The sequence below is a fragment of the Roseospira navarrensis genome (genome assembly GCF_009601025.1).
GTDB classification, from domain to species: domain Bacteria; phylum Pseudomonadota; class Alphaproteobacteria; order Rhodospirillales; family Rhodospirillaceae; genus Rhodospira; species Rhodospira navarrensis.
Genome location: NZ_WIVE01000012.1, coordinates 1 through 56,429 on the forward strand (window position 1 = coordinate 1; position 56,429 = coordinate 56,429).

The 56,429-nt window shown below is 68.5% G+C and carries 56 protein-coding genes (1 of these 56 running past the window's edge); 22 read left to right on the forward strand and 34 right to left on the reverse strand.

Going from position 1 to position 56,429, the window contains the following annotated elements; all coding sequences use genetic code 11:
• Positions 1-312: 312 nt before the first annotated feature.
• The 24 genes from GHC57_RS05765 to GHC57_RS05875 form a co-directional block, all read right to left on the reverse strand.
• Positions 313-1,773 (reverse strand): TadE/TadG family type IV pilus assembly protein, encoded by a 1,461-nt coding sequence (locus GHC57_RS05765; protein WP_153342118.1) that lies wholly within the window; start codon positions 1,771-1,773, stop codon positions 313-315.
• Positions 1,770-2,312, reverse strand: a complete 543-nt coding sequence (locus GHC57_RS05770; RefSeq protein ID WP_153342120.1) for a TadE/TadG family type IV pilus assembly protein — start codon at positions 2,310-2,312, stop codon at positions 1,770-1,772. Before GHC57_RS05770 ends, GHC57_RS05765 begins: the two co-directional genes overlap by 4 nt.
• Positions 2,303-2,842: a TadE/TadG family type IV pilus assembly protein gene (locus GHC57_RS05775; protein ID WP_170294707.1), complete on the reverse strand. Its 540-nt coding sequence runs from the start codon at positions 2,840-2,842 to the stop codon at positions 2,303-2,305. Before GHC57_RS05775 ends, GHC57_RS05770 begins: the two co-directional genes overlap by 10 nt.
• A 186-nt stretch (positions 2,843-3,028) precedes the next feature.
• Entirely contained in the window at positions 3,029-3,997 is a 969-nt protein-coding gene (locus GHC57_RS05780) for a type II secretion system F family protein (RefSeq protein WP_153342124.1), read from the reverse strand.
• A gap of 7 nt (positions 3,998-4,004) precedes the next feature.
• Complete coding sequence (locus GHC57_RS20405; RefSeq protein WP_153342126.1) at positions 4,005-5,036, reverse strand: type II secretion system F family protein; 1,032 nt, start codon at positions 5,034-5,036, stop codon at positions 4,005-4,007.
• Positions 5,029-6,339: a TadA family conjugal transfer-associated ATPase gene (locus tag GHC57_RS05790; RefSeq protein ID WP_343031119.1), complete on the reverse strand. Its 1,311-nt coding sequence runs from the start codon at positions 6,337-6,339 to the stop codon at positions 5,029-5,031. The genes GHC57_RS20405 and GHC57_RS05790 overlap by 8 nt, the downstream gene beginning before the upstream one ends.
• A 404-nt stretch (positions 6,340-6,743) precedes the next feature.
• Positions 6,744-7,967, reverse strand: a complete 1,224-nt coding sequence (locus GHC57_RS05795; protein ID WP_153342130.1) for a CpaE/TadZ family protein — start codon at positions 7,965-7,967, stop codon at positions 6,744-6,746.
• Between the two features lie 85 nt (positions 7,968-8,052).
• Positions 8,053-8,736, reverse strand: a complete 684-nt coding sequence (locus GHC57_RS05800; RefSeq protein WP_153342132.1) for a CpaD family pilus assembly protein — start codon at positions 8,734-8,736, stop codon at positions 8,053-8,055.
• A 5-nt stretch (positions 8,737-8,741) separates the two neighbouring features.
• Positions 8,742-10,850 (reverse strand): pilus assembly protein N-terminal domain-containing protein, encoded by a 2,109-nt coding sequence (locus tag GHC57_RS20410; RefSeq protein ID WP_153342134.1) that lies wholly within the window; start codon positions 10,848-10,850, stop codon positions 8,742-8,744.
• 157 nt (positions 10,851-11,007) lie between these two features.
• The gene (cpaB, locus tag GHC57_RS05810) at positions 11,008-12,243 is read right to left on the reverse strand and encodes a Flp pilus assembly protein CpaB (protein WP_153342136.1); all 1,236 of its coding nucleotides are present in this window, start codon (positions 12,241-12,243) and stop codon (positions 11,008-11,010) included.
• A gap of 67 nt (positions 12,244-12,310) precedes the next feature.
• Entirely contained in the window at positions 12,311-12,838 is a 528-nt protein-coding gene (locus GHC57_RS05815) for an A24 family peptidase (protein ID WP_170294708.1), read from the reverse strand.
• A gap of 137 nt (positions 12,839-12,975) precedes the next feature.
• Positions 12,976-13,167: a Flp family type IVb pilin gene (locus GHC57_RS05820; RefSeq protein WP_170294709.1), complete on the reverse strand. Its 192-nt coding sequence runs from the start codon at positions 13,165-13,167 to the stop codon at positions 12,976-12,978.
• Positions 13,168-13,518: 351 nt separating this feature from the next.
• Complete coding sequence (locus GHC57_RS19485; protein WP_211369126.1) at positions 13,519-14,043, reverse strand: hypothetical protein; 525 nt, start codon at positions 14,041-14,043, stop codon at positions 13,519-13,521.
• 51 nt (positions 14,044-14,094) lie between these two features.
• Positions 14,095-14,514, reverse strand: coding sequence for a glycosyltransferase family 2 protein (locus GHC57_RS19490; protein WP_211369127.1), 420 nt, complete (start codon positions 14,512-14,514; stop codon positions 14,095-14,097).
• Positions 14,515-14,743: 229 nt separating this feature from the next.
• A complete protein-coding gene (locus tag GHC57_RS05830) occupies positions 14,744-14,917 on the reverse strand; it encodes a Flp family type IVb pilin (protein ID WP_153342140.1) in 174 nt (57 codons plus the stop codon).
• A gap of 58 nt (positions 14,918-14,975) precedes the next feature.
• The gene (locus tag GHC57_RS20415) at positions 14,976-16,142 is read right to left on the reverse strand and encodes a phosphatase PAP2 family protein (protein WP_170294710.1); all 1,167 of its coding nucleotides are present in this window, start codon (positions 16,140-16,142) and stop codon (positions 14,976-14,978) included.
• A 53-nt stretch (positions 16,143-16,195) separates the two neighbouring features.
• Positions 16,196-17,779, reverse strand: a complete 1,584-nt coding sequence (locus tag GHC57_RS05840) for an ATP-binding protein (RefSeq protein WP_153342144.1) — start codon at positions 17,777-17,779, stop codon at positions 16,196-16,198.
• 150 nt (positions 17,780-17,929) lie between these two features.
• Entirely contained in the window at positions 17,930-18,871 is a 942-nt protein-coding gene (locus GHC57_RS05845) for a hypothetical protein (RefSeq protein WP_153342146.1), read from the reverse strand.
• Between the two features lie 2 nt (positions 18,872-18,873).
• Positions 18,874-20,010, reverse strand: a complete 1,137-nt coding sequence (locus tag GHC57_RS05850; protein WP_153342148.1) for a ParA family protein — start codon at positions 20,008-20,010, stop codon at positions 18,874-18,876.
• Positions 20,011-20,162: 152 nt separating this feature from the next.
• Positions 20,163-21,614, reverse strand: a complete 1,452-nt coding sequence (locus tag GHC57_RS05855) for a TMEM143 family protein (protein WP_153342150.1) — start codon at positions 21,612-21,614, stop codon at positions 20,163-20,165.
• Between the two features lie 12 nt (positions 21,615-21,626).
• The gene (locus tag GHC57_RS05860; protein WP_153342152.1) at positions 21,627-22,046 is read right to left on the reverse strand and encodes a DUF6524 family protein; all 420 of its coding nucleotides are present in this window, start codon (positions 22,044-22,046) and stop codon (positions 21,627-21,629) included.
• 110 nt (positions 22,047-22,156) lie between these two features.
• Positions 22,157-23,152, reverse strand: a complete 996-nt coding sequence (locus tag GHC57_RS05865; protein WP_170294711.1) for a TAXI family TRAP transporter solute-binding subunit — start codon at positions 23,150-23,152, stop codon at positions 22,157-22,159.
• A 401-nt stretch (positions 23,153-23,553) separates the two neighbouring features.
• Complete coding sequence (locus tag GHC57_RS05870; RefSeq protein ID WP_153342156.1) at positions 23,554-25,410, reverse strand: S49 family peptidase; 1,857 nt, start codon at positions 25,408-25,410, stop codon at positions 23,554-23,556.
• Positions 25,411-25,453: 43 nt separating this feature from the next.
• Positions 25,454-26,026 (reverse strand): peroxidase-related enzyme, encoded by a 573-nt coding sequence (locus GHC57_RS05875; protein ID WP_153342158.1) that lies wholly within the window; start codon positions 26,024-26,026, stop codon positions 25,454-25,456.
• A gap of 262 nt (positions 26,027-26,288) precedes the next feature.
• Here GHC57_RS05875 and GHC57_RS05880 point away from each other — a divergent pair, with 262 nt between their 5' ends.
• The 12 genes from GHC57_RS05880 (at position 26,289) to GHC57_RS05935 (ending at position 36,099) form a co-directional block, all read left to right on the forward strand.
• Positions 26,289-27,023, forward strand: a complete 735-nt coding sequence (locus GHC57_RS05880) for a DUF1538 domain-containing protein (RefSeq protein ID WP_153342160.1) — start codon at positions 26,289-26,291, stop codon at positions 27,021-27,023.
• 37 nt (positions 27,024-27,060) lie between these two features.
• Positions 27,061-27,864, forward strand: a complete 804-nt coding sequence (locus GHC57_RS05885) for a DUF1538 family protein (RefSeq protein WP_170294712.1) — start codon at positions 27,061-27,063, stop codon at positions 27,862-27,864.
• Entirely contained in the window at positions 27,861-28,211 is a 351-nt protein-coding gene (locus GHC57_RS05890) for a P-II family nitrogen regulator (protein WP_153342162.1), read from the forward strand. The genes GHC57_RS05885 and GHC57_RS05890 overlap by 4 nt, the downstream gene beginning before the upstream one ends.
• Entirely contained in the window at positions 28,208-28,645 is a 438-nt protein-coding gene (locus tag GHC57_RS05895; protein ID WP_153342164.1) for a CBS domain-containing protein, read from the forward strand. Before GHC57_RS05890 ends, GHC57_RS05895 begins: the two co-directional genes overlap by 4 nt.
• Before the next feature lies 1 nt (position 28,646).
• On the forward strand, positions 28,647-29,636 hold the full coding sequence (locus tag GHC57_RS05900; RefSeq protein WP_343031120.1) for a calcium/sodium antiporter: 990 nt from the start codon (positions 28,647-28,649) through the stop codon (positions 29,634-29,636).
• 29 nt (positions 29,637-29,665) lie between these two features.
• Positions 29,666-30,460, forward strand: coding sequence for an SDR family oxidoreductase (locus tag GHC57_RS05905; RefSeq protein ID WP_153342166.1), 795 nt, complete (start codon positions 29,666-29,668; stop codon positions 30,458-30,460).
• A gap of 84 nt (positions 30,461-30,544) precedes the next feature.
• Positions 30,545-30,970, forward strand: a complete 426-nt coding sequence (folB, locus tag GHC57_RS05910; RefSeq protein ID WP_246152157.1) for a dihydroneopterin aldolase — start codon at positions 30,545-30,547, stop codon at positions 30,968-30,970.
• A 617-nt stretch (positions 30,971-31,587) separates the two neighbouring features.
• Positions 31,588-33,471 carry an excinuclease ABC subunit UvrC gene (uvrC, locus tag GHC57_RS05915; RefSeq protein ID WP_170294713.1) on the forward strand — a complete coding sequence of 628 codons (1,884 nt, stop codon included), beginning with the start codon at positions 31,588-31,590 and terminating at the stop codon, positions 33,469-33,471.
• 42 nt (positions 33,472-33,513) lie between these two features.
• Complete coding sequence (pgsA, locus tag GHC57_RS05920) at positions 33,514-34,086, forward strand: CDP-diacylglycerol--glycerol-3-phosphate 3-phosphatidyltransferase (RefSeq protein WP_153342170.1); 573 nt, start codon at positions 33,514-33,516, stop codon at positions 34,084-34,086.
• Positions 34,083-35,360 carry a molybdopterin molybdotransferase MoeA gene (locus tag GHC57_RS05925; RefSeq protein WP_343031121.1) on the forward strand — a complete coding sequence of 426 codons (1,278 nt, stop codon included), beginning with the start codon at positions 34,083-34,085 and terminating at the stop codon, positions 35,358-35,360. Before pgsA ends, GHC57_RS05925 begins: the two co-directional genes overlap by 4 nt.
• Positions 35,361-35,370: 10 nt before the next feature.
• Positions 35,371-35,622 (forward strand): molybdopterin converting factor subunit 1, encoded by a 252-nt coding sequence (gene moaD, locus GHC57_RS05930; RefSeq protein WP_170294714.1) that lies wholly within the window; start codon positions 35,371-35,373, stop codon positions 35,620-35,622.
• A 3-nt stretch (positions 35,623-35,625) separates the two neighbouring features.
• On the forward strand, positions 35,626-36,099 hold the full coding sequence (locus tag GHC57_RS05935) for a molybdenum cofactor biosynthesis protein MoaE (RefSeq protein ID WP_153342174.1): 474 nt from the start codon (positions 35,626-35,628) through the stop codon (positions 36,097-36,099).
• A 126-nt stretch (positions 36,100-36,225) separates the two neighbouring features.
• Here GHC57_RS05935 and GHC57_RS05940 read toward each other — a convergent pair whose 3' ends face one another.
• The 4 genes from GHC57_RS05940 to GHC57_RS05955 form a co-directional block, all read right to left on the reverse strand.
• Positions 36,226-37,035 (reverse strand): family 1 encapsulin nanocompartment shell protein, encoded by an 810-nt coding sequence (locus GHC57_RS05940; RefSeq protein WP_153342176.1) that lies wholly within the window; start codon positions 37,033-37,035, stop codon positions 36,226-36,228.
• Between the two features lie 4 nt (positions 37,036-37,039).
• Positions 37,040-37,453, reverse strand: coding sequence for an encapsulin-associated ferritin-like protein (locus GHC57_RS05945; RefSeq protein WP_246152158.1), 414 nt, complete (start codon positions 37,451-37,453; stop codon positions 37,040-37,042).
• 212 nt (positions 37,454-37,665) lie between these two features.
• Positions 37,666-38,874 carry a CaiB/BaiF CoA transferase family protein gene (locus GHC57_RS05950; RefSeq protein WP_153342178.1) on the reverse strand — a complete coding sequence of 403 codons (1,209 nt, stop codon included), beginning with the start codon at positions 38,872-38,874 and terminating at the stop codon, positions 37,666-37,668.
• The gene (locus GHC57_RS05955) at positions 38,871-39,548 is read right to left on the reverse strand and encodes a YdcF family protein (RefSeq protein ID WP_170294715.1); all 678 of its coding nucleotides are present in this window, start codon (positions 39,546-39,548) and stop codon (positions 38,871-38,873) included. The genes GHC57_RS05950 and GHC57_RS05955 overlap by 4 nt, the downstream gene beginning before the upstream one ends.
• A gap of 229 nt (positions 39,549-39,777) precedes the next feature.
• Between GHC57_RS05955 and GHC57_RS05960 the strand changes: the two genes are divergently transcribed.
• Together GHC57_RS05960 and GHC57_RS05965 are read left to right on the forward strand one after the other, a co-directional pair.
• Positions 39,778-40,584 carry a hypothetical protein gene (locus GHC57_RS05960; protein WP_153342182.1) on the forward strand — a complete coding sequence of 269 codons (807 nt, stop codon included), beginning with the start codon at positions 39,778-39,780 and terminating at the stop codon, positions 40,582-40,584.
• Between the two features lie 63 nt (positions 40,585-40,647).
• A complete protein-coding gene (locus GHC57_RS05965) occupies positions 40,648-41,394 on the forward strand; it encodes a class I SAM-dependent methyltransferase (RefSeq protein WP_153342184.1) in 747 nt (248 codons plus the stop codon).
• A gap of 159 nt (positions 41,395-41,553) precedes the next feature.
• On the opposite strand, the gene folD is transcribed toward GHC57_RS05965, so the two are convergent.
• A complete protein-coding gene (gene folD / locus GHC57_RS05970; protein ID WP_153342186.1) occupies positions 41,554-42,441 on the reverse strand; it encodes a bifunctional methylenetetrahydrofolate dehydrogenase/methenyltetrahydrofolate cyclohydrolase FolD in 888 nt (295 codons plus the stop codon).
• Between the two features lie 228 nt (positions 42,442-42,669).
• Here folD and GHC57_RS05975 point away from each other — a divergent pair, with 228 nt between their 5' ends.
• The 5 genes from GHC57_RS05975 to GHC57_RS05995 all read left to right on the forward strand — a co-directional run bounded on the left by GHC57_RS05975 (position 42,670) and on the right by GHC57_RS05995 (position 47,108).
• On the forward strand, positions 42,670-43,335 hold the full coding sequence (locus tag GHC57_RS05975) for a helix-turn-helix domain-containing protein (RefSeq protein WP_153342188.1): 666 nt from the start codon (positions 42,670-42,672) through the stop codon (positions 43,333-43,335).
• 255 nt (positions 43,336-43,590) lie between these two features.
• Positions 43,591-43,887, forward strand: a complete 297-nt coding sequence (locus tag GHC57_RS05980; RefSeq protein WP_153342190.1) for a helix-turn-helix domain-containing protein — start codon at positions 43,591-43,593, stop codon at positions 43,885-43,887.
• 118 nt (positions 43,888-44,005) lie between these two features.
• Positions 44,006-44,875 carry a formyltetrahydrofolate deformylase gene (purU, locus tag GHC57_RS05985; protein ID WP_153342192.1) on the forward strand — a complete coding sequence of 290 codons (870 nt, stop codon included), beginning with the start codon at positions 44,006-44,008 and terminating at the stop codon, positions 44,873-44,875.
• A 509-nt stretch (positions 44,876-45,384) separates the two neighbouring features.
• Positions 45,385-45,723, forward strand: a complete 339-nt coding sequence (locus GHC57_RS05990) for a P-II family nitrogen regulator (RefSeq protein WP_153342194.1) — start codon at positions 45,385-45,387, stop codon at positions 45,721-45,723.
• 11 nt (positions 45,724-45,734) lie between these two features.
• A complete protein-coding gene (locus GHC57_RS05995; RefSeq protein WP_153342196.1) occupies positions 45,735-47,108 on the forward strand; it encodes an ammonium transporter in 1,374 nt (457 codons plus the stop codon).
• Between the two features lie 261 nt (positions 47,109-47,369).
• Here the strand turns inward: GHC57_RS05995 and tpiA are convergent, their stop codons facing one another.
• A complete protein-coding gene (gene tpiA / locus GHC57_RS06000) occupies positions 47,370-48,137 on the reverse strand; it encodes a triose-phosphate isomerase (protein ID WP_153342198.1) in 768 nt (255 codons plus the stop codon).
• A gap of 215 nt (positions 48,138-48,352) precedes the next feature.
• Here tpiA and GHC57_RS06005 point away from each other — a divergent pair, with 215 nt between their 5' ends.
• Positions 48,353-50,242, forward strand: coding sequence for a peptidylprolyl isomerase (locus GHC57_RS06005; protein WP_153342200.1), 1,890 nt, complete (start codon positions 48,353-48,355; stop codon positions 50,240-50,242).
• A 13-nt stretch (positions 50,243-50,255) separates the two neighbouring features.
• Entirely contained in the window at positions 50,256-51,755 is a 1,500-nt protein-coding gene (gene trpE / locus GHC57_RS06010) for an anthranilate synthase component I (protein ID WP_153342202.1), read from the forward strand.
• Between the two features lie 35 nt (positions 51,756-51,790).
• Here trpE and GHC57_RS06015 read toward each other — a convergent pair whose 3' ends face one another.
• The 3 genes from GHC57_RS06015 to GHC57_RS06025 all read right to left on the reverse strand — a co-directional run bounded on the left by GHC57_RS06015 (position 51,791) and on the right by GHC57_RS06025 (position 54,183).
• The gene (locus GHC57_RS06015) at positions 51,791-52,390 is read right to left on the reverse strand and encodes a nucleotidyl transferase AbiEii/AbiGii toxin family protein (protein ID WP_153342204.1); all 600 of its coding nucleotides are present in this window, start codon (positions 52,388-52,390) and stop codon (positions 51,791-51,793) included.
• Between the two features lie 7 nt (positions 52,391-52,397).
• On the reverse strand, positions 52,398-52,700 hold the full coding sequence (locus tag GHC57_RS06020; RefSeq protein ID WP_153342206.1) for a hypothetical protein: 303 nt from the start codon (positions 52,698-52,700) through the stop codon (positions 52,398-52,400).
• A 244-nt stretch (positions 52,701-52,944) separates the two neighbouring features.
• A complete protein-coding gene (locus tag GHC57_RS06025; RefSeq protein WP_153342208.1) occupies positions 52,945-54,183 on the reverse strand; it encodes a glycerophosphodiester phosphodiesterase family protein in 1,239 nt (412 codons plus the stop codon).
• Between the two features lie 284 nt (positions 54,184-54,467).
• Here GHC57_RS06025 and GHC57_RS06030 point away from each other — a divergent pair, with 284 nt between their 5' ends.
• Positions 54,468-56,357, forward strand: coding sequence for an O-linked N-acetylglucosamine transferase family protein (locus tag GHC57_RS06030; RefSeq protein WP_170294716.1), 1,890 nt, complete (start codon positions 54,468-54,470; stop codon positions 56,355-56,357).
• Positions 56,358-56,409: 52 nt separating this feature from the next.
• Here GHC57_RS06030 and GHC57_RS06035 read toward each other — a convergent pair whose 3' ends face one another.
• Positions 56,410-56,429: the end of a VOC family protein gene (locus tag GHC57_RS06035; protein WP_211369128.1), read on the reverse strand. The gene runs 409 nt beyond the window's last position; 20 of the gene's 429 nt are visible here — the last part of the coding sequence; its start codon lies beyond the right edge, outside the window; it ends in the stop codon at positions 56,410-56,412.

A 56,429-nucleotide genomic window follows, 5' to 3' on the forward strand; every position in this document is an offset into this window, starting at 1 on the left:
CCCGTGCAATCCTGGCATGCATCGCCGGACTTATCTCGCCCAAACAACCAGCATGCATATCTAACGCAAACTGAGCCAATCGAAAAAAAGGGGCCTCATGGATGTCCGGGGGACCAGAAGGGCCCCTCTGGCGTCGCGCTTCGAGCCTGAACCCCCTCCCAAACTCCCCCATGTATGGGGAGGGGTTGTCTCGGGTGGCCGCGACGGTCCGGAAACCACCCGACCCCGATATTCCGTGAAGACCCGAAAAAAGGGGAGCGGACCGGCAGGTCCTCTCCCCTCTGACGTTTGCGGGTGGGCAACCCCGCCGGATCAGCGGCTGACCCGCAGCTTGCTCAGCTCAATCGCAACCTTCTTGAACGAGTTCTGAAGGTCCGCCTGAGATGGACTGTCGAACCATTTGGTCTCATCGGTTGCGCAGTCCTTGTAGACCTGTTTGGTGGCGGCATCGATGCTGGACGTGAACGTGATGGTGTAGATGGTCACGCCCAGCGCCTTCAGGTCCTCGCAGGCCGTGGCCAGCCGGCCGTTGACCAGGTCTTCGGCCACACTCTTGCTGTCGGTTCCGATCCTGGGGTTGGAGGACTCGAGCCACTCATACCCCGTGAAATCTGAATTCACGGACGTGTTCTTCTCGTTCGGGCCAGCGGTGCCGGGAAGCTGGTAGAACTGGCTCTGACCGTCGGTCATCATCACGATGGCCTTTTCCCAGTCGTCTGTATCCCACGCCTTCCCCTCGGTGTAGGGCGCTTCCGGCGACAGCACGCGCCGTCCCCAGGCAATGCCCATATCGCTCATGGTGCCGCCCCGGTGCCAGGCATCCAGTTGTGCGACTTCGTCGAGAAGGGTCTGCTTGACGTTGATCAACGGCAGGATCGGTGAAGGGCACCCCAAGTTTGGGCCGGTGCCGCCATTCTGATAGGTGGACGGATCGTAGCGCGTGGTCCCCGGGATGTCGTTGACATCGTAATCATTGGAGACCTCGGCTTCCCAGGCGAACGGCTCCCATCCGGTCGCGTTATCGTCGCCCATCAGGTCGCTGCCGGTCCGCTCGATCACGCAACCCTTCCACTGGGTCCCGCCGTTTGGATCATACTCGTACGGTTCGTAGTTGGGATTGCTGGGATCCGGCCACCAGCTCGGCGCGGTCGGCGTCGTGCTGCCGCCGAAGGCTTCGGGTCCGGGATTCACGGAAGCCGCGTATGGCACGATGGACATGAAGAGGCCGTCGTGAACCGCTTCATTGCCGTAGAGGATGTTGACGAACGTCGTGGCCGCCGTGCGCAGCGCGCCGATGTTGTTGTTGCTGCGCATGGAGCCCGTGTTGTCGAGCACGAGCGCCACTTCCAGCCCCTTGATCTCTCGGTTGATGACGGCGTCGGCCGACACGGTCACCTGCGGCTTCTGGAACAGCTTCAGGAAGAACGTGTCGAATGTCGCTTTCGCGCTGACCGTGATGATATTGTTCACCTCGGTCACGCTGATGTCGTGCACCCAGCCGATCGTGTCATTCGGGTAGTTGACGGCGAAGAAATCCCGGGCGCGGTCATCCAGCACGTTCTGATCGTCAGTGATGGTCGATCCCGCCGCCAGGGCGGCCGCGTCAACGGCGTACCCCAGGCGCGACTTGAGGTAGTAGGCAATGGCCAGATCCAGCGAGGCCCCCAGCGCCATGAACAACGGCAACATCACAAGGCCGACGATCACGGCGATCGCGCCGCGTCTGTCGCTGCGAAGGCGACACAGCGCCTTCAGAAGTGTCTCGCGTGTCATAGCTCGTGATCCGTCTTGCCGTTGAGGGCGATTCTGCTCGTGATTCGGGGGCGAGAGAACGCCTCCTCGGTCAAGGTGCGACCCTCGAACAGAAAGCCGAACGGACTGTCATAGTTGTAGGTCATCGTGACCATGATCACGCTCTCTCCCGGATCCCCCAGGTCCGTCGCCCGGTTGGGATCGGCCGTGACCGTCCCCGCATAGGGGTCTTGCCAGAGCACGAACGGGGTGCCGTCCTCGTCATCGAATCCGACGCTGACGATCATGATCGACAAATCGGCGTTGCCCGTTGGCAGCGGCGCCATCACAAGACGGGCAGCCGTCCGGATCTCCGCCAGCGACGCATCGGTGTGGGTGACGTCCTGAGTGACGAGATCGGCGACCGACTGGGCCGCGCTCATCGCGCGCTGCGCGGCTTCAATGTATTTCGATATCTCCACCAACCCCAGAAGCATGGAGATCAGGACCGGAAGCAGCAGTGCTGCCTCGACGCCCGCCGTCCCCTTGCGGCAGCGGAGCACGGAGCGCATCAATTCCATGGCTCCCCCTTCACCACGGCCGTGAAGCTGATGAGCCGACTGCCATGGCTGTCGTTGAAGAACTGATCGAGGAACGGGGTCGTGAAGCGATACCGGCTGTAGACCCGGGCCACGGAAATCTCCTCGGCACCGCCCGGCGCGAACTGAAGGTCATCGTCTTCGGGCATGCCGTCCGCGCCAAGGGTCAGGGCGTTGGTCACGACGGCGGAAAACGAGGCGTAGCCACGCACGTCGTATTTCACGTCGTCGCAGGCGAGCAGCACGAAAAGCTCGTCGCAGACGGCCGTTCTGAAGGCGAGTTCCTGGTCGGTTGGCCCCGTGGTGATCTTCTGAACCTGTCCGGTCCGCAGTTGCCGCGCGCCCTCTTCCAGGGCGCCGTGCAACACGACGCTCTGCAACGTCATGATCCCGATTTCGAAGATCGCGAACACCACCATCAGGACCGGCATGATCACCAAAGCGAACTCGATGGCGACGCCGCCCGAGGAGTCCGTTCGAAGGTTCCGCCTCCGGCGCTTCAACGCCTGCATGATCCCAAATCGCCGCATTTCGCTTCTTCCGCAGGGGCAGAATCCCGGCCACCGCCCTCGGTAGCCCAATCCACCATGCGCAGCGTACATGAGGGCCGAATTGGTGGCAGTGACCTACATCACGCCTCGGCTGCCCGGGAGACGGAAAGCGGGCAGGCACCGCTGGCGATCATGGTGCAGACTCGCTCAGAGTTCGTTGATCTTGATGATGGCGGGTCCCATGATGACCACCATCAGCACCGGCAGGAAAAAGACGATCATCGGCACCGTCAGCTTGGCCGGCAGAGCGGCCGCCTTGCGTTCGGCCATGGACAGACGTTCCGCCCGGTTCTCCTGCGACAGAACCTTGAGAGCCTGACTGACCGATGTCCCATACTTTTCCGACTGCACAAGCGTCACCGCCAGGGACTTCGCCGAAGGCAGGCCGGTTCGTTCCGCAAGATTGATGTAGGCCCGACGCCGGTCTCCCAGGAACGCCAACTCGGCGGTTGTCAGACCGAATTCCTCCGACAGGATGGGAGACGAATCTTCGATCTCGTTCGTGACGCGCTGGAACGCCGCTTCGATCGACAGGCCGGCTTCGGAGCTGATGACCAGCAGATCAAGGGCATCGGGAAAGTTCAGCTGCATTTCCTTCTGCCGTTTGGTCACCGCATTCTTCACCAGGATCTGCGGCAGATAAAAGCCAACGATCGGGGCCGCGATCAGGATTGCGAAGCGTTGAACGACGGCCAACTCCGTCTGGATCACGACATTGAGGTAGAACAGCGCGCCCAGCAGCAGCCCCACCGCCAGAACCACCCGCAATCCCACGAAGATCTGTGGCGCATAGGGCTGTCGGTAGCCGGCCCGCGACAACATCTGCTTCAGGCCCTTGGGCGAGATCAGGCGTTCCAGGTCCAGCCGCTCGACAATGCGCCGCATCAGGTTGACGCTGCGCTTCGGCCGCCAACGGGCTCCAACGCGCCGTTCCGCGGCCTCGCGCTGTTGCCGTCCCAGCTCCTCGCGGGCGCGGGAAATGGTGCGCAGGCGCGCCGCCTTGTGGTCGCGCTGCAGGAACGGCAGAGCGATGACCACCACCGTCGCGAACGCCGCCACAAAGGACAGGACCGAAATGATCTGGACGACAGGAATGCCGAGAAACGTTGTTTCCATGTCGCACCTACATCCTGAAGTTGATCATTTTGGCCATAATGGCGACTCCAGTCCCCATCCACACGAAGCAGCCGACAAGGATGTAATGCCCGGCCCGGGTCTCAAACAACGGCACCAGATAGGTCGGGCTCATGATCGACACCAGGATGGCGACGGCAAAGGGCAGCGACCCGATGATCCAGGCTGACGCCTTGGCCTCCGACGCCAAAGCCTTCACCTTATTGCGCATTTGCTTGCGGTCACGAATCACGGTCGAGAGATTCGCCAGGGTTTCAGCGAGGTTGCCGCCGGTCTGCTGCTGAATCTGCAGCACGATGGCAAAAAACTTGTACTCGGGCGTTGGCATGCGTTCCAGGCCCCGTTGCATGATGTCGTTCAGCGCCATGCCGACCTTCTGGCCTTCAAGAAGCATGCGGAACTCGCCGCCCACGGGCTCGGGCACTTCGCGGGAAACGATCGCCAGACACTCGCTGACCGGCAACCCGGACTGCACACCACGCACCAGCACGTCGATGGCGTTCGGAAACTCCGACGTGAACTTGTTCTGGCGTCGGCGGGCGATGAACTTCAGGACCATCCGAGGCAGCCCGAGCCCGACCCCGATCCCGCCCGCGATCGCGATCAAGGGGTTCATCCCCATCAGGATCATGCCGCCCAGCACGACCAGACCCAGCAGAATGGTCAGCAGATGATAGGTCCGGGGGTCCGCCTTCACGCCCGCCTGCAACAGCATGAGACGCACGCGATTGCGCCGCCGGTTTCGGGCCTGCTTGCTGTTCTCCAGTTCGCGCAGCTTCTCCTGGATACGCTTCTGGCGGGCCTGGCTTTCCCCGCCCGCGCCGCTGGCGCGACGATAACCACCGCCCGCCACAGCCTCCCCGCCTCGGGTGAGCCCCATGCCGTCCATGCGTTTGCGCACCCGCCGGCGCGGGTCGCTCGCCACAGCGGCCACGCCGCCGAGCAGGGCGACGATCAAAAGGAAACACGCGGCTGCAACCACGAAGACCAGCATTTCCGGCGACAGGCCACTGTCAATCACTTGCTTTCTCCAGTGCGCGCGCCAGCTTGTCTTCAAGCTTGAAGTAGCGGGCCTTGTCCCAGAAGCCGGGACGGATTCCGGTCGCTCTGTGCCGCCCGATGATCTTGCCGTCGGGCGTCTCGTCCAGATAGTCGAACACCATCAGGTCCTGGAGGGTCACCACGTCGCCCTCCATCCCGACCACCTCGGTGATCTGCACGATCTTGCGGGAGCCGTCCCGCAGGCGCGACGCCTGCACAATCAACGTGATGGCCGCCGAGATCTGCTCGCGGCTCGCCTTTGGCGGCAGTGAAAAGCCGCCCATCGCGATCATGTTTTCCAGGCGCGAGATGGCCTCGCGCGGGTTGTTGGCGTGCACCGTGCCCATCGACCCATCGTGGCCCGTGTTCATGGCCTGCAACAGATCGAAGGCCTCGGGCCCGCGCACCTCGCCCACGATGATGCGTTCGGGACGCATACGCAGGCAGTTGCGCACCAGGTCCCGCATGGTGATTTCGCCCACGCCCTCAAGGTTGGGCGGCCGGGTCTCCAGGCGGACCACATGGGGATTCTTGAGCTGCAGCTCGGCCGCGTCCTCGCACGTGATGACGCGTTCATCATGGTCGATGTAGTTCGTCAGGCAGTTGAGCAGCGTCGTCTTGCCCGAGCCGGTGCCGCCCGAAATCAGGATGTTGCACCGGCAGGCAGACGCGACCTCCAGCAGGGACGCGCCCTCAGGGCTGATGGAGCCGAACTGGACCAACTCGGTGAAGGTCAGCTTGTCCCTGCGGAACTTACGAATGGTCAGCGTGGGCCCGTCGAGCGCCAGGGGCGACACGATCACGTTGACGCGCGACCCGTCCGCCAGGCGCGCGTCACAGATGGGGCTCGCTTCGTCCACGCGCCGGCCGACGGCGGACACGATCCGTTGGCAGACGTTCATCAACTGGGCATTGTCGCGGAACTTGACGTTGGTCAACTCCATCTTGCCGTTGGCTTCGATGTAGACCTTGTTGTAACCGTTGACCATGATGTCCGCGATGTCGTCACGGGCGAGCAGCGGCTCCAGCGGCCCCAGGCCGAGGATGTCGTTGCAGATATCCGAGATGATCTGCTGCTGTTCCTGGGGGTTCACCAGGACGTCCTGCATCGAGATGATCTCGTTGATGACGTCCGAGATCTCCTCGCGCACCGCATCCGGCGACAGGGCGCTCAACTGACCGAGGTCAATGGCCTCGATCAGGCTGTTGAACACCGAAATCTTGATTTCTTCGAGCTGGGACTCGCGCGCACGCAGCCGCTCCTGCCCGGCTTCGTCGATCACGACGGGCTTCTGGGGCGCGGTTTTCGGCGGCGCGGATCGGGGAGCCTGGGGACTCGGGGCAGCGGCCCCCTTGCGTTCGAGAAGGTCATCGTTCGCCACCGACGGCGACGCCGGAGGATCGGCCCGGTCCACAGGCTCCGGCCGAGGCGGCGGCGACGGCGGAACCTTGGCACCCTTGCCGCCCGAATCTACGCGGCGTCCGAACATGGTGGTCTCCTCGCACCGACTTTCTGCCTGGCGACAGGACCTCGCGCGGCCCCATGGCGCACGGGCCAAGCGAGCCCGCTCCCGTCGCGGGGCCTGCCGTGGCTCGTTGCTGTCCCCCCTATGCTATCAAATCCGTGGGCTCCGGCGGTAGCAGCGGTTACAGACCGGCCCGTTTCCGGCGCACGCGGCCCGCACCCTTACCGCGCGATCTTCTTCTTCTTGCCCAGAAGGCCACCCAGCAGACCCGACTTGGCCGCGCGGCGCGGCGCCTTTTTGGTGACCACGCCGCCGGCATCATCCAGGTGGAGCCCGGCCACCAGTTGGTCCATCGACCGCTGGAACGCCTTGCTCGCGCCTTTCTTGATGACCGGCTCGCCGTTGTTCAGGGCCTGCCCGAAGGCCGCCGGCTCGAACGGCAGAGCGGCCGCGGGCGCGCGCCCCACCACCTCCTCGAAGTCCTTGGCGCTCAGCTCGGCCTTGGCCGCCATGCCGACCTTGTTCAACGCCAGAACGGTCGGAAGGGACATCCGCCGCTTTTCCCGCAGGAACGCGAGCATCTTCTGCGCATCGCGCAGATTGCTGAGGTCGGGATAGGCGACCACCACCACCGTGGAGGCATCCAGCAGCACGTCCCGCACCCAGATGGACCATTGACGCGGCAGGTCCAGAACGACGGTATCGAACTCACGCCGCAACTGGTTCAACAACCGCTCCAGAACGTCGCTGGGCGGCCGGAACGAGATGTCGAGCTGTGCCGTCGATCCCAGCAGCATCAGATGATCGTCGTAGCGCTGCAGGAACCGATCCAGCGCCATGGAGTCCATCTGCTCGGACTGGGCCAGAACATCGGCAGCGGAAAGCCGGGGCGACAGGTTGAGGTTCACGGCCGCGGTGCCGGCGGAGATGTCCAGGTCCACGAGAACGACCTCGCCCCCCGTGTCCCGTCCCAGCTTGTAGGCCAGGTTGCAGGCCAGCGAGCTGGAGCCCACACCGCCGCGCACCCCCATCACGGCCACTAGCGGCGCGAGGTGCATCTCGCTCTCGTCCGTGGTCACGCGGATGACGGTATCGATCAGGTCGTCGGGGGTGATGGGGGCGAGCAGGTAATCCGCCACGCCCATGCCGACCAGTTGGCGATAAAGCCCGATATCGTTGTCCTGACCGATGACCACGACGCGCGTTTCGGGTGCGACGTAGTCCGCGACTGTGTCCAGCTCCGTCAACAGGGCCTCGCCCTTCTTGTCGGACTCCAGGATCAGCAGCAAGGGGCTGTCCATGCGGGCCAGAATTCCAGCCGCCTCTTCCAGTCCGCCGGGATGGATGGAAACCTCCGACCGGCGCATGCGGACATCGTCCTGCAGCGCTGCGACCGCTTCCCGGGTTTCGTCGCTCAGGACAAAGGCTTCCGCCGTGATGCGCATCCCACTCCACCTTCGTTGTCGTGCCCGCCCCGCCCCCGAACCGGGGCCGTCGCGATACCGGGCCGGTCCGCCGGCCTGTTTTTCATCACTCGCCGATGCCGGTCAGCGATCCGCTCTCACTGCGCGGAATCGCCGCATCCGTCGCCGCCCCGGCCCTGTATTTCGTCACGACCAGAGCCTGACGCGCCCCATCCACGGAACCAAGACTGCGCGGATCCACCAGGTCTCCCGGATCGGACAGCATCAACCCGACATTGCGGTTGACGGCGCAGCCGAAGTTCGAGTGCGGCGCGTTGCGAGGATTCAGTCCGGTATGACCGGACCAGTCCCCGCAATTGGGGACGACCGCCACATAGGCGTCGTACGACAGGCCAAGGGAACCGTCATCCGGGGCCGGTCCGGTCACCTGACCGGGGACCACGATGGTCCGGACGCCCCGGTCGTCCAGCCACTCCAGAAACATGTCCGTCGCCTGCTGGTCACGCGGCGACATGTTCACGGGCATCTGCACGCGCATGGGCGAGCGGGCCCGGCGATCGAACTCTTCCATGAACCCGGGCACCATGGCGATGGACGCCCCGCCACCGTCGGCGTTCACCTGCGGCATGGGGATCTCGGCCCGGAAGGTCCGAAGGTCCGCCTGCACCGAATAGCGCTGATTGTAATCCCCGACGTCCGTGGCGGACCCGCAGGCCGCCAGCCCGACCAGCAACGCTGCCACGGCGGCGACGCGCGTCCCGGCCATCAGGGACCTGTGCTGAGCGCGCATGAGCCTTACTCCATGATGTAGCCGATGGGCGCGGCGACGGAGTACGCCTGTCCGGCCTGACCCTGCGGGTCGCCGTACCGCTTCTGAAGCCGGCCCAGAAGGTAGATGTCCAGGTCGTCGGCCGGCCGGAATCCATCCGTCGGCAACGCGAACTCTGGACCGAACTCGCGCGGCCGGGCCTTGAAGGCCTGCACCGTCATCACGAGTTCCGTCCGCTCGGACTGGAAGTCCTGACTGCGGAACAGCGCGCCGAGAATGGGCAGGTCCATCAGCCCCGGCCACCCCTGGAAGGCATTGCGGTCCTCGGTCTGCAACAGGCCCGCGATCATCAAACTGCCGCCCGAGGGCAGCATCACGGTGCTTTCCGCCCGGCGCGTGCTGAGTCCGGGAATAGAGACGCCGGCGAGGGTCAGGGAGTTCTCTTCCGAAATCCGACTCACCTCCGAATTGATCCGAAGGCTGATCTGGTTGCCCGACAGCACGACCGGCGTGAACGACAGCTTCACCCCGAATTCCTTGAACTCCAGGGTGATGTTGCCGTCGTCGTCCCGCCCCACGGGCACCGGAAACTCACCGCCGGCCAGGAAGTTTGCTGTCTCGCCGGAGATCGCGGTCAAGGACGGTTCGGCAAGCAGCCGCACGAGCCCGCGTTCCTCCAGCGCGCTGAACGTGACGTCGCTGATTCCGAAGTCCCCGATCAACAGGGTCCCGAGCGGCCCCGTCGACCCGGCCGTCGCCCCCATCGCGAGAACCCCAATCGCCCCGTTCGTCACCGTGTTCTGATTGAAGAAATTGAAGCTGCGGAACGCGGTGTCGCTGGGCGAATTGGTGACGTTGAAGTTCGTGTCCGTCGCCAGGAACTTCCGTGCCGACCGGTTCATCTCGGCCACCCGAACCCGCAGCAGCACCTGCTGGTCGCCGGCAATGGCCAGCGAGTTGATGACTGCTCCGCCGCCCCCGACGAACTGGCTGGCCACACTGGCGGCGTTGGCGGCGTCGGCGGCGGAGCGGACCTGGCCGCTCAGGACCACGCCGTTCTGGGTTGGCGTGACGTCCACCCGGTTTTCGGGCAGCACGGCGGCGAGCGCCTGGTGCAGCCCCTCCATATCCGCCTCGACCACCATTTCGTACATGCGGATGCTCCGGCCCTGGGCATCGCGCATGATGATGTTCGTGGACCCCACGCCCTCCGCGACGAGGACCACCTGCCGGCGGTCGATCACCGCTTCGCGCACGATCGAGGGGTCGGCGATGATGACGCTTGCCACGGCGCGGTCCAGCTCCAGCGTGATGGCCTTGCCCACGGTGGCGATGATCGTATTGCCCATGATGTGGACACCGCGCGACAGCCGGCGGCGTTGTTCGGGAACGGCCGGAGTCATTTCGCGCTGCGCCGGTGTCGCGGCGGCCTGACCGTCGGCGGCCGGCAGCCAGTCCGGCGGCGGCGCGCGGCGCACCGGCATCGGCGGTTCGGTCCGCGCGGGCAGGACGGTGCGGGGCGGGGGCGCGGGCGCGGCCTCGACGGGCTGCGCGGGCACGAACGGACCCGGCGCGGGAGCCTGCGCCAACGACTCCGCGACCGAGTCGGGCTGCGGCATCGCTTCCGGGGTCGGCGCGGGCGCATCGCGCGTCGGCGACGGCGCTGGCGACGGCGCGGCGGACACCGCCGGGTCCGACTCCGGCGTCGGATCAGGCGCGGCGGGCCGCGCCACCGACTCGAGGCCCTCGTTCAGCGGACGGCTCGGCATGAACGGCCCGGTGCGCGGTCTCTCGGCGAGAGACGGCGTCGGCGCGTCCTGTGGCGTGTCCGGGCGTGGCGTCGTCGCCGCCGGTCTCGCGGACCCAGCCATGGGGGGCAGCGGATCGAGCGGGACGGTGCGCGCCGCGCCGCCCTCGCCCCCTTGCGCGCCCGCGGCCGCCGGCGTGGCGGGCGTCGTCATGGGCGGCATGGCGTCAAGGGTGCGCATCAGCGCCCCTCGGGCGTCGTCACCATCCGCCGCGCCGGCCGGAATCGTCATGAGCGCAGCCGCCAGGAGACCCAGGGCCACCGTGCTGACGGACGTGCGCAGGCGGACCCGGGCCTTCGGCTCCGGGCCGGAACGGGGGACGCGCACTACGATGCGGTCGTCCACTGAGTCTGCTGTTCGGACCGGGAACACGACACACAATCCTCCAGCGGTGGGACCTGCCAAACCCAGTTGGCCAAAAATGGCATCAGATCCGTATGTTGCACCAAACTCCTTTCCTTGTACATGAGAAACGGTAAACAAATTATTCCTCTATGGGGATTTCTCGCTCCATGTCGGGCGTCAACGGAAGGGGGTCACCATCCGGCCCGATGTCAGGGAGTCCGGTCCCGGGCCCCGAGTCGCCACCCGACTGATCGTCGCCGTCCCACGCCTGGCCGCCGCCCTGGTCCGAATAGACCGTGGGTCCGTCCGCGCCATGATAGACGGTGACCTCCCAGTCCGGTCCCTGAGGCTCGGGCGCGGCCTGCGCCGGCGTGGAGGGGCTGGCGGGCCGTGGGGGCATGGGCTCGTCGTCCAGATCCAGTTCGGCCAGCAGACGCGCGCGTTCGGCCGCCAGTTCGGCTTCGCGGCGCAGACGCTCCTCCTCCTGCGAGCCGCGCATCATGTAGTCCAGGGCGCGGCTGACGCTGCGGTCGCTCACGATGTCCCGCTCGGGCGCGCCGGCGGCCTCGCCGAAGCCCAGCAGGGCGGCCAGTCCGACCGGCGCCTGGCGATCGCTCAGGGCGCGCAGGGTCAGGGTCACCGAGCCCATCTGGCGGGCCAGATTCAGGATCTCCACTTCGGATGCCGAGGCTTCCACCGTCACGGTCTGCACGACCTTGGGTTCCGCTTCGGTGTCCTGGAACACCCGGTCCACGGCCAGAACGCGCAGCGACTCGATGATGGTCTCGGCCACGTACCGTGAGATCGGCGCACCCGCGCCACCCTGATCCACACCGCGCGGGAGCGTATCGCGCAGATCGTGCGTGAGGACGACATCCACATAGTCGCCGGGCAGGATGAACCCGGCCGTGCCCGTGACCTGGTTGACCGGCAAGGCGATGGCGCGCATGCCGGGGTTCAGGGCCCCGGCCAGGAAGTTGGCGTTGACCCGCTCGAACACCATGCGGTCCGTGATGGGCTCGCCGGCGGCGATGGTGCGCCGGACAATGCGGCCCTGCATGACCTCTTCATGGGCGGAGCGCTGGCGGAACACCTGACGCTCCGTCATGCCCTCGGCGTCACCGATGACCTTGTAGGCGGGCATGATGTCTTCCGGAGGCCAGGGCTGCCACCGGACCATGGACGACCGCAGCGCGGTGCCGGCCGGGATGGTCTCGTCCGCCACCAGCACCCGCTGCCCCGTGAACGTGGGCAGGGCGGGCCCGGCGTCCTCGGCCAGTTGGCGTTGGGCCTGGAGGTAGTCGTTGACGAGGTACGCCGCGCCGCCCGCGGCCGCGACGGCGATGGCGAGGACCAGCAACAAGATCGCGCGCATATCCGAGATTCCTTCCGGTCAGGGACGGCGGATGCGGCGGCGTGACCTCGGCGGCGCGACGGCGGGTTTATCCCGTCCCCGCGGACACGGATGGGCCCATGGCGCCGATGCGCCACATGGCCAGGACGCCCACTGCAATCGCCAGTCCGTACGGTATGCTATTCAGGCTTTCTTGATCTTCGGTAAAGAAATGCCGGGCAAAGCCCTGTTTCCCTCGCATTTTTGGCGCCACCTTCAGACGCAGCAGGAACACCAGGGCGAGCACGCCCCCCACCAGGAGCACGCACAAGAGAAAAGCGAGAAGATGGCCCGGGGTGATCCACAGACTCGTGGCGCTGACCAGCTTGACGTCGCCGCCCCCGAACAGGCCCAGCCAGAACAGGCAAGCCGTCACGGCGAACACGAGCAGGGCCGGTCCGATCACGGCGGTGACGGCGGCGAGGCTGTAGGGACCGATCAGGGCCATGGCCAGGAACAGCACGACAATGGCCACGGAAAAGCCGTTCGCGATCTCGCGGCTCAAAAGATCCTGAATGGCCGCCGCCAAGCACAACGCGACGACCGTGAACGCCAGCCACTGGGTCAATCCGTCCATGAGGGGTTCCGTCACCGCCATCAACCGGACACGGCAACGGCCCGCCTTGAGCCAGCGGGCCGTTCCGAGGCGCCTCTCTCAGGCGACGACGTCAGCACGACGCCTGGGCCTGAGGAGGCCTGTCAACAGGGTCGCGATCAGCCGCCAGTGCCACCGCCCAGGCTACCGGAAATCGTACCGAACGTCCCGGTCAGCGACGTGCCGACGATGGTCACGGCCCCGATGATGACGACGGCGATCAGGGCGGCAATCAGGCCGTACTCAATCGCGGTCGCACCCTTCTCGTCGCGACGCAGAGCGGTCAGATACATCTTGATCGATTCAAACATGGGTCTTCCTCCTGAACGTGCGCATTCTTGCGCCCCAAAAACCACCGCCCGACCAGTGTCTGGTCCGACTCTTCCGTCCACACTCTCGGGGCCTCATTCCCTGCCCCCAACACGAGCATCATAGGACAGCCCGGACGGGTCCACTGTGACGGCCATTACACACCCGCTCGGATTTTTTCGGTGCCTTGGCGTCTATCCACAGCGCGCTACTTCGGGCAGAGTTCCGTCAGTCGCCCCCTGTTTCATGGGATACGGCCGCCGAACCCACCCGTCTGAAGACTAGGGGCAAGCGCTTAACAAATCTTTACAGAGTCCGCCGAACGCGGTGAACCAGCGTGGCGCGGCGGGCGACTATTGCGGCGGGGCCGCGTCGCCCCTTCGCACACCGTCGAGTCGCTCGCACAACAACCGCGTCCGGACCTCGGCCAGCATCACACGATTGGCCGCGACCAGATCGGACAGCACCCCGGCGGCGAAGATCACCACCGACGCCAGGATCAGAATGGCCACCAGGATCAGGGATTGGATTTTGCCTTCGCCCTGATCGGTCAGGAAGGAGATCAGGAATCGCAGCCCCAGCAGGACACCAGGCACGGCCACCAGGGTGCCGATGATCGCGAAGAACCGAAGCGGTTTGTACAGGATGAAAACCCGGATGATCGTCCAGAGCGACCGGAATACATAGGACCACATGCCACGGAACAACCGTGACGGCCGCGTGGCCGGATTGGTTCGGACCGGCACCGAGACGACGGGCATCCCCATGCGGCCTGCCTGGATGATCGTCTCCAGGGTATAGGTGTAGTTGTTGTCGACGTAGGGCCGCATTGCGGCGTCCCGGCTGATGGCCCGGAACCCGCTGGGGGCGTCTGCCACCCGCGTCCCACTGACCACACGCACGGCCCAGCTCCCCAGGCGTTGCAGGCGCTATTTCAGCCAGGGGAAGTCCGCGGTCTCGATGATCGGACGGGCCCCCACCGCGATGATCGGACGGGCCCCCACCGCGATGTCGGCCCGCCCCTCCAGGACCGGAACCACCAGATCGGGAATACACGACGCGTCGTACTGATTGTCGGCGTCCGTGTTCACGATCACGTCCGCGCCCCGCTCAAGGGCTGCGATGAGGCCCGTCATGAAGGCATTGGCGAGCCCCCGGTTGGTGGAGAGCCGGACCACATGATCGACGCCATGGGCGCGGGCCACGTCGCTGGTGCCATCGGTGCTGCCGTCATCGGTCACCAGCCATTCGACCGCATCGAATCCATCAACGTGACGCGGCAGGTCTGCCAACGTCTGCGGCAGTGTCCCGGCCTCGTTGAAGCACGGAATATGAATGATGAGCTTCACGAAGCCACCGGCCCCCGTCCCTGCCACCCGTTGTCAATCCCGCCGTCCATTGGCCCACGACCGCGGAAAACGCCGCTGGCCGGTTCACGCCGCCGCCAAGCCCCTCAACGCCGCACCCTGAGGGGCTGACTGGTTGAGGGGCGGCCCGGTCGCGCAAAACGCCCCCGGTCCCCGATCACCATCCAGCCTGGGATCAGACCACCGCCAATCGGCGCGCTGCCGGTGGGGCTCAGTTGAACCCGCTTGCCACCTGGCCGAAAAAGCTGTCCAGGCTGGTGCCGACGGCCGTGACTGCGCCGACGATAACAATGCTGATGAAGGCGGCAATCAGGGCGTATTCAATTGAGGTCGCCCCTCGTCCTCCCCGTTTCAGGTAGCCCGACACCAAAGCCAGCGCTCTCATGATTCGTTCCTCCAGTCGGCGAGCGCATCCCGCGCCCGCGGTCTCCGGACCCCGACTCTCAGGTCCCACGTTCAGCCAGGCGATGGCGCATCCCGCCGGGTCCAGGCCCCGCACCCTCGTCGCCGGGTCCATCCACTGGCGCGGCCGGCACGACCCGGCGCGTCAACAGCCCGGCCACCCAGTACATCACAACAGCGCCAAACGCGCCGGCATACCCATCGATGGCGTAATGCCAACCCAAGAGCACGGATCCGACCATGATGATCGCCAGATACAACACCGTCAGACTGCGCAGGACGGGCCCGCGCGACCAGGCGAACAGCGCCCACAGCGTGGCGATGGCCACATGCAGGGACGGCATGGCCGAGATGCCGCCCCCGGCCCGCGCCTGATTCGCCTCGTAGCCGTTCCACAAATACTCCTGTCCGAGCAGCGCCATGTTCGGAATGGACTCGTGCCCTTCGTTCAAATGCTGGAACAGGGGGGCATAGGGGTTCGGCCCGGCCACAAACTCGTGGAAATAACAGGGGCCGGCCGAGGAGAAAAGGTACGCGAACCCGCTCCCCAGAACAGTCCAGGTCAGGAAATAGCTCAACAGGAAATGCATCCGCCGGACCCGCTCGGATCGGGTTATCGCAAAAAGGCAGAAAATCAAATACATCACCGGCATCCATACATTATAAAGATAGCTGATGACCGCTATGACGACGGGATGACCAAGCACGGGCAGCAACAATTCCCAGGGGTGGACTCCAAAGTGCAGGGCCGCGTCCCACTGCATCAGAGTCTCATCCCAATGAAACGGATTGATAACGGCGATTGATTGTTTGAACGACGTGAAAAACGTCGAAAAGATCGGCAAAAGAACCATCGGGATCACTGCGGTCGCGACGTAACGCACGTCGAACACTTCGCTGTGCCACACATCGAGCAGAACCCCGCGCACCCGGAACGGACGGACATGGAAAACATGGCGGGCCAGTTCACCGATCGTCCGGAAAACCACGATCAGTACGGGCACGAGCAGGGTCGCCATAAGAAGATTCCACGACGCGAAATGCCATGAAAGGCCATGGGCGCTCATAACCACGAGCACCACCGCCGCGTAGCCGATCATGAACCCGATCAACAGGGCGTGGTGCCTGGCTTCGGCGACGAACAGACCGGAGCGTTCCCCCAGGCTCAACGGTCTCGGCGCCACGGCAGTGAGTGAGTCGGCGGTCACGTCTCTGGTCTCCCTTCTGGCAGACGGGGTGGACCCCGTCCGGACTCCTTCCATCACACCTGACGCGGATAGCGCCAGCGGCTGATGACGTCCTTGACGTACTCGCGGTCCCAGACCTCGCTGTCCCAGCTTGCCGAGAACGACGCCGCGCCCTTGCGCGGCTGCTGCTCGGGCGGCAGCAGGTCCAGGGTCACACGCATGGGCATGGGGGTGGCCGCGCCGACGCTGATGACCTCGGCGGCCCCGAGCGCAGGCAGAATGCCGGCCAGATCGCCGGCGTCGTCCGGCAGGGTGCTGCGGACGTAGACCAAATCCTGCTCGTTGGACAGCCGAAGGGCCATCACGGTGTTGCACTGGGACAGGATCTCGGGATCCAGCTCCGACGGGCGCTGCGAGACCAGCCCGAGTCCCAGGCCGTACTTGCGCCCTTCCTTGGCGATGCGGCCCAGCGCCTTTCGGGTCGAGCGGAATCCGCCGCTCACGTCGGCCGGGGCGTAGCGGTGGGCTTCCTCGCACACCAGCAGCACGGGCACGCTTTGGGTTTCCGCGGCGAAGAGCTGGAAGTCGAACACCATGCGGCAGAACAGCGAGACAACGACCTCCACCACCTCGCTGGGCACGCCGGACAGATCCACCAGGGTCAGCGGGGCGCCGTCCGTCGGCATGCGCAACAGGCTGGAGATCACATCCACCATCGAGATGCGCATCAGCGTGCCGGAAAACATGAACGCGAACCGGGGGTCGCCCATCAGCCCGTCCAGACGGTTGATGAGGCGCAGATAGGGCCGCACGTCCTCCGACCGATTCAGGTTGCCCACCTGATCGTCGAGCGCCCGGCGCAGATCGCTCAGCCGGTACGGGATCGGGGTATCGACGGTCACTTCCTCGGGGTTCTTCTGACCCACGGGGGACTTGCGCTTGGCCTCCATCAGGCAGTCCAGCAGGATCATCAGTTCCGCCGGATGCTCGGGCAGCCGCGACCCCAGGAACACGCTGGCCAGTTCCTCGCCGGTCATCAGCCAGTAGGGCAGACTCATGCCGGCGGGATCGACGATGTGGCAAATGTCGCCGAATGCGCCCTGGTATTCGTTGTGCGGGTCCAGAACCACCACGTGACCATGGGGGAAACTGGCCAGGATCTTGTGCAGCAGAAGGGCGACGGTGCAGGACTTGCCCGAGCCGGTCGTGCCGAGCACCGCGAAATGCCGCCCCAGCAGGGCGTCCATGTCCAGATGGGCGGTGACCTCCTGGGCGCCGTAGACCCGGCCGATGGGCAGGGTCGCCGAGTCGGGCGGCGCGAACACGGCCGCCAGATCCGCGCTGTCCGCCAGCCGGATGCCGTCGCCAAGGGCCGGATACCGGGTCACGCCGCGCTGAACCTTGCCGAGCCCGCCGTCGGGCCGGGTTTCGGCCTCGCCGATGGCGGCCAGTTCGACGGCCACGGGACCACCCGCCGGAACCCCATCCGGGCCGTCCACGATGCGTGTGCTGGTCACGACGCCGATGACCGAGCCATCCGTGGTATCGATGCGGACCATCCGGCCGGGCCGCAAGTCGCGGATGCCCGAGTCGGGGGGCCCGTAGGCGGTCATGCGGGATCCGTGCACGCTGACCAGATGGCCGATGGCCTCACCCATGCCGTATCGCCTCCCCGCCCCCATGCGCCGGCCCGCGCGACTCGCCGTCCTGCACAATCCTGCATGATACGGCGCGGTTCTTAATCAAACATGGATCCGCGCACGCGGACGAAGCCCCACCGCCAGGGCGGGGCTCCGTCGGGTCCCGGATCAGGCCTTGGTCTTCCGCGCCTGTGCCGGCGGTTCGTCCAGACGCTGACGCAACTGTTCGATCATGTAGGTCAGCAGCGAGCGCCGGATGATGTCCTGCTGCGTGCTGCCCGACAGTTTGGCGAACTGCCGCAGCAGATCGTGTTCCCGGGCGGGCAGGCGCACGCCCACATGGCGACGGCGCACGTCGGCCTCGGCCTCGGCGGCGGCCCGCCCGGCCACATCCGGCGGCGCATCGGGCCCGAACAGGTAGAGTTCGATTTCCTCGGGATCATCAAGGGGCGCCGTCGTCACCGGCGCGCCGGGTTCGGCCTCCGTGCCCTTCAGCCGGATCCAGGGCGGCGCGTCGCCGTTCGAGGGAGCCCGGTACCCGGCGGCCAGCGTGACGGCCGCCCCGCGACGGGGTGGCACGACGGCCGGTGTGGTCGTCCGCCGCACGGGCGCTTCGGGTGCGTCGTGCCGCCGGGCCTGCGACTGGCGCAGGCTCTCCCAGGGCCGCATCGGTCCCGGCTCCGGCGGCGCCGTGCGGTGGATCATGCCGCCGCCCAGCGGCGCGGCACCTTCCAGCCCGGCGTCGGCATCCGTATCGCCGTCGTCGTCCGCGTCGTCTTCGCCGTCCGGATCGGGATCGTCAGAGAGCCCGGCGCGCCCGGCGATCGACACCACGACGGGGTCGGGCTCGGGTGCGGCCATCCGGCGGAACGGAGTCACGCTGGACGGCGGCGCCGTGGCGTCCTCGACGGGGCTCGCGGCTGCGATGGCCTCCGCCACATCGTCGTCATCCAGGATATCGCCATCCACGCGGGGGTCCATGGACTGTCCCAGCGCCCGCGCGAGATCCTCGAACCGGCTTCGGCCCGCATTGGGGATCGCCGGCTGCACGGCGGGGACGGCCTCGCCCTTGCGGGAAAACAGCCCGCCCAGTCCGATCACCGCGCTCATGGCTACACCTCCGCAATGCCGCGGCGCCCGAAGGCACGGTGACCAAGCAGGCCGCGACCGCTTGCGGGGCGCGCACCGGGGGCGGAATGACCGGACGCCGGCGGCATCGCGGCCGGTCCGCGATCACCGGCCGGCCGGGCGCCGGCCACGAGATGCGGCATGGGACGCCCCGGACGCTCGGCCCGGAAATCGTCGTCGTTGGCGGTGGGCGCACGGGGGGCGTCGAACGGAACCGAGTCGAGGCCGTCCGTGTCCTCCTCGTCCTCGTCCACCTCGGGCGCCTCGCTCTCGACCACCCGGATGGACCGCGCGTCCATCGCGGAGTCGCGACGATCGGGACGCCCGGCGCGGTCCGACCAGGCCTCGACGGCATCCACGCGCGCCGGGTCGATGCTGGCGACGGGAATGCGGGCCCCCTCGGCCACGGTGGCGGCCTGCGGACGCGGATCGTAGGACTCGCGCACGAAATCCGAGAAGGCGCCGCCGACCTGCGGACCGGCGTGTTCCGCCATGCGGGCGGCGCGCTCGACGCGTTCCTTCAGATACGCCCACAGGGCCTGCATCTCGTGCGCCGAGCGACCCTCGGGGTTGATTTCCATGACCGTGCGACCGTCGCTCATGCTGGCGGCGTATTCGGTGCGGTTGTGGATGGTGGTCGGCGCGACGGTGCCATGCTGGCTCAGGGCCACGGCGGCATCGGAGGTGATGCGCGCCCGGGCGGAGGCGGCGTTGACCACGAACACGAACGGCCGGTTGAGCCCTTCCACGAGGTCCACGGTCGCGCCGGCGGCGCGCAGATCATGGGGACTGGGGCGCACCGGCACCACCACCAGGTCGGCGTTTTCCACCACGCTGCGGATGGCGATGGTGATCGCCGGCGGCGTGTCGATCATGACCATGTTGATGCCGCGCCGGTCCAGTTCGGCCAGCGTCTCCGGCAGCTCGGTCAGCGAGGAGCGCACGAAGTACGGCGTTTCGGCCTGGCGCGCGTTCCACCACTGGGCCAGCGAGCCCTGGGGGTCGGTATCGAGCATGGCGACGGGACCCAGCCCCATGGCATCGGCCATCACGGCCATATGGCCGGCCAGGGTCGTCTTCCCGGACCCACCCTTCTGCGATGCGAAAACGATGACCTGCATGGTTGTGGTCCTTCCTGACTCGTCGGAGCGTCAAGGACCATGCCCCCTGGCACAAACCCCGGCTCCCGACCTTTCGGGCCATGAAAACAGGGTATGTGGCGCCGGGGACAGGAACAGTGACCCCGGTCACAGGATCGCCCGGAAGCCCCGGATTACCGCCCGTCCGCGGCATCCATGCCGGCGCTTTCGGTGCTGCCGCGGGCCTCCAGGGGCCCCTCCCCAGAGGGACCGTCACCCGCCTCGTGGTGCCAGATCGCGCGCAGGCGGGCCAGCGCCTCCGCCAGCGGAGGCACGGACAGCGTGCCGTCCGCCGCCCGCGTCAACAGCCCCAGGCGGTCCAGCTTGCCCAGGGCGTCGTCGATGTCGAAGCGCACCCGGGCCGCCAGGGTGCGGTCAAGCCAGGCCTCGGCCGCCGCCGCCAGCGCCGCCGCGTCCATGGGCTCGGTCGCGCCGCGCAACAGGGTGTAGGCGATGACCGCCTCCTTGAACTCCTGGTCCTCCGCCGTGCCCAGCAGGTAATCGAACACGGCCGCGTTGTTGCAGACGTTCCGGTAATAGAGATTGTCGGTCAAAATCATCTGATACTTCAGAACCTGGCGCTCGAACTTGATCCATTGTCTCATCAGGAAGCCGCCCAGGCCCGCCAGCGCGCTCATGGCCGCCAGGGCCTTCGCAAGGTCGGCCTGGGCCACCGAGCCCTGCGCCGTCAGCCCCAGCCAAGCGGCCGCCACCACGAACAGGACGGACAGCGCCGGCAGAATGTTCATGAGGACAGGCACCCCACCGGCGACGGCCGGCACGCCCAGCAGCAGCTTGTCCCGCAGACGCATCACGGCCCGTGCGCCGGGATAGAGCATGTTCAGATCGCCCTCGGCGACGTCCGTGAACAGCTTGATGACCACCTTGCCTTCGAACACCCGGTCCGGCGGGCGTCCGCCGGGCGTGACGGCCAGGCCCACGGGCAGGCGGCGGCGACGGCTGGCGATGGACTCGTGAAAGCGGATCAGCACCACCACGTGGCGCAGGCGCACCGCCGGCCGGATCCGCTCCGCCAGCCCGAACAGACGACGCGATCGGGCCACCGCCTGTCGGCGACCGCGCGCGAAGAACGCCACGTCGGCATAATGATGGGTCGGGACCCGGACCTCGGCGTCCACCTCGGCCGCCCGGCGCTCGGCCTCGGCGAGGCGGTCCGGGTCCACGGGCGCGAAGTTGGCCTGGATCAATAGCCCGGACAGCCGCGCCTTGAGACGGTCGTAGGCGGCCCCACGGTCCTCGCGCCAACCGGCGGCCCCCGCCGGCAGGTCAGGGTTGAAGGCGTGGTAGTCGTCGCGGAGGCAGCGCAGGCACTCCCGCCCCTCGATCCGGAACAGCAGGCCGAGGAGCCGGCACACCTCGGAAAAGGTGTGGTCTGTCCACGCCCGCTCCCCAGCCGGAACGGGCTCCAGGATCGTGTCGCGCAGACGCGCCACCAGGGCGGTCTGCGGCACCGCAATGAAGGGATCCGGCGCGGGCGGGTCGGGCGGCGGACCGTCCCTGTCCCGCCACCCGGTCACGACCGACCAGGCCCTGGCGAGATGCGCCCTGCCGCCCGCGTCGGTCATGCGCGCCCCGGATCAGGTTTCGACGTCATCCACGTCAAGCTGGCCGGTGATGCGGCGCCAGATGTGCGACCAGGACATTCCCACCGCCATGATGGTCGCGACCACGACCAGTCCGATCCAGATCAGGGGCTCGCCCTGAAGATTGGCGCCGGTGTAGGTCACGATCACCCAGAGCAGGATGGCGAACAGCGCCACCAGCAGGATGATGCCGAACTTGCCGATCGACCGCAGCGTGGCCATGACGTACAGGATGTACCCGATCAGCAGCACGATGGCCGCCAGGGCCTTCAACGGCAGGTCCTCGTTGAAGCCCGAGGTCTCGATCCAGCCGGCGAACGACCAGCCGGTCGGATTGTACGTGGCCATCACCAGCACGATGGCGGCGACCCATCGGATCGCGAACCCCACAAACGAAAATCCACTCGCAGCCATAACCCCCTCCTTCTTGAATATGGAAACGAACGCCACCCCCGGACGCCGATCAGGCGCCGGAGGCTTGGCGTTCGCCCGGTTGGTTTTCCGGTCTCAAACCGATTCCGGGGTTACTGGGCGATGCTCTCGCGGGCGTCGTCCACGGCCTGCAGGGCCTTTTCCAGCCCCTGTTCGGAGACTTGGGCCAGATCGTCCAGCATCGACTGGAACCAGCCAGCCTGCGGCTGCAGTTCGCTGACGGGCACCTCGCGCACGATCTTGATCATTTCTTCCTGGTCCAGCCGCTCGGTGCTGCCCTCGGGGAGCATGTCCGGGTTGCCGGTGATGTAGGCCAGCGGCGTGCAGGCGGTGACGATCTTTTCCACACCCTGCCAGTTCAGCAGGCCGGCACTGGTGACCTTGACCTCCAGCGGCACATAGGCGCGCTCGCCGTCGGCGAAGCGCTGCCGCAGAATGTTGCGGTCCACGACCGGGACGAACACCATCTTGGCGTCGTTCAGGCGCTCGAAGCGGGCGTTCGACGGATCCGGGAACTGGACGAAGAAGGCCACGTCCGCCTGCCCGTTGATGACGGCATCAATGGCGGCGTCGGTGCTGTCCAGGTAGCTGACCTTGCTGGCCTCGGCCAGACGCTCGTCGAAGGACTGCAGCAACTGGAAGGTCTGGGCCGAGCCGCTGTCCTGCGGGCCCAGCGCGAAGCGGACACGGCGGGCATAGCCGGCCACGGCGCCCCAGTTGGTCAGGCGGTCCTGGTTGGCCTCGGTGGTGACGGCGTACAGGCACTCGTTGGTGACGTCGTTGCGGATAATGCTGATCTTGTCGGCGATGGCCGGGTTCTGCGCGGACTTGAAGGCCAGCACGTCGGTCTGGGTCATGCCGATGGCCTGCGGATTGGACAGGACCTGCTCGATGTTCTCGCCGCTTCCGGCGCTGGTCTTCAACTCGTAGTCAAAGAATTCCTTCTTGAGCACGTCCAGCAGAAGCGGGCCGAACGACCCGAAGTAGCTGCCGCTCTGGCCGCCCGTGTAGATCGGATTGGCCGCCAGGGCGGGCCCCACCACGAGCGCGGCCGCCATGGCGGCGCCCGTGAACCAGGTAGTCTTCATGATGGTCATTGTTCCCCCGCTCAGATGGTGCGTCGCCCGGTCCGGAACGTCCGGACACCGGGAACCTCGCGAAAGGGTCCGGGCCGGATGCGGTGCCGGGGCGGCGCCGTTCGTTTTGCCTGCAACCTCACCGGACGGGCGCGGCCCGCCGGCCAGGAACACCGCCCTGCCCCGCCCGGATCGGACGGAATCTCAGGGGCGAGCGCCCGGGTTCGTCAGTCCCCCATGGGCCGGCAGGCGTCTCCCGTCCGCCGGCCCAGGTCCGGATGTCCCCCCCGGGGCCCGTGAACGGTACCCCAGGTTTCGCGCAGGGAGCAACGACCGAACCCGTTCCGCCGTGGCGCAGGCTTCACCATAGCCCGCTGGTCGGGCTCCGCAACCATGGTTCCCGAGCGCGAAACTCAAGGATTGGTGGGGGATTCCACCCCGCCCGGCCCGGTCGGGGCGGTCGGGCCATCGAACAGCAGCGCCGGCGGATCGGTCGGAGACATCCGTCCGGCCAGGGGCTCCAGCAGCGGCGCCACCACGGCGGCGACCCGCGCCAGCGCCCGCAGGTCGGAGTCGGGCAGTCCGGCCAGCCCCTGCATTAGCCCCGGCAGCGCATCCGGGTTCCGCAGCAGGTCCATCAGAAGGTCCGTCAGGTCACGCGGCGCGGGATACGGGGCGACGACCACGATCTCGTCCGCTGGCAGCGCCGCGGCCTCCCGCGCCGCCGCCAGCGCCTCGCGCAGGCCGCCGAGGCCGTCCACCAGACCCGCGCCCAGGGCATCTGTGCCCGTGAACACCCGCCCGCGCGCGGCCTGATCCAGACGCATGCCATCCAGATCCCGCGCCGTGCCCACACGGTCGGTGAAGTCGGCATAGATGGCGTCCAGACGCCGGTCCAGCGCCCGCCGCGCCGACACCGAGAACGGCGCCGTGGTGCTCCACATGGCCGCGTTGTCGCCCTCGGCCAGCCGCGTCCAGGAAATCCCGAGGTCATCCCACAGGCGGCGCGCCACCAGCTTGCCGGCGGCCACGCCGATCGAGCCGGTGAGGGTGCCCGGCGAGGCCAGGATGCGGTCGCCCTCCAGCGCGATGAAGTACCCGCCGGAGGCCACCACGTTGCCCATGGACACGATGACCGGCGTGCCGGAGTCCCGCGCCAGCGCCACCGCGCGGCGGGCCGTGTCCGAGGCCACGTAGTCCCCGCCCGGGCTGTTGAGCCGCAGCACGATGGCGGCCACGCGCTCGTCCTGCACGGCGGACTCGATGGCGTCCGCCATGTCCTCGGCGTGCAGCATCGGCCGGCCGGAGAACGGCGACACACCCCGGGACTCGCCCGGCACCACCATGCCGACGCCGTGGATCAGGGCGATCCGGCGGGCGTCCGTCGGCTGCGGGTCGTCGCGTCGTGTCATATAGTCCGCCACGGACAGGCGGCCGTTCTCGCCCATGGTGTCGCGCACCGCGTCGCGGAACTGGTCGCGATACCCGGCCCGGTCCACCAGCCCCGCGTCCACCGCATCGGGGACCAGCAGGGGCGCGGAGTCGATGCTGTCATCCAGCGCATCGAGATCCACGCTCCGCGCCGCCGAGATGTCCGCGCGGATCTGATCGAACCACGAGGCCACCAGACGCCGCTGGTTCTCCTCCTGCGGCGCGGGCATGTCGGTTTCCGACGCCATCGCGAGCACGCCCTTGTACTCGTGCCGGCTGCTGGCCTCGAACGCCAGGCCCAGGTCGGCCAGGCCCTCGGCGGCGAAGGGGACCTCCATGGCGATGCCGATGAGACCCAGCTCGCCGGAGGGCTGCATCCAGATCTGTTCGAACGCCGAGGCCAGATAATACGCCATGGTGCCGCGTCCGGCGCCCGAGGGCATGCTGTCGGCATAGACGAAGGTGGGCTTGCCGTTGGCCCGGAACGCATGCACGGCGTCGCGCACTTCCTGCGCCTGGGCGAGGCCCATTTCGGGGCTGCGCACCCGAGCGACCAGACCCCTGACGCGGTCGTCGGAGGCCGCCCGTTCCAGCCCGTCCAGCAGGGTGCGCAGGGTCATGGCGTCGGGATCCGCGCCCCCGGCCCAGCCCGGCCCTTCGCCCTCCAGCAGCGCGCGGTCCAGGTCCACGGTCAGCACGATCGACCCGGGAAGAGGGTCGCGCCCGCGATCGGGAAGGACGTAGGGCGCGGCGATCCAGGCTGCGGCGACGATGATGACCACCAGTGTGCCGACCATGGCCAGCAGACCCACGATCACCTTGCCGAGAAAACGAAACATGCGCTCGGGGCTCCTTCGTCGGCGCGCGCGTCCGCGCGCCCGTTCAGCGGTTCATGGCATGGTACCCGGCGTTCGGAATCATGTCGGTCCCGTGCGCCATGCGGTTGGTATAGTTGAAGAACGCCGCGACATCGCAGATGTCGAAGATGTCCTCCTCCGAGAAACCCGCTGCCCGCAGCCGGTCCCGGTCCCCCTCCCCGATCGCCTGCGGTGTCAACGTCAGGGTCCACGCGAAATCCAGCATCGCCCGCTGGCGCGGCGGCAGATCGGCGACACGGTAATTCATGACCATCATCTCGCCAAGCTGCGGATCGTCGGACAGCGCCCGCACCGCCTGTCCATGCGCGACAAGGCAATAGTAGCAGTGGTTGGCACTGCTTACGACGACCGCGATCATTTCCCGCTCAAGCTTGGTCAGGCCCGAGGGCCCCAGCATCAGAGTGTTGTACATCTCCATGAAGGCGCGCAACTTGGCGGGATGGCCGGTGTAGGCCCGCAACACGTTCGGGACCAGTCCCAGCTTTTCCTCGCACTTGTGGAAGTAGGCCTGCACCTCTTCATCGTCGGCGCAACGGTCCGGCAGATCGAGCCGGGTGATGTGGTCGGGCTGGGGCATGGGCGGCCTCCTGGGGCGGGCTCCTGGGGCGGGCGATCGGTTTCGGATCCGCACAGTCTAGCCGGGGACGCCGCCGGGCGACAGCCATGGACCACCGCCCACACCCCTTTATGGGCGCACAACACAACCGACGCATCCTGCGGGGACGCCCGCATTGACACGCCCGGGTGATGCCCGCAAGGTCGCAGGGCGAGTCGGGGGAGTCGGCATCGACCGTCCGCGCGCCTTCCCTCACGCCAGAGACACCAGACGCAACGGCGCCATGCCCAGACAGCTATGGAGTTTCCTCGCCCTCCTGCTCGGCGCCCTGCGCGATCTGGCCCCCATCATCCTGGTCATCGGGTTTTTTCAGGTCATCGTCCTGCAACAGCCGCTGCCAGACCCGGTCCCGATCATCGTGGGTCTGGTGCTGGTACTGCTCGGCCTGGCGCTGTTCATCCAGGGCCTGGAGATGGGGCTGTTCCCCCTTGGCGAGTCCATGGCCCATGCCTTCGCGGACAAGGGTAGCCTGTTCTGGCTGCTGGCCTTCTCCTTCGCCCTGGGATTCGGCACCACGGTGGCGGAACCGGCGCTGATCGCCGTGGCCGGCGAGGCCGCCGCGGCGGTCGCCGAGGCCGGGCTGATCGACCCGGACCCGGAGAGCCGCGAGACCTATGCCCTGGGCCTGCGCTACACGGTCGCGGTCGCGGTGGGTCTGGCCATCCTGGTCGGCGTGTTCCGCATCATCAAGGGCTGGCCGGTCCAGATCCTCATCATCGGCGGATATCTGGTGGTGGTGGCGCTGACCTTCATCGCCCCGCCGGAGATCGTCGGCGTCGCCTATGATTCGGGTGGGGTGACCACGTCCACCATCACGGTGCCGCTGGTCACGGCCCTGGGGGTGGGGCTGGCCTCCACGCTGGGCGGTCGCAACCCGCTGATCGACGGGTTCGGCCTGATCGCCTTCGCCAGCCTGACCCCGATGATGTTCGTCATGCTCTACGGTCTGCTCTACTGACCCGCTCCGCCGGGATCACCGCGAAGGACACCCCGCCGTGCCCGTTCTGATCCAGTTGGTCGATACGCTCTGGACCACGATCCTCGACGTGGCGCCGATCCTGTTGATCCTGGTGCTGTTCCAGGTGCTGGTGCTGCGCCAGAAGGTGCCGCACCTGCGGCGCATGATCCTGGGGTTCATCTATGTGGTCCTCGGCCTGGACCTGTTCCTGGTCGGGCTGGAAATGGCGCTGTTCCCGCTGGGCGAGATCATGGCCCGCCAGCTTACGGATCCGGCCATGGTCGGCGCTGGCGACGGCGGCGCGGCGGCCGGGCTGGCGGGGCTGGACTGGCGCGACTACCTGTGGGTCTACGCCTTCGCGGCCGCCGTCGGGTTCTCCACCACCATCGCCGAGCCGGCCCTGATCGCCGTCAGCCTGAAGGTGAACGAGGTCTCCGGCGGGTCGGTCCGGGCCTGGGGCCTGCGCGTGGCGGTCGCGGTCGGGGTCGCCTTCGGGGTCTCGCTGGGGGCGCTGCGCATCGTGACGGGTTGGCCCTTGCCCCTGTTGATCGTCATCGGATATGGCATCGTGATCGTCCAGACCGTGTTCGCCCCCCGCCAGATCATCCCGCTCGCCTATGATTCGGGGGGCGTGACCACCTCCACCGTCACCGTCCCCCTGGTCACGGCCCTGGGCCTGGGCCTGGCGACCAACATCCCGGGCCGCAGTCCGCTGATCGACGGGTTCGGCCTGATCGCCCTGGCCAGCCTGTTCCCCATGATCACCGTCATGGGGTATGCCCAGCTCGGTGCGCTGCTGGCGCGCCGCGCGGCCCGCCGCCAAGCCCGCGAGGATTCATGAAGTTCAAGCTCATCATCGCCAGCGTGCCGGACACCCGGACCGACGACATCGTCGATGCCGCCCGCGCCGAGGGGGCCACCGGCTGCACGGTGCTGACCAACGCCCGAGGGCAGGGTCTGAAAAAGACCAAGACCTTTCTGGGCCTGGACCTGACCGGGGCCCGGGACGTGGTGCTCATCATCGTCGAGCAGCATCTGGCCCGGCGCATCCTGGAGCGCATCGGCGCCGTCGGCCAGATGGACGCCAGCCCCGGGGCCGGTGTCGCCATCCAGATCGACGTCGAGGACGCGATCGGCCTCGGCACCCAGATGAAGACGCTGCAAAGCGAGATCGAGGACGAAATATGAGCGCCAGGCAGCCCTATCGCCCGGTCCGCGAGGTCATGTCGGACACGCCCTACATGATCGACGGCATGGCCACCGTGGCCGAGGCGGTGCGCATGATGCGCGACAAGGCGTGCAGTTCGCTGGTCATCGACAAGCGCCACGAGCACGACGAGTACGGCATGATCGTGATCCAGGACATCGCCGACAAGGTGGTGGCGCTGGACCGCTCGCCGGACCGCCTCAATGTCTACGAGATCATGAGCAAACCGCTCATCGCCGTACAGGCGGACATGGACGTCAAGCACGCCATCCGCCTGCTCAGCCGCTTCCGCCTGTCGCGGGCGATCGTGCTCGATCACGGCCGCCTAGTGGGCATTGCCACGCTGCGGGATCTGGTCCTCGCGGACCTGACCGGCAGCACCGACATCACCCCGGCGCCCCTGGAGACCACCTGACGTGACCCTGTCCATCGTCTTTCTGATCGCCGGCGTCGTCCTGTTGCCGGTCGGCTCCAACCGTCTGGTCAGCGGCGCCGTCGCCCTGTCCGAACGCCTCGGCATCTCGCCGCTGGTGGTCGCCCTTACGGTGGTCGCCTTCGGGACCTCGCTTCCCGAACTCGTGGTGTGCGTCCAGGCCGCCCTGTCCGGCTCGCCCGGCATCGCGGTCGGCAACGTGGTCGGCTCCAACATCGCCAACATCCTGCTGATCCTGGGCGCGGCGGCGTTGCTGAAGCCGATCGCCTGCGATCCCAAGTCCGTGACCCGCGACGGCCTCATCATGGTCGCGGCCACGGCGCTGTTCGTCGTCCTGGCCCTGGCCGGGCTGATTCCCCGCTGGCAGGGCGGCATCATGCTGGCCCTGCTGGTGGCGTATGTCCTGTTCTCGTACTGGCGGGAGTCCTCCGGCAAGGACCCGGCCGAGGGCCATCTCGCCGAGGTCGAGGAGTTCGAGGGTCTGAAGAACCGTCCGTGGAGCGTGATCGTCGGCGCCATCCTGCTGGGTCTGGTCGGCGTGGTGGCCGGCGCCCATCTGCTGGTGACCGGCGCGGTGGACATCGCGCGGGTGCTGGGCGTGTCGGAGGAGGTGATCGGCCTGACCATGGTCGCCCTGGGCACCTCGCTGCCGGAGTTGGCGGTGGCGGTCGCGGCCGCCTACAAGGGCCATTCGGACGTCGCGCTGGGCAATGTGGTCGGCTCCAACATCTTCAACATCCTGGCCATCCTGGGCGCCACGGCGGTCGTGGTGCCGATCGAGATCCCGCCCCAGATCCTGCGCTTCGACCTGTGGGCCATGAGCGCGTTCACCCTGGTCCTGATCCCCATCATGCTGACCGGGCGGCGCATCGGCCGCGCCGAGGCCGGCCTGTTCCTGGTGGCCTATGCGGGGTACACGGCGATCCAGTACGTGGGGGTGGACCGTATCCTGGGCGTCCCGGCCGGAATCTGAGTCCCGGCCCCCACCCCGCCGGAGGACCCATGCCCCTCGCCCGCCCCGACAGCATCCCGCCCTTCGCCCTGGTGACCGGCGCGGCCCGGCGCATCGGCCAGGGCCTCGCCCTGGAGATGGCGGCCGCCGGCTGCGCCGTCGCCCTGCACCACCGCGGCCCCGCATCGGACGTGGACGAGACCCGCGCCCTGATCGAGGACGCGGGCGGCCGCGCGGTGGCCGTGCAGGCCGATCTCGCCGACGAGGCCACGACCGCCACCCTGGTGGAACGCGCCCAGGCGGCGCTGGGCGGTCCCATCGGCGTGCTGATCAACAACGCCTCCACCTTCGAGTACGACCGCTGGGACACCGTCACGCGCGAGAGCTGGGACCGCCACCTGGAGCCCAACCTGCGCGCGCCCTTCGTGCTCACCCAGGCCATGGCCCGCGCCCTGCCCGACGACGCCGAGGGGCTGGCGCTGAACATCATCGACGAGCGGGTCTGGAGCCTGACCCCCCATTTCGTCAGCTACACGGTCAGCAAGGCGGGGCTGTGGACGCTGACCCAGTCGCTCGCCCTGGCGCTGGCCCCGCGCGTGCGGGTCAACGGGATCGGGCCGGGTCCGGCGCTGCCCAGCCTGCGCCAGAGCCAGGCCCAGTTCGACGCCCAGTGCGCGGCCATGCCGCTGAAACGCGGCACCTCGGTTGACGAGATCCGACAGGCGGCCCGGTTTATCCTTGCGGCGCGGTCCATGACCGGGCAAATGATAGCGCTCGATGGGGGTCAGCATCTGGCCTGGGCCTGGTCCGCCGGTGGCGGGCTGGCCGATCCGCCGGAGGAGTGACCCGCCCCGGGGCCGCCCGCGGACGGCGCGCGAGCGCCGTGCGGGGGAGGCCTCGCCCTCCTCCCCGGCATGAATGGTCCGTCGATGAGCCCTCGCTCCAAGCTGTTCACGCCTGCGCCGCAGGCCCCCATGGCGTCCGCCGAGGCCGGCACCCGCCACGTGTTCGTGCGGGACCTGGTGCTGAGTGCGCGGATCGGGGCCTACGAGCATGAAAAGGCCGCGCCGCAGCGCATCCGCCTGAACCTGGATCTGGCGGTCCGCGAGGCGGCGGCCGATCTGGGCGACCGGCTGGAAAACGTGGTGTGCTACGACAGCGTTCTGGGCCGGGTGCGGGAGATCGTGCAGGCGGGGCACGTCAATCTGGTCGAGACCCTGGCCGAGCGCATCGCCGCCGTCTGCCTGGAGGACTCGCGGGTCCGCCGCGCCCAGGTTCGGGTGGAGAAGCTGGACGTGTTCCAGGAAGCCGAGAGCGTCGGGGTCACGATCGAACGGCTTAATCCGTTCGGGTAGCGGAACAAACGCAGAGTCATTCCAAAGAACCAGGGCGAAATGACGGCGGGGACTCGCGCGTCTTTTTTGTGACGCCCTTTGACGGCAAAAGTCGCCGAATCATTGCGCCTCCGGACCCAGCAATACGACTGCAACATCCCGGCAACCCGGGGATTTGCGAGTTGTGCACAGGCGGGCGGTGGACGACCGACCGTATCACGCTTGTCAAGAACCTCACTGCAGCGCGGTGCACTTTTGGCTTCCGGAAATATTTTTTGTTCCGTTTCAATGAGTTAAGGTATGTGCCCAAAACGTAGGCAGGGAGGGCAAAGGCGCGGATTCCCTAGGAGTCGGGATGAAGGGTCACATGCCGTCCACACAGTTATCCACAGGATTGGTGGATACAATAGGTCTTGTCAGGGGGCGCCCCATGCCGGAGGGGTGCGATTCGGTCACATTAGTGTCGCAGAACGGTTACAAATCCCTTTGAACCGGACGTTCGTCCCCTCCGACACGAAACAGACACACTCGTTGGCCGCACGGTCCTCCTTCGAACGGACTCCGCCTTTCGCGCACCCCATCCCGCCCACCAGAGCCGCCCTGCCCCATCACCCATGACCATCGACGAGGCCTTTTCCATGACATCGCGGACAGACCAGGACCCTGCCGCGGAGTCCGACCGCCCGACCGGCGTGGCGGTGATCGCCGCCACCGTGCGCACCCTGCCGAACACGCCGGGCGTCTACCGCATGCTCGATCGCGCGGGCGATGCCCTGTACGTGGGCAAGGCCCGCAGCCTGAAGAAGCGGGTGGTCGCCTATACCCATCCGGAGCGGCTGCCGATGCGGCTGCGCCGCATGATCGACGCCACGGTGCGCATGGAGGTGGTCACCACCCACACCGAGGCCGAGGCGCTGCTGCTGGAAAGCAACCTCATCAAGAAGCTGAAGCCGCGCTACAACATCCTCCTGCGCGACGACAAATCCTTCCCCTACATCCTGATCGCCGGCGATCACGACTGGCCGCGCGTGCTCAAGCACCGGGGTCCCCGCACCCGCCCGGGCCAGTACCACGGCCCCTATGCCAACGCCGGCGCGGTCAATCGCACGCTGGTGGCGCTGCAGAAGGCGTTCCTGCTGCGCTCGTGTTCAGACAGCGTGTTCAACAACCGCTCGCGGCCCTGCCTGCTGTTCCAGATCAAGCGCTGCTGCGCGCCGTGCGTGGACCGCATCAGCCGCGCGGACTATGACGCCCTGGTGGCCCAGGCCCGCGCCTTCCTGGAGGGCCGCAGCCAGGACATGCAGCGCGATCTGGCGGCGCGGATGGAAGACGCCAGCGCCCGCCTCGCGTTCGAGGAAGCGGCCATCTACCGCGACCGCATCCGGGCGCTGACGGCCGTGCAGTCCCACCAGGACATCACCCTGCCCGGCGTGGGCGAGGCCGACGTGATCGCGCTCCATCAGGCCGGCGGTCAGACCTGCATCCAGGTGTTCTTTTTCCGGGCCGGCAACAACCACGGCAACCGCGCCTACTACCCCAGCCACGCCCGCGAGGACGAGCCGGGCGCGGTGCTGGAGGCGTTCCTGGGCCAGTTCTACGCCCGCCAGATGCCGCCCCGGCTGCTGCTGCTGAGCGAGCCCATCCCGCATCCGGCGCTGGTGGCGGAGGCGCTCACCATCCGCGCCGAACACAAGGTCGCCCTGCACGTGCCGCAGCGGGGCGACCGGCGCAAGGTGGTGGACCACGCCCTGACCAACGCCCGCGAGGCGCTGGCCCGGCGCATGGCTGAGACCTCGGCCCAGCAGAAGTTGCTGGAGGGGCTGGGGGAGGTGTTGGGCCTGGACGGGCCGCCGGAGCGGATCGAGGTCTACGACAACTCCCACATCTCCGGCACCAACCCCATCGGCGCCATGATCGTGGCCGGTCCGGAGGGCTTCCAGAAAACGTCCTATCGCAAGTTCAACATCCGCCACGCCGAGGCCACCTCGGACGACTACGCCATGATGCGCGAGGTCATGGAGCGCCGCTTTTCCCGCGCCCTGAAGGAAGATCCGGACCGCACCCGGGGCCAGTGGCCCGACCTGGTGCTGATCGACGGCGGACAGGGGCAGGTGTCGGCCGCGGCCGGCGTGCTGGAGGACCTGGGCATCGAGGACGTGCCGCTGGTCGGCATCGCCAAGGGGCCGGACCGCGATGCGGGGCGGGAGCGCTTCTTCCCGCGGGGTCGCCCGTCCTTCCTGCTGCCGCCCAATCACCCGGTGCTGTATTTCGTGCAGCGTCTGCGCGACGAGGCGCACCGCTTCGCCGTGGCCGGGCACACGGCCCGCCGCAAGAAGGCCGCCGCCGCCAACCCGCTGGATTCGATCCCGGGCATCGGCGCATCGCGCAAGAAGGCCCTGATGCACCACTTCGGCTCCGCCAAGGCGGTCGCCGGCGCCGGCCTCGCCGACCTGGAGGCGGTGGAGGGCATCAGCGCCGCGCTGGCGCGCAAGATTTATGAAACCTTTCACGGAGAGGGGTGAGGCGGGTAGAGTCCGCCCCATCCTCCGTCCATAGGGTCCGCCATGCTCCGTTCACTTCCCAATGTCATGACCATCGCCCGGATCGTGCTGATCCCGGTCATCATGGTCATGTTCTACATCCCCGGCCCCGAGGCCCGCTGGATCGCCGCCGCGCTGTTCGTCGCCGCCGCCGTGACCGACTATGTGGACGGCTGGCTGGCGCGGAAGCTCCAGGTGGTGTCGGATTTCGGCCGGTTCCTCGATCCCATCGCCGACAAGCTGCTGGTGGCCGCCGTGCTGGTCATGCTGGCCGGCTTCGACCGCCTGTCCGACATCGCCCTGGTCGCGGCCGTGCTGATCCTTTTCCGGGAAATCCTGGTGTCCGGGTTGCGCGAGTTCCTGGCCGGCAAGGCCGTGAGCATGCCCGTCACCAAACTGGCCAAGTGGAAGACCGCGACCCAGCTTGTCGCCCTGCCCCTGCTTCTGGTGGGCGATACCGCCAGCGTGGGCGGGGTTCCGCTGGACTGGCCGGGCGAACTGCTGCTGTGGATCGCGGCCCTCCTGACGGTGCAGACCGGGGCCACCTATATGACCACGGGTATGCGCCACATTCTTGATCCCCGGACGGACCCGTGACCCAGCCCGAGACGCCCGACGCCCCCGCCCCCACCGACTGCTTCGCTGTCGGCGACCGTCTGATGTCGCTCGACGAGGCTCTGGCCGAGATCGACGCCCGCATTCGCCCGGCCGTGACCATCGAGCGGGTGCCGCTCCGGCAGGCGTCGGGCCGCGTGCTGGCGGCGGACCTGGTGGCCAACGTGACTCATCCCGCCCACGACAACGCGGCCATGGACGGTTATGCGGTGCACCATGCGGACCTGTCTCCGTCCGAACCCACGACCCTGCCCGTGACCGCCCGCGTGGCCGCCGGCCATCCGCTGGACCGGCCGTTGCCGCCCGGCGAGGTGGCCCGCATCTTCACCGGCGGCGTGATGCCCGAGGGCGCCGATACGGTCATCATGCAGGAGGACGTGACGGACCTTGGCGACGGCCGCGTGACCCTGCCCGCCGGGGTGACCCGGGGCCGGCACGTGCGCACGGCCGGCGGCGACTTCCGCACCGGGGCCACCATCCTGGCGGCCGGGCGGCGCCTGCGCGCGCCCGACGTGGCGCTGGCGGCTTCGGCCGGCCATGCCTACGTGCCGGTGTTCGAGCGCGTGCGCGTGGGTGTGTTCTCCACCGGGGACGAGGTGTTCGAGCCCGGCACCGACCTGCCGCCGGGCGGACTGTACGACGGCAACCGCTACGGCATGATGGCGCTGGTCGAGGCCATGGGGGCCGAGGTCACGGACCTGGGCCATCTGCCCGATGACCCGGACCGGATCACCCGGGCGCTGGACGATGCGGCCGACGCCCATCACCTGCTGCTGACGTCGGGTGGGGTCTCCGTGGGCGGCGAGGACCATGTGCGCGACGTCGTGGCCGCGCTCGGCTCCCTGCACTTCTGGAAGCTGGCCATCAAGCCGGGCAAGCCGACCGCGCTCGGCCTGATCCGCGAGACGGCCTTCGCCGGCCTGCCCGGCAATCCGGTCTCGGCCCTGGTCACCTGCCTGCTGGTGGTGCGTCCCGTGGTGCAGAGGCTGGCCGGCCTGCCGGTGACCATTCCGCGCCGCTATGCGGTCCCGGCGGGCTTCAGCCACACCAAGTCGGGCAACCGTCGGGAGTTCCTGCGCGGCTGGATCGAGGACACGCCCGATGGTCCGGTGGTGCGTGTGTTCCACTCGCAGGACAGCGCCATGATCCGGTCCATGGGCGCCGCCGCCGGGCTGGTGGATGTGCCCGCCGAGCGGGCAACCGTGGCCCCGGGCGAGCCCGTGGCCTACCTGCCGTTCTCGGAACTGCTGTCATGAGGGGGTCGTCGTGAAGGTTCTGTATTTCGCCTGGCTGCGCGACCGCGTCGGCACCGCCGAAGAGACGATCGAGACCCCCGCCGAGGTGGCCACCGTGGCCGACCTGATGGGCTGGCTGGCCGGCCGCAGCGACGGCCATGCGAAGGCCTTCGCCACTCCCGATCAGGTGCGCTGCGCCATCGACCAGGCGTTCGCGGGACCGGACGCCAGTGTCTCCGATGCGGCCGAGGTGGCCTTCTTTCCGCCCGTCACGGGGGGCTAGCCCATGATCCGCGTGCAGCAGGCCGCGTTCGACGTGGGGGCGGAGATCGCCGCCTTCACCCAGGGGACCGGGCGCGTGGGCGGCGTGGCCACGTTCACCGGGCTGGTGCGCGATTATCTGGGCGAGACGCCGGAGGGCGCGCCCCCGGTGCGCGCCATGACCCTGGAGCACTACCCCGGCATGACCGAGCGCCAGTTGGAGCGCATCGAGGCCGAGGCGCACCGCCGCTGGGATCTGGCCGATGTGTTGGTGATCCATCGATATGGTCGCATGGCGCCGGGCGAGCCCATCGTTCTCGTCTGCACGTCCTCGGCCCACCGCGCGGCCGCGCTGGAAAGCTGCCAGTTCCTGATCGATTGGCTGAAGACCAAGGCGCCCTTCTGGAAGCGCGAGGAAACGCCGGACGGGGACCACTGGGTGGAGGCCCGCGCCGCCGACGACGCCGCCACCGCCCGGTGGGAGCGGTCAGCCCCGTAGGGTGCGTTCGCGCCGCCGGTGCGTTGCGGCCGCGACGCGGCCGTCAAACGCACCCTACGACCAGAATGCCAAACTCATGCCGGACGGGGGGTGCTCCCCCGCCCGGCATCAGTCCAAGGCGTCGGATCACCCGCTCTTCGGCGTGATGACGCAGACGGCGTTCTCGTCCTGCATGCGCAGAACCAGGCTTTCATTCACGAACAGCTCGCAGTGGATGCCGTCCGTGCCGGCGTAGCCGGTCATCAGGTCCTGGCCGATCTCCAGGCTGCCCACGCGCGGGTCGATGACGGCGGCCCCCTCGATGCTGGCCTTGAAGATGCCGCGCGTACACAGGCGGCGCAGGTGATTGATGAGCAGCATTTCGCTGTCCGGATAGCGGCGGAACAGCGCGTTGTAGTACTTCGGCGCCAGCGCCAGCGCGTGCGGCCCCCGGAACCCGGCCTCGTCCAGGCGGGTGACGGCGGTCAGCACGTCTTCCAGCGCGGCGTCCGGCGTGGTCCAGTCGCCGCCCTTGATCTTGCACGCGCCCTTGTTCTCCAGCAGACCCGGCAGGCCGAACTCGGGCCGGCCGTAATAGACGATCTGCTCTTCCAGGCGCGCGACAGCCTCGGCGGCGTCCTCGGCCGGGGACAGGTCGAGCGGCTGGCCGTTGGTCTGCCAGGCGGCGATGCGGCGCAGCGACAGATTGAAGGTCTTGCGCAGCATGGGCACCGAGACGGCGCGGCCCATGACGGCCCCCGCCTCGCCGGCCTCGGGCTGGCGGCAATAGTCGTCGTTGGACAGCTCGATGGAGGTCAGGCCGACGCCGTAGGGGCCGCCCACTTCCAGGAACCGCCGCGCGGTCATCAGTTCGCGGGCGGCGCCGGCGGCCGCCTCGTCGATCAGGTCCCAGATCTCGGCGTCGAAGGGGGCCTGGGCGCGGTTCAGATAATCCATGGTCTCAGCCCTCCCCGTTGTCGCTGATGGCGCCGATGGTGAAGCCGCCGCGTCCGGCGCCGCCGGCGGGCGCCGACCCGCCGTCACCGCCGCCGCCGTTGGAGCCCGGCGCGCGGCCCATGTCCTCTTCCTCGACCTCGGTGATGGGGGCCTCGGTGAACAGATAGGTCTGCATGTACTCGGCCCAGTCCGGGTTGTTGCGCCGCAGCCACTCCAGGGCCATGCAGGCGTGCTCCATCTCCTCGCGCATGTTGTGGAGCAGGATCTCGCGCAGGGCGGCATCCTCGCAGTCGTCGGCGCGCTGGCGGTACCAGTCCACCGCTTCAAGCTCCTCCATGATGGAGACGATGGCATGGTGCAGGGAGAGTGTCTCCCGGGACAGACGTTCACGCGGCGCGTGGAGTCCCTCGCTGGACATGATGGGGTGACCTCCAATGATTGGGTATCGGTGACAGGGTGGGAGGACGTCCGGACGGCGGCAACACCGTCGCCGGTCCGGACCAGAAGACGTTCGGGACGGCCGCCGCGCCGGTCGCAGCGCTGCCGTCCCTCAGACACTAGGTGCCACCTGACCCGGATTCCAGGGGAGAACCCATAAAGTTGACCGGACGACTCCGACAGCGGCGCGGATCAGATCACGCCGTCGGCCCGCAGGGCCGCCCGCTCCGCCTCGGACAGACCCAGCAGGTCGGCGAGCACGGTATCGGTATCGGCTCCCAGCGCCGGGCCGGCGTGGTCGATGCGGCCGGGCGTCGCCGACAGGCGCGGCAGCACGTTGGGCAGCGTCACGGGACCGACGCCCTCGGCCAGGATCTCGACCAGATTGCGCCGCGCGGCGAAATGCGGATCGTCAAGGATATCCGCAATCGTGTTGATCGGACCGCAGGGCACATGACCGTCGGTGCAGACGCGCACGACCTGGTCGCGCGGCATGGAGCGGGTCCAGGCCTGAACCACGCCGTCCACCGTCGCCCGGTCCGCCAGCCGGGCGGCGGTGGTGCCGTAGCGTTCGGCCAGATCGGCCCGGCCCATGACCTCCGTCAACCGGACGAACATGCGGTCGCTGGTGCAGGCGATGGCGACCCAGGCGCCGTCCGCGCACTCGAAGTGGCCGTGCGGGCAGGCGTTGAGCGTGCCCGCGCCCTCGCGACCGCGCACGGTGCCGTCGCGGACATAGCGCGGCGCCAGCTCGTCCAGCACCCGGAACACGGACTCGTACAGCGCGATGTCGATCTCCTGGCCCTCGCCGGTGCGCTCGGCGTGGCGCAGGGCCATCAGCACCCCGACCGTGCCGAACAGGCCGGTCATGTAGTCGCCCAGCGACGTGGATCCCGGGGTCACCGGCGGGCCGTCCGGCATGCCGGCGAGGTGAGTCAGGCCGCCGACCGCGTGGGCGATGCGGGCGAAGCCGGGCCGGTCGGCATAGGGGCCGTCCTGGCCGTAGCCGCTGATCCGCAGCATCACCAGCGCGGGATTGACCGCGCGCAGGTCCGCCCAGCCCACACCCCAGCGCTCCATGGTGCCGGGACGAAAACTCTCGCACACGACATGAGACTGGGCGGCCAATGCCTTGAAAACTTTCGCGCCTTCCGGCTTCCTGAGATCCAGGGTCACAGACCGCTTGTTGCGCGCCTCGCTGAGGAACACGAGGCTGTCCCCCCGCTCCGTCCGGGTGCCGAACTGACGGCACGAGTCCCCGGTGCCGGGCTGCTCCACCTTGATGACCTCGGCCCCGAACTCGGCCAGGATCGCGGTCGAGAACGGGCCGGCGATGAAGGTGGCGGCATCGAGCACCCGGACCCCCTCCAGGGGGCGCGGCGTCGGCGGCGAAGACGTCATGGCTGGGTCGGATCCTCCGGTCTGGGGGGCGATGGGACCCGCGTCTGGGCCGGTGCTCCGGTCGCGGGCGCGGCCTTGGCGGGCCGGCCATCATGCCCGGCCCCGCCCGGCGCAACAACCGGCGCAACAAGGCGACGGCGCCGCGCCAGCCGCCCCGCATAGAGCATCAGGGCCAGCGTCTCCCAGAATGCGGCGACGGCGCGCACGCGCGGACTGGCGATCCGCACGGCCACACCCTCGACCGTCACCGGCGCGCCCTGCACCCGCGCCGCACGCCTGAAGCACCACAGCGCGCGGCGCAGATGGGTCTCGTCGGTCACCAGCACGAGTGCGGCCGGAACCAGACCCTGTGCCCGGATCAAGGCCAGACCGTGAACGGCATTCTCCAGCGTGTTGCCGGAGACCTCCTCCAGCAGCAGCGCCTCCGCCGCCACTCCCGACTCGCGGGCCAGGGTGGCCATCAGCCGGGCCTCGGACGGCACCCCGGGCGGGTGCCGCTTGCCCCGCCCGCCCGACAGCAGCAGACGCGCCCCGGGACGCGCCCGAACCTCTCGCACGGCGCGCGAGACGCGGCGGCGCATGGCCACGCTCAGGGTCCCGTCCGGCCGCACGGCCGCGCCCAGCACCACCACGACTGTCGAGGCGCAATGCGGCGTGTCGCCGTCTTTCGCCATACCGGGCCTCTTGAGAGTGGACACCTTTGAAAAATACCGGGAGTATACGGGGCAACGCCGTGCCGGCGCCCGGGGTCCAGTCCGGGCCTGCACGCCCCTGCCACCCAACGCGCGGACGAAGCCCAGGTCAATGGCCTCGATCGGCCCCATTACGCTCTATCGGGAAAAATCCAGCATCCACCGCTTTGCCGGACCTGCGGCGCCGGACGGAACGCGGGCGGACGGGTTTGTGCTGAAAAGCAACCGACTGACCATGGACATGTCGGATGGCGACCGGACCATCGGCGCGGTGGTGCGCGGGCACAACATTTCGGGCACCTTGCGACTGGCCGCCGCCGTGGCGGAACGATTCCTGCGCGACCCCGGCGTGTTCGAACCGGACCCGCCCTATCCGCCGGACTGGACGGCGTTATGGAACCGCAAGGTATCCTCTTACGAGCGACGATTTAACCGGGACAACTGGGCGTCCCTGCACGTCGGCGGCCAGACGGTCTTCGCGACCCACGATTCCGACACCGTGCGCGCCATCGAAAAACTGGCCGAGGGCGCCGACCTGGACGAAAAGACGCTGCGCGCGGCCACGAGCGGCCTGTTCGGGGACATCACCTCGGACGACATCGTGGTGCAGCACGACAGCCAGACCGCCGTCGTATTCACACCCTTCCCGGATTACCTGCGGGCCGCCGTGCTGGAGCGCAAGGGCGGCCGGACGGGCTCGTTCTCCGTCGCCGTGCGCCATAGCGAGCAGCACCAGGCGCGCCCGAACACGGTGCTGACCTTCTGCGCGGACGTGATCGAGTGCCTGAACCTGCGGCAGTTCCTGGAGCGCGCGCCGGGGGCGACGGATCCCGCCGGCGGCCCGGCCTCCGCCGGTCCCTCCGGGCCGCAGGAGACCGTGCCCCAGGGCAAGCCCGACGCGGGCCTGATCCAGCAGATCGAGGCCGCCAAGACCCGCCGACGGGAGTTGTCCCAGTACGTGGAAGGCTTCGAGCACGCCAACCGCGTCCAGTATCGGCCGGAACGGCCGAATTTGTAACCACGGCCCCCCTTCCCTTCACACCTCCGTCATCACCGCCCTGAGCGAGGATCGCCGCGTTCCATGACCGACATGCCCCTGATCCCCGAAACCCTGTCCCGCGGCCTGCCCGTCAAGGGCAGCCGCGCCATGATGCGCGAGGTTCTCGCGCCCATCGAAGGTCTGCGGATCGCCGACCTCGGCTGCGGTGACGGCACCTGGGTGCGCTTCCTGACCGGCGAGGGCGCAACGGTCGTCGGCTGCGATCCGAACCCGCGCCAGCTCGACAAGGCCAAGGCGACCCCGCCCGTGGGCGGCGAGCGGTATGTCTCCGCCGGGGCCGAGGCCGTGCCGCTGGACGCCGGCAGCCAGGACGTGGCGCTGTTCTTCAACAGCCTGCACCACGTGCCGGAGCATCTGATGGCCCCCGCCGTGGCCGAGGCGGCGCGGATCACCCGCCCGGGCGGACGCGTGGTGGCGTTCGAGCCGGTGGCCCGGGGGGCCAACTACGAGCTGGGCAAGCCGGTGGACGACGAGATCCAGGTTCGCGCCCTGGCCCACCGCGCGCTGCACGACGCGGCCCGGGCGGAGGACATCCCGCTGAGCCTGGATCGGGAGTTCGAGTACGTCACCGTCTCGAAAAAGCGCGACTTCGAGACCTGGCGCGAGCAGCAGGTGCGCATCAGCCCGGGGCGCGCGGCCACGTTCGAGGCCGACGAGGCCGGCCTGCGCGGCCACTTCGAGCAGGTGTTGTCCGACCTGCCCCGCGACGAGGACGGGACGATCCTGCTCGACCAGCCCATGCGCTGCACAATCCTTCTGCGGACCTGATACCGGCCCGACTGGGTCGGCGCCGCGAAGCGGCGGAGCCGCGCGCCCCAAAGGGGCGCTGCGGCGATAAAAACAAAGACGCATCCTGACAGATCGTTGCAGCGACCCTGTGTCTAAGGAGTCATCCTCACCGTGGCGCGGTATGAGGTCCGGCGCGCCTCAGGCCCGCTGGCGCTCCAGCCCGGCCGCGCGGCAGGCGGCCTCGACCGTGTTGTCCAGCAGGCAGGCGATGGTCATGGGGCCGACGCCACCGGGCACCGGCGTGATCGCGGCGGCCACCGCGCGGGCGGCGTCGAAGTCCACGTCCCCCACCAGACGGCCCTTCTCCTGGCCCGGCTCCGGCGGCAGGCGATTGATGCCCACGTCGATCACCGTGGCACCCGGCCGGATCCAGTCGCCACCGATCATGCGCGGCCGCCCGACCGCCGCCACCAGGATGTCGGCCGTGCGGCAGACCTCGGACAGGTCCCGCGTGCGTGAGTGGGCCACGGTCACCGTGCAGTTGGCGGCCAGCAGTAGCTGCGCCATGGGCTTGCCCATCAGGCCGGAGCGACCCACCACCACCGCGCGCGCCCCGGACAGGTCTCCCAGCCGGTCGCGCAGCAACATCATGCAGCCCGACGGGGTGCAGGGCACCAGCGCGGGGGCGCCGATGGTCAGGTTGCCCACGTTGATCGGATGCAGGCCGTCCACGTCCTTCGCCGGGTCGATGGCCATCACCACCGCCTGTGGGTCCAGACCGGCCGGCAGCGGCAATTGCACCAGAATGCCGTGGATGGACGGGTCGGCGTTCAGGGTGGCGATCAGGGCCAGCAGATCGGCCTGGGCCGTGTCGGCCGGCAGGCGGTGGACGGTGGAGATCATGCCGGCCTCGCGGGCCAGCCGTTCCTTGCTGCCCACGTAGACCTTGCTGGCCGGGTCCTCGCCCACCAGGACGACCGCCAGCCCCGGCACCAGGCCCCGGGTCGCGAGACCGCCCACCTCGGTCGCAATGCGGGCGCGCAGGCCGGCGGCGAAGGCTTTTCCATCAATGATATCGGCGGTCATGGCGGGTCTCCGGCTGGCGGGCACGGGGTTTGCGTGCAAAACGGGCGCGCGCGGAGCATGGCCCCACCCGCGCCGGGCGCTGGTATAGCGTCCACCGCCGGGGCGGCGAAAGGTTTTCCTGTCAGGAAAACGGGTCGGCGCGGCCGCGCACCCCACCCCTTTGGTTCCCCTGTGGTTCCTGTTAGGGTGGTTGAATGGAGTTCAACATCCGCTGCATGGGAGAGTTGTATGTCACGCGCACCGAAGCCCGGGCCGGCCGATGCCACCGGCGACGGCGATGCGTCGCAACCGGAACAGGACGGCGCCGCCGACACCAGCGAGAACACCCTGGAGTTCGCCATCGGCCGTCAGGTGCGGGAATTCCGCACCCTGATGGAAATGACGGTGGTGGATCTGGCGAAACACGCCGACCTGTCCGCCGGCATGCTGTCGAAGATCGAGAACGGCCAGACCTCGCCGTCCCTCAACACGCTGCACCGGCTGTCGGTGGCGCTCAACGTCCCGGTGACGGCGTTCTTCCGCAAGTTCGAGGAACAGCGCGACGCCACCCACGTGCGCGCCGGCGAAGGCCTGACCATCGAGCGCCGGGGCACGCGGGCCGGGCACCAGTACCAGCTTCTCGGGCATACCGTAGGCAAACCGATCATCATGGAGCCGTACTTCGTCACCATGACCGAGGAGTCCGAGGTGTTCCCCGTGTTCCAGCACACGGGGCTGGAGTTCATCTACATGATCGAGGGCGAGGCCGGCTATCGGCACGGCAGCAAGCTGTATGACCTGAAGCCCGGCGACTCGCTCTTTTTCGATGCCGAGTCGCCCCATGGACCGGAAGAGTTGCGGGTTTTGCCGATCCGGATGCTGTCGGTCATCGTCTATCCGCGCGACGACTCGTAACCGCCCCGGCCGCGCGGCCCGGCGCTCGACACCCTCCGGAACAACGCGTTCTCCGCCAAGGGTTTAGCAGCCCGCAAGGTTCTCCGCTCAGGACACTCCGCCATCGTGGTTGCCGTCCCGGCGCTGCCGCGATGGGCGCGAGTCGGTGTGACTTTTCGCCGCTTGGGGGGCATTGTCCGGGACACGTTTCATGGGACCGGGTACACTTTGGGACAGCCTTGAGGGCGTTTGCTACCTATCGTCGGAGGTGCGGCCTTGCAGTCCCAGATGCTGGATCTGAATCACCTGATCCGGGCGCACATGGGCGTCACCCTGGCGCGGCTCCGTGGACAGCGGGGGCTTGGCGTGGCGGACCTGGCCGCGTCCAGCGGCCTGCCAGCGGACCACCTCCGCGCCGCCGAGGCCGGACAGTCCCTGTTGAGCGACGATGACCGCGAGCGGCTGGGCGCGGTCCTGGGCGTCGAGCCGGATTGCTTCTATGACGGCTTCATGGACAGCCTGCGCGGCGGCCTGTGGCCCGCCGCGGACACCACTGTCGCCGGCCGCGCCTGAGCGTCCGGACATCCCTAGATCTTATCCCTGTTCCCCGGGCCACGACTCGGCGTAGAGGAAGGGCGGGCGCCCGCACGAAGGCGCCTCGGCCCATCCCCATTGCCCGAGAGTGCCCGCCATGAACGCCGATCCCTCGATCCCGTATATCCTCACCCTGCAGTGCCCGGACGGGCTCGGCGTCCAGGCCGCCGTGATGGGCTTCCTGGCCGGCCATCAGTGCTTCATTACGGAATCCCACAGCTACGGCGACCCGCTCACCGGCCGCTTCTTCATGCGCTGCGTGTTCCGCGCCGGCCATCCCAACATGCCGGACCTGCCGACCATGCAGGCGCATTTCCAGACCGTCGCCACCAACTTCGGCATGGAGTGGGCGCTGGTGGACGCCAGCCGCCCGCCCCGGGTGCTGATCGCCGTGTCGCGGTTCGGCCACTGCATGAACGACCTGCTGCACCGCTGGAAGTCGGGGCAGTTGCACATTCAGGTCCCGGCCGTCGTCTCCAACCATGACGACATGCGCGATCTGGCCGAGTGGCACGGCATCGCCTATCACCACCTGCCCGTCACGCCCGAGACCAAGGCCGAGCAGGAACGCCGGTTGCTGGACCTGATCGCGCAGCAGGACATCGATCTGGTGGTGCTGGCCCGTTACATGCAGGTGCTGTCCGAGGAGATGAGTGCCGCCCTGAGTGGCCGTTGCATAAACATTCATCACTCGTTCCTGCCCAGCTTCAAGGGCGCCCGCCCCTATCAGCAGGCCCACGCGCGCGGCGTGAAGCTGATCGGGGCCACGGCCCACTACGTGACCGAAGCCCTGGACGAGGGACCGATCATCGAGCAGGAGGTGGTGCGCGTGGACCACACCCACACCGGCGACGAACTGGTGCGCATGGGCCGCGACGTGGAAACCGTGGTGCTGGCGCGGGCGGTGCGCTGGCACTGCGAACGGCGCGTGTTCATGAACGACCGCAAGACGGTGGTGTTCAAGTAAGACTCAGGGCCAAGCTTTGGTGAGCAGAACGCATCGCAGCTTTGTTTGGTTCATCACGGATGTCCGGGGTCGTGGGGTCATGGTGCGCGGACTCCTCACCCCCGGCAGGGGCGAGGGCGTTCGGTCTGCGCCCGACGAAAGGTCCAGCGGCGCCCCATTGCCCCGATGATCCGTGATGAACCTTTTGTTTTCGCGCCATGAGGCGCGCCGGCCCGCACGGTGTTGCGGCGGTACGGGCCGCCTTCCGCGCAATCCATGCACACAAATTATGCAAAAGGGCCTCATCATGGCCCTTTTTTTATTCAGCACATTGCCTCATAGCTGGCATGCTTCCAATGCACGCCCGCATTCAGCCGTGATAGCCCCTTGATTCTGCGTGCTTTTCACCCTGCAGCGCCGGGTTGGCACGATCCTTGATTATTGCATCGCAGAACGCCGGGGGGGCGTGCGCCACACCAGGGCACGGCCGACGGCGGCTCACCACAGACGTTCCACTAGGGGTACAGGCAATGAAGTTGATCATGGCCATCATCAAGCCCTTCAAGCTCGACGAGGTCCGCGAGGCCCTCGGCGCGCTGGAGATTCAGGGGCTGACGGTCTCTGAGGTGAAGGGATTCGGCCGGCAGAAAGGCCAGACCGAGATCTATCGCGGCGCCGAATACCAGGTGAATTTCCTGCCGAAGGTGAAGATCGAGATCGTGGTGGCGGACGACATGGCCGAACGCGTGATCGAGGCCATCACCGCGGCTGCGCGCACCGACAAGATCGGCGACGGCAAGGTTTTCGTCATGGACGTGGAAAAGGCCGTGCGCATCCGCACCGGCGAAACGGACGCAGACGCGCTCTAGGAGGACCCAGTATGACTCGCTACACGACGAAAATCGCGCTCGCCGCGCTCGCCGGTGCGTCGGCCCTGGCGATGGCCGGGCCGGCGATGGCGCAGGAGGCCGCCGAGGTCGCCGAGGCGGTCGAGGCCGCCCTGCCGGTGCCGGCCGAAACGGCATTCATCTTCAACTCGTTCTCGTTCCTGGTGCACGGCTTCCTGGTGATGTGGATGGCCGCCGGCTTCGCCATGCTGGAAGGCGGTCTGGTCCGCGCCAAGAACACCACCATGCAGCTGACGAAGAACATCGCGCTGTATTCCATCGCCGGCCTGATGTACTGGGTCATCGGCTACAACCTGATGTACAACGGCGTGGACGGCGGGTTCTTCGGCATTCCGATGCCCTGGGGCGCCGAGGACGCGATCACCGCAGACGGGGCCTACACCGGCGACGCCGCGGGCTATGCCGCCGCCTCCGACTGGTTCTTCCAGATGGTGTTCGTCGCCACCGCCGCGTCGATCGTCTCCGGCACCCTGGCCGAGCGCATCAAGCTGTGGCCGTTCCTGATCTTCGTGGTCGTGCTGACCGGCGTCATCTACCCGATCCAGGGCTCCTGGCAGTGGGGCGCGGGCTGGCTGTACGAGGCCGGCTTCAGCGACTTCGCCGGCTCCACCCTGGTGCACTCCACGGGCGGTTGGGCCGCGCTGGCCGGCGCCATCCTGCTGGGCGCGCGCGCCGGCAAGTTCGGTCCGGACGGCAAGGTGCACCCGATGCCGGGCGCCAACCTGCCGCTGGCCACGCTGGGCACCTTCGTCCTGTGGCTGGGCTGGTTCGGCTTCAACGGCGGCTCGCAGCTCGCCATGGGCAGCGCCGCCGACGTCATCTCCATCGCCACCATCTACATGAACACCAACCTGGCCGCCGCCGCCGGCGTGGTCGTGGCGATCATCATGACCCAGGCCATGTACGGCAAGGTTGACCTGACCATGGCGCTGAACGGCGCGCTGGGCGGTCTGGTCTCGATCACCGCCGAGCCGCTGACCCCGTCCCCGATCATGGCGATCCTGATCGGCGGCATCGGTGGCGTGCTGGTGGTCGTCACCGTCCCGCTGCTGGACAAGCTGAAGATCGACGACGTGGTGGGTGCGATCCCGGTCCACCTGGTGTGCGGCATCTGGGGCACCCTGGCCGTGCCGCTGACCAACGAGGGCACGAGTTTCGGCGCCCAGATCCTCGGCATCGTCTCCATCGGCGCCTTCGTCTTCATCGCCAGCTTCGTGATCTGGATGATCCTGAAGGTGACCATGGGCATCCGGGTTTCCGAAGAGGAAGAGGCGCTCGGTCTCGACAAGGCGGAGCTTGGCCTGGAGGCCTATCCCGAATTCGGTCGCGGATCGCAGTCGATCTAAGGCCGACCATGACCCGGACCCGGCGGGCCCACGGCCCGGGCCCGCCGGACCGGAGACAGAGCGCCGTCGGGCGCGTTCCTCCCTCCTCTTGCCCGGGGCATCCGCCCCGGGCTTTTTTTGGGTCGTCACGGAAAAGCTGGGCTACGGGTTCACGATGCCCGGACTCCGCCCCCCGTCATGGGGGAGGTCGGGAGGGTTTCAGGCCTGACCCGCGACGGCAAAGAAGGGCGTCCGGCCGGACCGCCGGACGCCGGGACAGCGTCAGGGGCACCCCAGCGCGATGGCCTGGAAGTCCGCCGCCTTCAGGCTGGCGCCGCCGACCAGCGCGCCGTCCACATCGGCCACGGCCATCAGTTCGGCCGCATTGGTCGGCTTGACGGAGCCGCCGTAGAGAATCAGCAGCGCGTCCGCGCCATCGCCCATGCGGCCGCGCGCTTCCTCGCGGATGCGCTGGTGCATCTCGGCCACATCCTGGGTGGTGGGCGTACGGCCCGTGCCGATGGCCCAGACGGGCTCGTAGGCGATCACCACGTTGGTTCCCGTCGCGCCTTCGGGCAGCGAGCCGTTGAACTGGCGCGCGACCACCTGCAGCGCCTGGCCGGCGTCGCGTTCCGCCTCGATCTCGCCGATGCAGATGATGGGCGTCAGGCCGGCGGCCAGCGCGGCCTCGGCCTTGGCCCGGACCGTGTCGTCGTCCTCATGGTGGTCCGTGCGCCGCTCCGAATGGCCGACGATGACGTGGGTCGCGCCCAGGTCCTTCAGCATCCAGGCGCTGATGTCGCCGGTGTGGGCCCCCTTTTCCGCGGCGTGGCAGTCCTGACCGCCGACCGCCAGGCCGGTGCCCTTGAGCGCATCCGCCACCGGCGCGACCAGGGTCGCGGGCGGACAGACGAGCAGGTCGAAGCGGTCTCCGTGGGCGCTACCATCGCCAACGAGCCAGTTGGCGAGCCCTTTCGCCAGGGCGAGACCATCGGCCCGCAGGCCGTTCATTTTCCAGTTGCCGGCGATCAGCGGACGTCTCGCGTTCATGTCATCTCCCCTTCCTGGCGGTTTTTCGGTGGGTTGTACGGGTCAGATATGGTGCGCCGTGTGTAGCATGCACCCGGTGCGTTTTGAACGGGCCGATGGGCCGGTGGGTATGAGTGTTGCGGATCGGGGGTGCCGCCCCCTAAGATGCGCGCCCATTGGCCCGCGCCCCGTTCGCGGGCCCCCTTGTATTCACCGGACGCAGGTGCGGGTGCGGCATGCTTGACAGTTTTCGGAAGGCCTCGAAATCCTGGCTGGCGAAGGGGCTTTTGGGCCTGCTGATCGTCAGCTTCGGCGCCTGGGGCATCGGCGACTTCATCACCGGGGGCGGCGACGCGCCGCCGGCGATCGTGGTGGGCGAGACCGAAATCGGCACCGCCGCCCTGCGCAACGAATTCAACCGCGAGGTCAACCAGTTGCGCCAGCGCCTGGGCTCGGACTTCACGGCCGAGCAGGCGATCCAGCTCGGTTTTCTGGACCGCGCCATCGGCCGCGTCGTGACCGAGGTCGCCCAGACCCAGGCCGCCCGCGCCTGGAGCATGACCGCGCCGGATTCCGTCGTCGCCCGCGCCATCACCAACGATCCCACTTTTCACGATGCCAGCGGGTCGTTCGACCGCGCGCTGTTCGAGAACGTGCTGGCCGCCAACGGCCTGACCGAGGCCCGCTTCGCCGAGCAGGTGCGCGGCGATCTGGTGCGACAGGCCCTGATGGGCCCGGTCGCCGCCGGCGCGCATATGTCCGAGTCGGTGATCTCGGACCTGGACCGCCACCGCAACCAAGCCCGGGTGGGCACGGTGGTCTCGCTCCGCCTCGCCGAGGCCCCTGAGCCGACCGGCGCGCCCGACGCCGCCGCCCTGGACGCGATCTATCAGGACAACATCGAGGCCTTCACCGCGCCGGAGTACCGCGCCGTCACGGCCATCGTGCTGGGCCTGGACGACGCCCGGCCGCTGGTCTCGATCAGCGAGGAGGCCATCCAGGCCGAATACGAAGCGCGGCTCGACTCCTTCACCACGCCGGACACCCGCACCGTCGCGCAGGTGCTCGCCGACGACCAGGAGACCGCGCAGGCCGTCGCCGACGCCGTCCGGCGCGGCGACCCGCTGGACGCGGCCGCGGCGGAAGCCGGGGCCCCCGCCCCCATCGACCTGGGCGAAGTGACCCGCGACGCCCTGCCCGCCGCCCAGGCTGAGGCGGTGTTCGCCCTGGCCGAAGGCGGTGTCAGTGACCCCGTGGAGAGCCCGTTCGGCTGGCATGTCTTCGTCGTGCGCGCCATCACGCCCGGCGATGTCCAGACGCTGGACGCCGTGCGCGACGACATCCGCGAGGACCTGATCCGCGCCCAGGCCAGCGATGCCCTGTACGACCTGTCCGTGGACCTGGACGACACGCTGGGCGGCGGCGCTACCCTGGAAGAGGCCGCCGAGACCCTGGGCCTGACCCTGCTGGAGATCCCGGCCGTGGACCGTCAGGGGCGCTCGCCCGCCGGCACGCCCGTCGCGGACCTGCCCGAGGCGCCGGCTTTCCTCAACACCGCGTTCTCGCGCGAAGCCGGCGAGACCACGCTGATGCAGGAAACCGACACCGGCTATTTCGTGCTGCGCGTGGACGGCGTGACCCCGGCCGCGCCGCGTCCGCTGGAGGCGGTGCGGGACGGCGTGGTGGAGCTGTGGGCGCGGGCGCGCAAGACGGACATCCTGCGCGAGACCGCCGAAGCCGTGCAGGCCGCCGCCCGGGAGGGCCGCACGCTGCAGGGCGCGGCCGAGGCCGTCGGCACGGCGGCGCCGGCGATGCTGCCGGCGGTGCGCCGCAACGGCGCGCCGATCACCGAGGGCGCGGAAGCCCCGCCCCGGGCGCTTGTGCAGGCCCTGTTCTCGCTCGACGAGGGCGAAACCCGCATTGTCGAGACCGCCGACGCCGTCCACGTGGTCCAACTCGCCGAGGTCCGCAACAGTGGCGGCACCGCCGCCGAAACGCGCGAGGCCACACGCGACGCGGTGACCAACGCCATGGCCAACGACCTGTACATCGTCTTCACCGACGCGCTGTCGCGCCAGCAGGGCGTCGAGATCAACCGCGCCGTCATCGAATCCGCCTTCCAGTAGGGACCCCGAGACCATGGACACGCTACCGAGCCTCGCCGACTTCCGCTCCGCCTACATGGCCGGCCGGGCGCAGGTGGTGTGGACCCATTTGGTGGGCGACCTGGAGACGCCGGTCTCGGCCTTCCTGAAGATCTGCGAAACGCGGCCCTATGCCTTCCTGCTGGACAGCGTGGAGGGCGGCGCGGTGCGCGGGCGGTACTCGTTCCTGGGCCTCAAGCCGGACCTGATCTGGCGCTGCCGCGGGCAGTCGGCGGAGATCAACCGCGACGCCCGCCACAACCTGGACGCCTTCGTTCCCGACGACGCCGCGCCGCTGGACTCGCTGCGCCGGATCGTGGCGGAAAGCCGCATCGACCTGCCGCCGGAACTGCCGCCCCTGATGTCCGGCCTGGTGGGCTACATGGGCTACGACACCGTGCGGCTGGTGGAGCGGGTTCCGGACGAGAACCCCGACCCCATCAACGTGCCCGACGGCGTGTTCATGCGCCCCACGGTGATGGTGGCCTTCGACAACATCCAGCACCGCATGACGCTGGCGACGCCGGTCTGGCCCCGCCACGGCGTGGACGCCAACGCGGCGCTGGCGCTGGCGCGGGAGCGGCTGGCCGATGTGGCGGCCGACCTGGACCGCTCGCTGCCGCTGGCGCGGCTGGCCGCCGATCCGGAGCCGGAGCCCGAAGCCACGCCGATGATGGACGCCGAGGACTACAAGGCCAAGGTGCGCCGCGCCAAGGACTACATCATGGCCGGCGACATCTTCCAGGTGGTGCTGTCGCAGCGCTTCACCCTGCCCTTCAAGCTGCCGCCGTTCAGCCTGTACCGCGCGCTTCGGCGCACCAACCCGTCGCCGTACATGGTCTATCTGGACATGAACGGCTATCAGATCGTCGGCGCGAGCCCGGAAATCCTGGTCCGGCTGCGCGACGGCGCGGTGACGATCCGCCCCATCGCCGGCACCCGCAAGCGCGGCAAGGACTCGACGGAGGACGCCGCCAACGCCGCCGACCTGCTGGGCGACCCTAAGGAGCTGGCGGAACACCTGATGCTGCTCGACCTGGGCCGCAACGACGTGGGCCGGGTGGCCGAGGTGGGCACGGTGAAGGTCACGGACCGATTCTTCGTCGAGTACTACAGCCACGTCATGCACATCGTCTCCAACGTGGTCGGCACGCTGCGCCAGGGCCAGGACGCCATGGACGCGCTGATGGCGGGCTTCCCGGCCGGCACGGTCTCGGGCGCGCCCAAGGTGCGCGCCATGGAGATCATCGAGGAACTGGAGACGGTGCGCCGCAGTTTCTACGCCGGGACGGTCGGCTACATCTCGGCCGACGGCAACATGGACACCTGCATCGCGCTGCGCACCGCGTTGGTGAAGGACGGCGTGGTGCACATCCAGGCCGGCGGCGGCATCGTGGCGGACTCCGATCCCGAGTCCGAGCGCCAGGAGTGCTGGAACAAGGCCCAGGCCCTGATCGCGGCGGCCAAGCAGGCGGTCAAGTTCGCGGGGCGGTGAGGCAGGCGGAAACGGTGGCGTACTGCTGAAGATCGCTAGGCGTTCAGGCTCCGCGTGATGGCGTCGACCACGGTCATCGGGTCGCGGTCCAGCAGCGCGGCCCCGGTTTCCGTCGGGTTCACGGCCTCGCCGATTTCCTCCCGGTACCGAGGCGCGATCCTGGCGATGCGATCCCGTGCCCTGCGCGCACCGCCCGGATCGGCACGGACCGCCTGTGCGAAGTCCGTCGGGCTCCCGTCCACGATCGCCAGCGCATCGAAGATGTCGCGCACCTGGAACATCGATCCCCGATACCGGAATTTCTTGGCCAGGATCTCGGCTGGGGTTTCGACGGCGACCGCCTGCCCATCCAGCATAAAGGACCGGGTCGCCTCCTCGGTCAGGGTCATGGCCACGAGAATATCGATGTCGCCGTCGGCGCCTTCGATCTTCAGATAGTTCCCGGGTTCCTGCCATCGGTCCGACAGCGCCCGGACCAAGGCATTCCGCTGCGGCGACAACAGGCGAAGGGCACTCGCCGTCTCGAAGAACACGTCAATGTCATAGCTGACGCGGTGGTTCAGCGTAAGGGCAAGCGCGGTGCCCCCGCCCAGCGTCCACGTCACCTCAGGCGGAAGCGCGCGCAGCGCCGGCATCAGCCGCTCAAGCAGGGCGCGCCACCGGCTCTCCGGCCATCTCGCGGATCCAGTCAACCGTCTCCCCCTCCACCCGCAGCGCCGTGGCCATTTTCGCCAAGTCCTCGAACGTCACATCGGTGTCCAGGACGATGTCGTGGATGGTCTCGACGCGCACGTCTTCCAGGAAGCCGCGCAGGTGGCTCGTCCAGTCCTCGGTGGCCTCGCCTTTCAGGGCGAGACGGAGGGTCGCCGGGGTCAGCGCCCTCCGGCGCCCGGCGCTCAGGTGCGCCGCCGCGATGGACAGGGCGGGGCAGGCTTCGGCGCGCATGTCTCGTGGTCCCTCTGTTGCTGGATGGCCAGCATACCGCGCGGACCCGACCCACGAAAGCCAAGCGGGCGGCGCCACCCGGCACCGCCCGCCCTTCGTTTCATACTGGCCGACTATTGTCCTGACTCGTCAGGACAATAGTCATACGCCGCTTCGCGGCGCCGGTGCAGTCGCACCGGCCGCCCGGCCTATGACGTCACGTCATAGGCCGGGCGGTATCAGACACCCGAGAGGGCGAGCCGCCCTACTTCAGGCCCATGCAGTTGGCGTAGAAGGTCACCGTGGCCGGCCAGTCGGAGAACAGGCCGACAATGCCCACGTCCTGCGCCAGCACGTCCACCAGCTCGTACATCACGCCGTCGCTGTCGGTCACGTCGCTGATGGACTGGTAGTACCAGCCGCCGCCGGTGACCAGCGGGCCGGAGCGCTCCAGCGTCCAGGTGATGATGTTCAGGCCGGCGGCCTTGGCCTCCTTGGCATAGACGGACGGCACGATCTCGCCGTCCTCGACCGTGACCAGCACCCACATGGGCGGCGCGATGTAGTTCACGCCCATGTCCTTCAGCTCGGTCATGGTGTGCGTCCAGGTGGACGCGTCCATGGGGTCCCAGCCCTCGATGTCATAGCTGTCGTCCAGATAGACGGCCTGCTTGCCGAACTCCGGCTCGTTCTCGATCCAGTACAGCACATCTTCCAGGTTGAAGGACTGCGCCAACACGTCCGAGGCCGGCACGCCGGCGGCCTTGTACTCGTCGATCATCTTCTGGGCGTAGTCTTCCTGGCTGAAGCCATCGAACGGCATGTCCACCGACGGGGTCTTCAGCTCGGGGGTGAACTTGCCGCCCAGACTCTTGATGAGGTCGATCGATTCGGCGTGGGTCATCAGCGTGCCGCCCGGGGCCGCGTACAGGTCCGTCCGCCAGCCGGCGGTCGCGTCCATGTAGCCCTCGACGGTCTCGGCGCTCGCATCCGCGGCGTCCATCTTGCCGGTCAGGGTGCGGAACTCGGCCAGCGTCAGGTCGGAGGTGCGGCACTCGGCCTGGGCCGTGTCGTCGCCGCTGGCGGGCACGAACGGCTGGGTGCACTTTTCCGCGAGGTCGGTGGCCAGGATGTTCGTGGTGGTGTGCAGGTCGTTCTGGGCGTGGCGGCAGACCAGCGCCTTGTCCTTGGTAAAGGTCACGTCGCATTCGATGATGCCGGCCCCCATGCGGGCGGCGGCGACGTAGGATTCCTTCGTGTGCTCGGGGAACTGCATGGCGGCGCCGCGATGGCCGATCGAGAACAGCGACACCTCGGCCGGCGCGCCCATGCAGGCCATCAGCGTGTCCTTGAGGGCCCCATCCTCCATCTGGTCCACGAGGAAAGCGGGGCGCGGCCCCAGGTCCACGACGTCGGCGGCGAAGGCGGCGGAGGCGGACACGACCGCACCGGCGGCCAGCGCCGTGCCGACCGCCGCGTGGGCGAGCGAGAACGTCTTGATCATGATGGAGGATCCCCTATTCCTGATGGATTGGCCCGGCCGACGCCGGGGCAACATGCCCCGGGCGCGGCGCGCTTCCCTGCTTTAGTGCAATATCATTTCGCTCCGATGACGCCTGCATGAATGTTCAGTGACGGGGCGCACTCCCCCGCGTCGGCGGCCAAGACGGATGACGCGCGGGCGGACTTGCGGCACACTTGCGCCCGGACATGCCGCGCCGGAGCCGGAAACGGGACCGGCCAGGGCCGGCCACGGTAGATCGGGTCGCGGGGGAAAGGAGCGCCACCGTGCAGCCTCGCCTGACTGTTCGGGACCATGCGGACCAGGAGGTCCTCACGATTCTGAACCACGCTTTTTCGCTGTACATGGACGGCGATCCGGTCGGCGCGCGTCTGGCCGCCGACATGGCCGCCTCCGCCGTGCCCGTCTCGGGCCCGGCTCAGGCCGTTCTGGGCCGCCACCTGATGTCCATCGACAACCCCGAGGCCGCCGAGGCCGCCCTGCGGACCGCCTGCGATCTGGGCGAAGCGGACGAGGACACGCTGAACCAGCTCGCGCTGTCGCTGGAGGCGCAAGGCAACTTCGACGAAGCCATCCGGCGCCTGGAACAGGTGATCGCGCTGAACCCCGCCCGCGCGGACGCCTATCTGCGGATGGGCGTGATCCTGGGCCTGCGGCGGCGCGGCATCGCCGCCATCACCCTGTTGCGGCAGGCCGTCCACATGGACCCCCGCAGTGGCGAACTGCGGCTGCTGCTGGCCCGGACGGCGCGATCGGTCGGCAATGCCGCCGTCGCCGCCCAGGCGGTGCGGGCGGCCTATGCGCTCGCGCCGGGACATCCGGCGGCCGTGGCCGCGTTGGCCGAGCATCTGGCGGACCGGGGCGACCCCCGGGCCGCGCTGCGGACCATGATCCGGGCCAGCCGGCTGGCGCCGTCGGACCCCGCGCTGCTGTCGCGCTGCCTGGACCTGCGCCACGGTCTGCCCGGCCAGACGCCCGCGATGCTGGCGAGCGTGCACCGGGTCTGGCAGTGCCGCTTCGGCGCCCCGGTGCCGCCCCGCCCGTTGCCGGCCGATCCCACCGGACGGCCGCTGCGCGTCGGCCTGATCTCGCCCGCGTTCCGCGACGGCCCCATCGGCTGGATCGTGCGCCCGCTGCTGGCCCACCGCGATCCCGCGCGCATCCGGGTCACCCTGCTGTCCGACGGCGCGGGGGACGATCCCGTTGCCGAAGCCTTGCGGCAGCGGGCGGATGCGTGGATCGACGTCGCCGGTCTCAGCGACGACCGCGTGGCCCGGATCGTGCGCGATGCCGGGCTGGATGTGCTGATCGACATGACCGGACACGGGCGCGGCAACCGGCTGACTCTGTTCGCCCGCCAGCGCCCGGCCCCGGTTCAGGCCGCCTGGGCCGGCTATCCGGGCACAACCGGGCTGCGGGCGATGGATCTGGTCCTGACGGACGCCGCCGTGATGCCGGAGGACGACGACGCCCACGCCACGGAACGGGTCGTGCGCCTGCGCCACGGCATTCTCACGCTGGACCCGGCCGACCTGCCCGAGACGGCGCTCCAGGAGCGGGCCTCCGCCCGCCCCCGCACCGGCGGGGTGGCGCTCGGCGGCTTCGCCGGGCCGGACCGGATCGGCGAGCCGACGGTGGTCCTCTGGGTCAAGGCCCTGACCGCCATGCCGGCCGCGCACCTTCTGCTCAAGGACCGAGCGTGGGCCGACCCGGGCGCGGTGGCCCACCTGCGGGCATGCTTCAAGGCGCACGGGATCGCGCCCGACCGGCTTGTTGTCGAGGCGTCGGACTCCCGCCAGGACCTGCGCAGCGCCCTGGCCAAGGTGGACGTGTTGCTGGACCCCTACCCGGTGTCGTGCGCCCTGACCGCGCTCGAAGCCCTCGCCCTGGGGGTGCCCGTCGTGACCCTGCCCGGCGCCGCCGCCAGGAGCCGTCTCGCGGCCGCGCAGTTGGCCCGGGCGGGGCAGCGCGACGGAATCGCGGCGGACGCCGACGGATACGTGGCCGCCGCCCAGCACGCCCTGTCCCGGCCCCGGACGCCGGTGAAGCCCAATCCCGCCGCCTGGGCGACCGGGTTCACGGCGGCGCTGGAAGAAGCGGTCGCCGCCGTGGCCGCTACCGCCCGCGCGGAAGAAGACGAGGACGCGCTGGCCTGAGGCGGGTCGACGCGCCCAAGCCTCCGGTCCTTCCGACCACACCGAACGGGCGTTATGGCGGGTCCGACTCAG

Bases quoted from the DNA above. Each gene is read 5' to 3' on its own strand.
- GHC57_RS06005 (WP_153342200.1), top strand. From the start codon at position 48,353: ATGCTTGACAGTTTTCGGAAGGCCTCGAAATCCTGGCTGGCGAAGGGG.
- GHC57_RS05890 (WP_153342162.1), top strand. From the start codon at position 27,861: ATGAAGTTCAAGCTCATCATCGCCAGCGTGCCGGACACCCGGACCGAC.
- GHC57_RS05995 (WP_153342196.1), top strand. From the start codon at position 45,735: ATGACTCGCTACACGACGAAAATCGCGCTCGCCGCGCTCGCCGGTGCG.
- folB (WP_246152157.1), top strand. From the start codon at position 30,545: ATGAGCCCTCGCTCCAAGCTGTTCACGCCTGCGCCGCAGGCCCCCATG.
- GHC57_RS05945 (WP_246152158.1), bottom strand. From the start codon at position 37,453: ATGTCCAGCGAGGGACTCCACGCGCCGCGTGAACGTCTGTCCCGGGAG.
- cpaB (WP_153342136.1), bottom strand. From the start codon at position 12,243: ATGCGCGCGATCTTGTTGCTGGTCCTCGCCATCGCCGTCGCGGCCGCG.
- GHC57_RS05865 (WP_170294711.1), bottom strand. From the start codon at position 23,152: ATGAAGACTACCTGGTTCACGGGCGCCGCCATGGCGGCCGCGCTCGTG.
- GHC57_RS05795 (WP_153342130.1), bottom strand. From the start codon at position 7,967: ATGCGCATCACGGCGGAAGCCTTTGTCCTGAGCGACGAAACCCGGGAA.
- trpE (WP_153342202.1), top strand. From the start codon at position 50,256: ATGGACACGCTACCGAGCCTCGCCGACTTCCGCTCCGCCTACATGGCC.
- GHC57_RS05950 (WP_153342178.1), bottom strand. From the start codon at position 38,874: ATGACGTCTTCGCCGCCGACGCCGCGCCCCCTGGAGGGGGTCCGGGTG.
- GHC57_RS05990 (WP_153342194.1), top strand. From the start codon at position 45,385: ATGAAGTTGATCATGGCCATCATCAAGCCCTTCAAGCTCGACGAGGTC.
- GHC57_RS05850 (WP_153342148.1), bottom strand. From the start codon at position 20,010: ATGCAGGTCATCGTTTTCGCATCGCAGAAGGGTGGGTCCGGGAAGACG.
- GHC57_RS06015 (WP_153342204.1), bottom strand. From the start codon at position 52,390: ATGCCGGCGCTGCGCGCGCTTCCGCCTGAGGTGACGTGGACGCTGGGC.
- GHC57_RS05845 (WP_153342146.1), bottom strand. From the start codon at position 18,871: ATGAGCGCGGTGATCGGACTGGGCGGGCTGTTTTCCCGCAAGGGCGAG.
- GHC57_RS05820 (WP_170294709.1), bottom strand. From the start codon at position 13,167: ATGTTTGAATCGATCAAGATGTATCTGACCGCTCTGCGTCGCGACGAG.
- GHC57_RS05870 (WP_153342156.1), bottom strand. From the start codon at position 25,410: ATGTTTCGTTTTCTCGGCAAGGTGATCGTGGGTCTGCTGGCCATGGTC.
- GHC57_RS05965 (WP_153342184.1), top strand. From the start codon at position 40,648: ATGACCGACATGCCCCTGATCCCCGAAACCCTGTCCCGCGGCCTGCCC.
- GHC57_RS05905 (WP_153342166.1), top strand. From the start codon at position 29,666: ATGCCCCTCGCCCGCCCCGACAGCATCCCGCCCTTCGCCCTGGTGACC.
- GHC57_RS05940 (WP_153342176.1), bottom strand. From the start codon at position 37,035: ATGGATTATCTGAACCGCGCCCAGGCCCCCTTCGACGCCGAGATCTGG.
- GHC57_RS05815 (WP_170294708.1), bottom strand. From the start codon at position 12,838: ATGGACGGATTGACCCAGTGGCTGGCGTTCACGGTCGTCGCGTTGTGC.
- folD (WP_153342186.1), bottom strand. From the start codon at position 42,441: ATGACCGCCGATATCATTGATGGAAAAGCCTTCGCCGCCGGCCTGCGC.
- GHC57_RS05775 (WP_170294707.1), bottom strand. From the start codon at position 2,842: ATGCAGGCGTTGAAGCGCCGGAGGCGGAACCTTCGAACGGACTCCTCG.
- GHC57_RS05770 (WP_153342120.1), bottom strand. From the start codon at position 2,312: ATGGAATTGATGCGCTCCGTGCTCCGCTGCCGCAAGGGGACGGCGGGC.
- GHC57_RS05780 (WP_153342124.1), bottom strand. From the start codon at position 3,997: ATGGAAACAACGTTTCTCGGCATTCCTGTCGTCCAGATCATTTCGGTC.
- GHC57_RS05860 (WP_153342152.1), bottom strand. From the start codon at position 22,046: ATGGCTGCGAGTGGATTTTCGTTTGTGGGGTTCGCGATCCGATGGGTC.
- GHC57_RS05800 (WP_153342132.1), bottom strand. From the start codon at position 8,736: ATGCGCGCTCAGCACAGGTCCCTGATGGCCGGGACGCGCGTCGCCGCC.
- GHC57_RS05880 (WP_153342160.1), top strand. From the start codon at position 26,289: ATGCCCAGACAGCTATGGAGTTTCCTCGCCCTCCTGCTCGGCGCCCTG.
- tpiA (WP_153342198.1), bottom strand. From the start codon at position 48,137: ATGAACGCGAGACGTCCGCTGATCGCCGGCAACTGGAAAATGAACGGC.
- GHC57_RS06025 (WP_153342208.1), bottom strand. From the start codon at position 54,183: ATGATCAAGACGTTCTCGCTCGCCCACGCGGCGGTCGGCACGGCGCTG.
- GHC57_RS05895 (WP_153342164.1), top strand. From the start codon at position 28,208: ATGAGCGCCAGGCAGCCCTATCGCCCGGTCCGCGAGGTCATGTCGGAC.
- GHC57_RS05955 (WP_170294715.1), bottom strand. From the start codon at position 39,548: ATGGCGAAAGACGGCGACACGCCGCATTGCGCCTCGACAGTCGTGGTG.
- GHC57_RS05765 (WP_153342118.1), bottom strand. From the start codon at position 1,773: ATGACACGCGAGACACTTCTGAAGGCGCTGTGTCGCCTTCGCAGCGAC.
- pgsA (WP_153342170.1), top strand. From the start codon at position 33,514: ATGCTCCGTTCACTTCCCAATGTCATGACCATCGCCCGGATCGTGCTG.
- GHC57_RS05855 (WP_153342150.1), bottom strand. From the start codon at position 21,614: ATGACCGACGCGGGCGGCAGGGCGCATCTCGCCAGGGCCTGGTCGGTC.
- purU (WP_153342192.1), top strand. From the start codon at position 44,006: ATGAACGCCGATCCCTCGATCCCGTATATCCTCACCCTGCAGTGCCCG.
- GHC57_RS05830 (WP_153342140.1), bottom strand. From the start codon at position 14,917: ATGAGAGCGCTGGCTTTGGTGTCGGGCTACCTGAAACGGGGAGGACGA.
- GHC57_RS06020 (WP_153342206.1), bottom strand. From the start codon at position 52,700: ATGCGCGCCGAAGCCTGCCCCGCCCTGTCCATCGCGGCGGCGCACCTG.
- GHC57_RS05935 (WP_153342174.1), top strand. From the start codon at position 35,626: ATGATCCGCGTGCAGCAGGCCGCGTTCGACGTGGGGGCGGAGATCGCC.
- uvrC (WP_170294713.1), top strand. From the start codon at position 31,588: ATGACATCGCGGACAGACCAGGACCCTGCCGCGGAGTCCGACCGCCCG.
- GHC57_RS05975 (WP_153342188.1), top strand. From the start codon at position 42,670: ATGTCACGCGCACCGAAGCCCGGGCCGGCCGATGCCACCGGCGACGGC.
- GHC57_RS05875 (WP_153342158.1), bottom strand. From the start codon at position 26,026: ATGCCCCAGCCCGACCACATCACCCGGCTCGATCTGCCGGACCGTTGC.
- GHC57_RS05840 (WP_153342144.1), bottom strand. From the start codon at position 17,779: ATGGGTGAGGCCATCGGCCATCTGGTCAGCGTGCACGGATCCCGCATG.